The sequence below is a fragment of the uncultured Castellaniella sp. genome, from assembly GCF_937988725.1.
Lineage (GTDB): Bacteria > Pseudomonadota > Gammaproteobacteria > Burkholderiales > Burkholderiaceae_B > Castellaniella.
In genome coordinates, this window is record NZ_CALKHS010000009.1 from 1 (window position 1) to 56,574 (window position 56,574).

At 68.1% G+C, this 56,574-nt stretch carries 50 protein-coding genes (1 of these 50 only partly in view); 23 read left to right on the top strand and 27 right to left on the bottom strand.

Translation table 11 applies throughout. From position 1 onward, the window contains the following. Positions 1 to 145 precede the first annotated feature (145 nt). The 8 genes from rng (at position 146) to Q0263_RS07580 (ending at position 9,467) form a co-directional block, all read left to right on the top strand. Positions 146 to 1,621, top strand: a complete 1,476-nt coding sequence (gene rng, locus Q0263_RS07545; RefSeq protein WP_298014967.1) for a ribonuclease G — start codon at positions 146 to 148, stop codon at positions 1,619 to 1,621. 123 nt (positions 1,622 to 1,744) lie between these two features. After that, on the top strand, positions 1,745 to 2,428 hold the full coding sequence (locus tag Q0263_RS07550; RefSeq protein ID WP_298014969.1) for a GntR family transcriptional regulator: 684 nt from the start codon (positions 1,745 to 1,747) through the stop codon (positions 2,426 to 2,428). Positions 2,429 to 2,734: 306 nt separating this feature from the next. Further along, complete coding sequence (locus Q0263_RS07555; RefSeq protein WP_298014971.1) at positions 2,735 to 3,241, top strand: TRAP transporter small permease; 507 nt, start codon at positions 2,735 to 2,737, stop codon at positions 3,239 to 3,241. A 54-nt stretch (positions 3,242 to 3,295) separates the two neighbouring features. Further along, the gene (locus tag Q0263_RS07560; RefSeq protein ID WP_298014973.1) at positions 3,296 to 4,564 is read left to right on the top strand and encodes a TRAP transporter large permease subunit; all 1,269 of its coding nucleotides are present in this window, start codon (positions 3,296 to 3,298) and stop codon (positions 4,562 to 4,564) included. Positions 4,565 to 4,607: 43 nt separating this feature from the next. Beyond that, entirely contained in the window at positions 4,608 to 5,585 is a 978-nt protein-coding gene (locus Q0263_RS07565) for a TRAP transporter substrate-binding protein (protein WP_298014974.1), read from the top strand. Positions 5,586 to 5,735: 150 nt separating this feature from the next. After that, positions 5,736 to 6,608, top strand: a complete 873-nt coding sequence (locus Q0263_RS07570; RefSeq protein WP_298014976.1) for a dihydrodipicolinate synthase family protein — start codon at positions 5,736 to 5,738, stop codon at positions 6,606 to 6,608. A 28-nt stretch (positions 6,609 to 6,636) separates the two neighbouring features. Further along, positions 6,637 to 8,118, top strand: coding sequence for an aldehyde dehydrogenase (locus Q0263_RS07575; protein WP_298014978.1), 1,482 nt, complete (start codon positions 6,637 to 6,639; stop codon positions 8,116 to 8,118). A 23-nt stretch (positions 8,119 to 8,141) separates the two neighbouring features. Next, positions 8,142 to 9,467, top strand: a complete 1,326-nt coding sequence (locus Q0263_RS07580; protein WP_298014980.1) for a D-serine ammonia-lyase — start codon at positions 8,142 to 8,144, stop codon at positions 9,465 to 9,467. On the opposite strand, the gene Q0263_RS07585 is transcribed toward Q0263_RS07580, so the two are convergent. Both Q0263_RS07585 and msbA read right to left on the bottom strand, forming a co-directional pair. Beyond that, a complete protein-coding gene (locus Q0263_RS07585; protein ID WP_298014982.1) occupies positions 9,464 to 9,901 on the bottom strand; it encodes a hypothetical protein in 438 nt (145 codons plus the stop codon). The genes Q0263_RS07580 and Q0263_RS07585 overlap by 4 nt on opposite strands. A gap of 53 nt (positions 9,902 to 9,954) precedes the next feature. Further along, entirely contained in the window at positions 9,955 to 11,733 is a 1,779-nt protein-coding gene (gene msbA, locus Q0263_RS07590) for a lipid A export permease/ATP-binding protein MsbA (RefSeq protein WP_298014983.1), read from the bottom strand. A gap of 188 nt (positions 11,734 to 11,921) precedes the next feature. Here msbA and Q0263_RS07595 point away from each other — a divergent pair, with 188 nt between their 5' ends. Further along, positions 11,922 to 12,836 carry a glycosyltransferase family 9 protein gene (locus Q0263_RS07595; protein ID WP_298015671.1) on the top strand — a complete coding sequence of 305 codons (915 nt, stop codon included), beginning with the start codon at positions 11,922 to 11,924 and terminating at the stop codon, positions 12,834 to 12,836. Continuing rightward, positions 12,833 to 13,597: a YdcF family protein gene (locus tag Q0263_RS07600; protein WP_298014985.1), complete on the top strand. Its 765-nt coding sequence runs from the start codon at positions 12,833 to 12,835 to the stop codon at positions 13,595 to 13,597. The genes Q0263_RS07595 and Q0263_RS07600 overlap by 4 nt, the downstream gene beginning before the upstream one ends. 25 nt (positions 13,598 to 13,622) lie before the next feature. Here Q0263_RS07600 and Q0263_RS07605 read toward each other — a convergent pair whose 3' ends face one another. The 9 genes from Q0263_RS07605 to hrpA are packed head-to-tail and all read right to left on the bottom strand — an operon-like array spanning position 13,623 to position 27,473. Continuing rightward, the gene (locus Q0263_RS07605; RefSeq protein WP_298014987.1) at positions 13,623 to 14,822 is read right to left on the bottom strand and encodes a glycosyltransferase family 4 protein; all 1,200 of its coding nucleotides are present in this window, start codon (positions 14,820 to 14,822) and stop codon (positions 13,623 to 13,625) included. Then, entirely contained in the window at positions 14,819 to 15,559 is a 741-nt protein-coding gene (locus Q0263_RS07610; protein WP_298014989.1) for a polysaccharide deacetylase family protein, read from the bottom strand. The genes Q0263_RS07605 and Q0263_RS07610 overlap by 4 nt, the downstream gene beginning before the upstream one ends. A 23-nt stretch (positions 15,560 to 15,582) precedes the next feature. Next, positions 15,583 to 16,695, bottom strand: coding sequence for a glycosyltransferase (locus Q0263_RS07615; RefSeq protein ID WP_298014991.1), 1,113 nt, complete (start codon positions 16,693 to 16,695; stop codon positions 15,583 to 15,585). After that, entirely contained in the window at positions 16,692 to 17,462 is a 771-nt protein-coding gene (locus Q0263_RS07620) for a glycosyltransferase family 2 protein (RefSeq protein ID WP_298014993.1), read from the bottom strand. The genes Q0263_RS07615 and Q0263_RS07620 overlap by 4 nt, the downstream gene beginning before the upstream one ends. Before the next feature lie 42 nt (positions 17,463 to 17,504). Further along, positions 17,505 to 18,350 (bottom strand): polysaccharide deacetylase family protein, encoded by an 846-nt coding sequence (locus tag Q0263_RS07625; RefSeq protein WP_298014995.1) that lies wholly within the window; start codon positions 18,348 to 18,350, stop codon positions 17,505 to 17,507. Further along, entirely contained in the window at positions 18,347 to 19,444 is a 1,098-nt protein-coding gene (locus Q0263_RS07630; RefSeq protein WP_298015672.1) for a glycosyltransferase family 4 protein, read from the bottom strand. Before Q0263_RS07630 ends, Q0263_RS07625 begins: the two co-directional genes overlap by 4 nt. Then, entirely contained in the window at positions 19,444 to 20,223 is a 780-nt protein-coding gene (locus tag Q0263_RS07635; protein ID WP_298014997.1) for a glycosyltransferase family 25 protein, read from the bottom strand. The genes Q0263_RS07630 and Q0263_RS07635 overlap by 1 nt, the downstream gene beginning before the upstream one ends. Next, a complete protein-coding gene (gene dnaE, locus Q0263_RS07640) occupies positions 20,220 to 23,693 on the bottom strand; it encodes a DNA polymerase III subunit alpha (RefSeq protein ID WP_298015673.1) in 3,474 nt (1,157 codons plus the stop codon). The genes Q0263_RS07635 and dnaE overlap by 4 nt, the downstream gene beginning before the upstream one ends. Before the next feature lie 30 nt (positions 23,694 to 23,723). Then, complete coding sequence (hrpA, locus tag Q0263_RS07645) at positions 23,724 to 27,473, bottom strand: ATP-dependent RNA helicase HrpA (protein ID WP_298015674.1); 3,750 nt, start codon at positions 27,471 to 27,473, stop codon at positions 23,724 to 23,726. A gap of 213 nt (positions 27,474 to 27,686) precedes the next feature. On the opposite strand from hrpA, the gene argA reads away from it, so the two are divergent. From argA to Q0263_RS07665, 4 genes are read left to right on the top strand one after another with little or no spacing between them, the layout of a single operon-like run. Then, positions 27,687 to 29,042: an amino-acid N-acetyltransferase gene (gene argA, locus Q0263_RS07650; RefSeq protein ID WP_298014999.1), complete on the top strand. Its 1,356-nt coding sequence runs from the start codon at positions 27,687 to 27,689 to the stop codon at positions 29,040 to 29,042. Between the two features lie 31 nt (positions 29,043 to 29,073). Further along, a complete protein-coding gene (rfbB, locus tag Q0263_RS07655; RefSeq protein WP_298015001.1) occupies positions 29,074 to 30,165 on the top strand; it encodes a dTDP-glucose 4,6-dehydratase in 1,092 nt (363 codons plus the stop codon). Further along, positions 30,165 to 31,139 carry a dTDP-4-dehydrorhamnose reductase gene (gene rfbD / locus Q0263_RS07660; protein ID WP_298015003.1) on the top strand — a complete coding sequence of 325 codons (975 nt, stop codon included), beginning with the start codon at positions 30,165 to 30,167 and terminating at the stop codon, positions 31,137 to 31,139. The genes rfbB and rfbD overlap by 1 nt, the downstream gene beginning before the upstream one ends. 34 nt (positions 31,140 to 31,173) lie before the next feature. Beyond that, positions 31,174 to 31,446: an oxidative damage protection protein gene (locus Q0263_RS07665; RefSeq protein WP_298015005.1), complete on the top strand. Its 273-nt coding sequence runs from the start codon at positions 31,174 to 31,176 to the stop codon at positions 31,444 to 31,446. Positions 31,447 to 31,507: 61 nt separating this feature from the next. On the opposite strand, the gene phoU is transcribed toward Q0263_RS07665, so the two are convergent. Both phoU and rpiA read right to left on the bottom strand, forming a co-directional pair. After that, positions 31,508 to 32,227: a phosphate signaling complex protein PhoU gene (gene phoU / locus Q0263_RS07670; protein WP_298015007.1), complete on the bottom strand. Its 720-nt coding sequence runs from the start codon at positions 32,225 to 32,227 to the stop codon at positions 31,508 to 31,510. A 116-nt stretch (positions 32,228 to 32,343) separates the two neighbouring features. Continuing rightward, positions 32,344 to 33,027 carry a ribose-5-phosphate isomerase RpiA gene (rpiA, locus tag Q0263_RS07675; protein ID WP_298015009.1) on the bottom strand — a complete coding sequence of 228 codons (684 nt, stop codon included), beginning with the start codon at positions 33,025 to 33,027 and terminating at the stop codon, positions 32,344 to 32,346. A 165-nt stretch (positions 33,028 to 33,192) separates the two neighbouring features. Between rpiA and Q0263_RS07680 the strand changes: the two genes are divergently transcribed. Beyond that, positions 33,193 to 33,933: a carbonic anhydrase gene (locus Q0263_RS07680; protein ID WP_298015011.1), complete on the top strand. Its 741-nt coding sequence runs from the start codon at positions 33,193 to 33,195 to the stop codon at positions 33,931 to 33,933. A 159-nt stretch (positions 33,934 to 34,092) separates the two neighbouring features. After that, positions 34,093 to 35,568 (top strand): inorganic phosphate transporter, encoded by a 1,476-nt coding sequence (locus Q0263_RS07685; protein WP_298015013.1) that lies wholly within the window; start codon positions 34,093 to 34,095, stop codon positions 35,566 to 35,568. Positions 35,569 to 35,603: 35 nt separating this feature from the next. On the opposite strand, the gene Q0263_RS07690 is transcribed toward Q0263_RS07685, so the two are convergent. From Q0263_RS07690 to alr, 9 genes are all read right to left on the bottom strand, one after another. Next, positions 35,604 to 36,428 carry an ABC transporter permease subunit gene (locus tag Q0263_RS07690; protein WP_298015015.1) on the bottom strand — a complete coding sequence of 275 codons (825 nt, stop codon included), beginning with the start codon at positions 36,426 to 36,428 and terminating at the stop codon, positions 35,604 to 35,606. Then, positions 36,425 to 37,324 carry an ABC transporter permease subunit gene (locus Q0263_RS07695; protein WP_298015017.1) on the bottom strand — a complete coding sequence of 300 codons (900 nt, stop codon included), beginning with the start codon at positions 37,322 to 37,324 and terminating at the stop codon, positions 36,425 to 36,427. Before Q0263_RS07695 ends, Q0263_RS07690 begins: the two co-directional genes overlap by 4 nt. Continuing rightward, positions 37,321 to 38,445, bottom strand: a complete 1,125-nt coding sequence (locus Q0263_RS07700; protein ID WP_298015675.1) for an ABC transporter ATP-binding protein — start codon at positions 38,443 to 38,445, stop codon at positions 37,321 to 37,323. The genes Q0263_RS07695 and Q0263_RS07700 overlap by 4 nt, the downstream gene beginning before the upstream one ends. Positions 38,446 to 38,450: 5 nt before the next feature. Further along, positions 38,451 to 39,548 carry a polyamine ABC transporter substrate-binding protein gene (locus tag Q0263_RS07705; RefSeq protein WP_298015019.1) on the bottom strand — a complete coding sequence of 366 codons (1,098 nt, stop codon included), beginning with the start codon at positions 39,546 to 39,548 and terminating at the stop codon, positions 38,451 to 38,453. 61 nt (positions 39,549 to 39,609) lie between these two features. Continuing rightward, positions 39,610 to 40,308, bottom strand: coding sequence for a 3-deoxy-D-manno-octulosonic acid kinase (locus tag Q0263_RS07710; RefSeq protein ID WP_298015021.1), 699 nt, complete (start codon positions 40,306 to 40,308; stop codon positions 39,610 to 39,612). Beyond that, positions 40,305 to 41,090, bottom strand: a complete 786-nt coding sequence (locus Q0263_RS07715) for a sulfite exporter TauE/SafE family protein (protein WP_298015023.1) — start codon at positions 41,088 to 41,090, stop codon at positions 40,305 to 40,307. The genes Q0263_RS07710 and Q0263_RS07715 overlap by 4 nt, the downstream gene beginning before the upstream one ends. Before the next feature lie 10 nt (positions 41,091 to 41,100). After that, a complete protein-coding gene (gene radA, locus Q0263_RS07720; RefSeq protein ID WP_298015025.1) occupies positions 41,101 to 42,456 on the bottom strand; it encodes a DNA repair protein RadA in 1,356 nt (451 codons plus the stop codon). Beyond that, the gene (locus Q0263_RS07725; RefSeq protein WP_298015027.1) at positions 42,456 to 43,172 is read right to left on the bottom strand and encodes an SDR family oxidoreductase; all 717 of its coding nucleotides are present in this window, start codon (positions 43,170 to 43,172) and stop codon (positions 42,456 to 42,458) included. The genes radA and Q0263_RS07725 overlap by 1 nt, the downstream gene beginning before the upstream one ends. Positions 43,173 to 43,193: 21 nt before the next feature. Next, positions 43,194 to 44,309, bottom strand: a complete 1,116-nt coding sequence (gene alr / locus Q0263_RS07730; RefSeq protein WP_298015029.1) for an alanine racemase — start codon at positions 44,307 to 44,309, stop codon at positions 43,194 to 43,196. 105 nt (positions 44,310 to 44,414) lie between these two features. Between alr and hpnC the strand changes: the two genes are divergently transcribed. The 3 genes from hpnC to hpnE are packed head-to-tail and all read left to right on the top strand — an operon-like array spanning position 44,415 to position 47,435. Then, positions 44,415 to 45,290: a squalene synthase HpnC gene (gene hpnC, locus Q0263_RS07735; protein ID WP_298015032.1), complete on the top strand. Its 876-nt coding sequence runs from the start codon at positions 44,415 to 44,417 to the stop codon at positions 45,288 to 45,290. Next, a complete protein-coding gene (gene hpnD, locus Q0263_RS07740; protein ID WP_298015034.1) occupies positions 45,280 to 46,143 on the top strand; it encodes a presqualene diphosphate synthase HpnD in 864 nt (287 codons plus the stop codon). The genes hpnC and hpnD overlap by 11 nt, the downstream gene beginning before the upstream one ends. Further along, the gene (hpnE, locus tag Q0263_RS07745; RefSeq protein WP_298015036.1) at positions 46,140 to 47,435 is read left to right on the top strand and encodes a hydroxysqualene dehydroxylase HpnE; all 1,296 of its coding nucleotides are present in this window, start codon (positions 46,140 to 46,142) and stop codon (positions 47,433 to 47,435) included. The genes hpnD and hpnE overlap by 4 nt, the downstream gene beginning before the upstream one ends. 1 nt (position 47,436) lies before the next feature. Here the strand turns inward: hpnE and rocF are convergent, their stop codons facing one another. Then, the gene (rocF, locus tag Q0263_RS07750; protein WP_298015039.1) at positions 47,437 to 48,375 is read right to left on the bottom strand and encodes an arginase; all 939 of its coding nucleotides are present in this window, start codon (positions 48,373 to 48,375) and stop codon (positions 47,437 to 47,439) included. Between the two features lie 81 nt (positions 48,376 to 48,456). Beyond that, positions 48,457 to 49,533 (bottom strand): ornithine cyclodeaminase, encoded by a 1,077-nt coding sequence (locus Q0263_RS07755; RefSeq protein WP_298015040.1) that lies wholly within the window; start codon positions 49,531 to 49,533, stop codon positions 48,457 to 48,459. Between the two features lie 140 nt (positions 49,534 to 49,673). Between Q0263_RS07755 and Q0263_RS07760 the strand changes: the two genes are divergently transcribed. Next, entirely contained in the window at positions 49,674 to 50,099 is a 426-nt protein-coding gene (locus Q0263_RS07760; protein WP_298015676.1) for an Lrp/AsnC family transcriptional regulator, read from the top strand. Positions 50,100 to 50,109: 10 nt separating this feature from the next. Here Q0263_RS07760 and thrC read toward each other — a convergent pair whose 3' ends face one another. From thrC to alaC, 3 genes are read right to left on the bottom strand one after another with little or no spacing between them, the layout of a single operon-like run. Continuing rightward, complete coding sequence (gene thrC / locus Q0263_RS07765) at positions 50,110 to 51,510, bottom strand: threonine synthase (protein ID WP_298015041.1); 1,401 nt, start codon at positions 51,508 to 51,510, stop codon at positions 50,110 to 50,112. Beyond that, positions 51,507 to 52,811: a homoserine dehydrogenase gene (locus Q0263_RS07770; RefSeq protein ID WP_298015043.1), complete on the bottom strand. Its 1,305-nt coding sequence runs from the start codon at positions 52,809 to 52,811 to the stop codon at positions 51,507 to 51,509. The genes thrC and Q0263_RS07770 overlap by 4 nt, the downstream gene beginning before the upstream one ends. Further along, positions 52,808 to 53,995, bottom strand: coding sequence for an alanine transaminase (gene alaC, locus Q0263_RS07775; protein ID WP_298015044.1), 1,188 nt, complete (start codon positions 53,993 to 53,995; stop codon positions 52,808 to 52,810). Before alaC ends, Q0263_RS07770 begins: the two co-directional genes overlap by 4 nt. 175 nt (positions 53,996 to 54,170) lie before the next feature. On the opposite strand from alaC, the gene Q0263_RS07780 reads away from it, so the two are divergent. The 3 genes in view from Q0263_RS07780 to Q0263_RS07790 are tightly spaced (at most 19 nt apart) and all read left to right on the top strand, a layout consistent with a single transcriptional unit that may run on beyond the window. Then, positions 54,171 to 54,617 (top strand): MTH938/NDUFAF3 family protein, encoded by a 447-nt coding sequence (locus Q0263_RS07780; protein ID WP_298015045.1) that lies wholly within the window; start codon positions 54,171 to 54,173, stop codon positions 54,615 to 54,617. Further along, positions 54,614 to 55,084, top strand: coding sequence for a peroxiredoxin (locus Q0263_RS07785; RefSeq protein WP_298015047.1), 471 nt, complete (start codon positions 54,614 to 54,616; stop codon positions 55,082 to 55,084). The genes Q0263_RS07780 and Q0263_RS07785 overlap by 4 nt, the downstream gene beginning before the upstream one ends. Before the next feature lie 19 nt (positions 55,085 to 55,103). Continuing rightward, on the top strand, positions 55,104 to 56,574 hold the 5' portion of the coding sequence (locus Q0263_RS07790; RefSeq protein WP_298015049.1) for a PhoH family protein. It continues 341 nt past the right edge of the window; the window shows 1,471 of its 1,812 coding nt (coding positions 1-1,471); it begins with the start codon at positions 55,104 to 55,106; its stop codon lies beyond the right edge, outside the window.

Sequence of the window (56,574 nt, forward strand, 5' to 3'; positions counted from 1 at the left end):
TGCCCTGCGGCGAAGAGACCGAACTATAGCACAGCTTTTTTACGCCATGCAAGTCGCCCCGGCATTTATCGAAAATATCGCGCCGGCATCGATGGTGATACAGTCCCAGGCAGGACATCTCTCATACAAGAACGATTATTCCATCATGCCTGCCAGCGAAGACATTCTGATCAACGTCACCCCTTTTGAAACCCGCGTGGCCGTGACGGCGCAAGGGGTCGTGCAGGAACTCCATATGGAGCGCGCCATACAGCGCGGGCATGTCGGCAATCTCTACCTGGGCCGCGTGGCGCGGGTGCTGCCCGGCATGCAGAGCGCCTTCGTGGACATCGGCCAGGAACGCGCGGCCTTCATCCACGTGGCCGACCTGCGGCAGAACCGCCACGCCCGCAGCGCCGGCGACCATGCGCCCCAGACTCCCATCGAAAAGCTGCTGTTCGAAGGCCAGCCGCTGCTGGTGCAGGTCATCAAGGATCCGATGGGCACCAAGGGCGCGCGCCTGTCCACGCACATCAGCATCGCGGGACGCATGCTGGTCTATCTGCCGCACGAGCCGCACATCGGCGTGTCGCAGCGCATCGACGGCGAAGCCGAGCGCGAAGCCCTGCGCCAGCGCATCATCGCCTTGCGGCCCGCCGACGAGCCGGGCGGCTTCATCGTGCGCACCCAGGCCGAGGACGCCGGCGACGAGGAACTGGCGGACGACATCAGCTACCTGCGCATGCTGTGGGCCAGCATCCAGGAAAGGATCCGCCAGGTGCCCGCCCCTTCGCCCGTCTACGTGGAACTGACGCTGGCCCAGCGCGTGCTGCGCGACATGGCGACTCCGGAAACAGGCAGCATCACCGTGGATTCCCGCACCGTCACTCAGGACCTGATCGCCTGGGCGCAGCGCTACACGCCCTCGGTCGCCGAACGCATCCATCATTACAGCGGGAACCGGCCGCTGTTCGACACCGCCAACGTGGACGAGGAAATCGCCCGGGCGCTGTCCCGCCGCGTGGACCTGAAATCCGGCGGCTACCTGATCATCGACCAGACCGAGGCCCTGACGACGGTGGACGTGAACACCGGCGGCTACGTGGGCGGACGCAATTTCGACGATACGATCTTCAGGACCAATCTGGAGGCGGCCGTGGCCATCGCCCGGCAGCTGCGCCTGCGCAATCTGGGCGGCATCATCGTGCTGGATTTCATCGACATGGACGACGCCGGACACCAGGCCTCGGTCCTGGCGGAACTGCACAAGGCCCTGTCGTCCGACCGCACCCGCGTCACCGTCAGCGGCTTCAGCCAACTGGGCCTGGTGGAGATGACGCGCAAGCGCACCCGGGATTCCCTGGCGCACCAATTGTGCGAGCCCTGCCCCACCTGCCAGTCCCGGGGATCGGTGCGCACCGCCCGCACGCTGTGCTATGAAATCCTGCGGGAGATCCTGCGCGAGGCCCGCCAGTTCGACCCCAGGGAGTTCCGCATCGTCGCGTCCCAGGCGGTGATCGATCTGTTCCTGGAGGAAGAAAGCCAGCACCTGGCGATGCTGGGCGATTTCGTCGGCAAGCCGATCTCGCTGGCGGTGGAAGCCGGCTACGGGCAGGAACAGTACGATCTGGTGCTGCTGTAGGCTCCGAGGCGCCATGCCCCGATTCAAAGACCGACCGGACTGCTGATTCAGTTTCTGGTTTTTGTATCCAGTTGACTGGTTTACAATATCTTTTTCTCGATCGCATCAGAAAGGATTCCTGGCGTGGAACAGGCACTCAGTCAACGCAAACCCCTTAAGCGCCAGAATCTGGCTTCCATGCTGGTCGACGACCTGCGCAAGCGCCTGCTCTGCGGCGAATTCAGCGGTGGCACCCTGCTGCGCCAGGAACAGCTCGCCCAGGAATACGGGGTGTCGCGGATGCCGGTGCGCGAAGCCTTGCGGCAGCTGGATTCGGAAGGCCTGGTCATCATGCAGACCAACCGCGGCGCCACGGTATCGGAACTCTCGCTGGCCGAGATCGACGAAATCTTCGACCTGCGGGAGGTCCTGGAACTGGATCTGCTTGAACGCGCCATCCCGAACATGACCCCGGAGTCGCTCGACAAGTCCCGACGGATACTCGACGAACTGGACGAGGCCTACACCACCCACGACATCGCCCGATGGGGCGCGCTCAACGGCAAGTTCCACATGAGCATGTACGAGCCCGCCGGGCGGTCGATCTCGCTGTCGTTGGTCAACCGCATCAGCCTGCAGGTCGACCGCTACCTGCGCCTGCAGATCTCGATGACCGAAGCCATGACCGACGGCGCCGTCGAGCACAAGGCCATGCTGGATCTGTGCGCCCAGGGCAAGACCGCCGAAGCGCTGGAATTGCTCGCCACCCATATCCGGCGCACCAAGGCCCAGCTGATCGGCATTCTCTCCGCCCGCCACGGCGGCTGATCCCTCCCCTCGACCACCGCGCGTCCGGGGCGAAACCGCCCCGCGCGCACGTCTTCCCCGCTGCACGCTTTGTTCGCGGATCCCGGCGTCGGAACCGGCCCCGCCCGCATGTCTCCCCCCCCTCTTCTCCCAGGGGAGCCGCGCCTCCGGCCGTCCTCTCGCCGTTCCCGCCAGCGGGCGCGGATCCCGTCAAATCTCCATCTCGGAACCAGGGTTTCTCCTGATCGAAATCGCGTTGACACCCCCGACGCGAGGCCTTTATCATGGCCTTTCATTTTGGATACAGGATACTTTCGGCAGGATCCTATGAGCAAATTTCTGGTGTCGCTGATCGACCGACTCAACTTCATCGTCCGCATCCTGATCGGCCTGGGGCTGCTGTGCATGGTCGTGCTGATCTCGCTGCAGGTGGCGGTGCGGTTCATCCTGCCCAAGCTGGGCATGCCCGCGGGCCTGCCCTGGACGGAAGAGGCCGCGCGCTACCTGATGGTCTGGGTGATCTTCCTGGGCGGCGCCATCGCCGCGCGCCACGGGCTGCTGATCGCGGTCACCGCGCTCATCGAAGCCCTGCCGTCGGCGCCCTCGCGCCTGCTGCGGCGCGCGGCCCTGGCCCTGCTGGCCGGGATCTTCGTCGCCATGGCCTGGTACGGCTGGCAATGGACGCAGTTCGGAGCCGACGAAATCTCTCCCGCCCTGACGCTGTCCAAATTCTGGCTCTATCTGGCCATGCCCGTCGGCTGCACGCTGGCCGCGGTGAACACCCTGGTCCTGATGCTCCGGAACGGCGAAGCGCACGAAGCGCTGGCCGCCTGAGGCGCGCCCCCGCCCCTGACTCCCGAAAACATAACAAAACAGAGACAAACCACCATGCTCCTCATGTTCGGCACCCTGCTGTTTTGCCTCGCGATCGGCGTCCCCGTGTTCGCCTGCCTGGGCATCGCCGCCGGCCTGGCCATGCTGCAGTTCGGCCTGGACCTGCTCAGCGCTCCCCAGACCATCTTCGAGTCGCTCGACTCCTTCACCCTGATGGCCATCCCGTTCTACATCCTGGCTGGCAACCTGATGCAGACGGGCGGCATCTCGCGGCGCCTGATCCACCTGGCCAATTCGATCGTGGGCTGGCTGCGCGGCGGCCTGGGCGCCTCCTCGATCCTGACCTGCATGTTCTTCGCCACCATGTCGGGCTCGTCCTCGGCCACCACGGCCGCGATCGGATCGAGCATGATCCCCGCCATGGAAAAGAAGGGCTACCCCAAGAACTTCGCCGCGGCCTGCGTCGCCGTGGGCGGCGAACTGGGCGCCATCATCCCGCCCTCGCTGACCATGATCGTCTACGGCCTGGTGGCCAACGTGTCGATCGGCAGCATGTTCATCGCCGGAATCCTGCCCGGCCTGCTGGTGGGCTTCTCGCTGATGCTGACGATCGTGCTGGTGGCGACGGCGCGCGGCTTCGACAACGTCACCCGGGTCAGCCCCCGCGCCTGGCTGTGCAATATCTATATCGCGCTCAAGGAATCGATCCTCGCGCTGATGATGCCGGTCATCATCCTGGGCGGCATCTATTCGGGCATCTTCACCGCCACCGAGGCCTCGGTCGTCGCCGTCCTCTACGGCCTGCTGGTGGGCGGCCTGATCTACCGCGAACTGACCCTGCGCGACCTGATCCGGACCTTCATCGATTCCGCCGTCATGACGGGCGTGATCATGCTGATCGTGGGCTGCGCCGCCCTGTTCGCCTACATGCTGACCATGAACCAGGTGCCGCAGACCTTCGGGCGCTTCATCGTCGAGATCGCGGGCGGCCCCATCGGCTTCCTGCTGCTGGCCAACCTGCTGCTGTTCGTGGCCGGCATGTTCATGGAAGCCTTCGCCCTCATCATCATCCTGGTGCCCATCCTGGCGCCGATCGCCGTCCAGTTCGGCATCGACCCGATCCACTTCGGCATGATCATGATCGTCAACATCTGCATCGGGATGGTGACCCCGCCCGTCGGCGTGAATCTATTCATCGCCTGCCAGATCGCCGACCTGCCGATCGAGAAACTGCTTCGTCCCCTGGGCATCTTCCTGGCCGTGCTGATCCTCGACGTGCTGCTGATCAGCTACATCCCCTGGCTGTCCATGGCCTTCCTCTAGCCGCCCCACCCCCACCCCCACCCCACCATCACGGAGACACACCATGAAAAAAATCCTTCTTTCGACATGCCTTGCCGCCGTCCTGCCCCTGGGCGCCGCCCAGGCCGCCGACGTCGTGGAGCTGAACCTGGGCCACGTGCTGGCGACCGACAGCCACTATCACGTCGTGGCCGAGAAGCTCGCGGAGGTCGCCGCGGCGAAATCCAAGGGCACGCTGAAGATCAACGTCTTTCCCAGCGGCCAACTGGGCGGCGAAGTCAAGCTGATCCAGTCGGCGCGCACCGGCGCGGTGCCCCTGGTCGTGACCGGCGAGCCGCCCGTCGAGAACACCGTCAAGGAATTCGGAGTCTTCTCGCTGCCGTACCTGTTCCCCGACCTGCAGAAGGCCAACCACGCCATGCAGAGCCCCTTCGGCAAGCGCATGCTGGGCTACCTCGACAAGCACGGCCTGGTCGGCCTGGGCTGGATCTCGTCGCTGGAGCGCAATATCTACGGCGTGCGCAAAGTCGAGCACCCCGACGACATGAAGGCCATGAAGATCCGGGTGATCCAGTCGCCGGGCTACGTGAAGGCCTATGAGGCGCTGGGCGCGCAACCCACGCCCATGGCCTATTCCGAGGTCTACCTGGCCTTGCAGACCGGCGTGATCGACGCCGGGGAAGCCTCGCCGGACACCATGATCCAGGACAAGTTCGCCGAAGTCAGCAAGTACTACAACATGGTCAAGATCCACTACATGCCCGCCATCCTGCTGATGAGCAAGGCGCGCATGGACAAGCTCTCGCCGGAACACCAGAAGATCCTGCGCGAAGCCGCCGACGAAGCGGTCAAGTACGGCATCCAGTACTACACCGACGGCTACGCCAAGAGCCTGGAGCAGATCAAGGCCATGGGCGTCAAGATCGTTACGCCGGACATCGCCGAATTCCGCGAGAAGACCGCCACCCTGTATCCGTCCCTGCTGGCCGACATTCCCGACGGCGAAGCCAACGTGAAGGCAGCCCGCGCCGCCATCGAATAACCCTTTTTCGCCACCGGGCCGCCCCAAGGCGAAAACGCCCCCCTCGGGGGGCAGCAAGCGGCCGCAGGCCGCGCCGCGTGGGGGCCCTTTTCCAACCTCTTTCACAACCCCAACTGACGGCCCGGGCGCTCCCCGGGCCAGGAGATCGTCATGTCCCAAGAATTGAAAGGCATCTGCGCCGCCGCCTGCACCCCCATGAGCGATGATGGCTCGTCGGTGGATTACGACCGCCTCAAGACCCATCTGGACACTCTGGTCGAGGCCGGCGTCCACATCATCGCCGTGTGCGGCGGCACGGGTGAATTTCCGTTCCTGTCCACCGAGGAAAAGCGCAAGATCGCCGAAGTCGCCGCGCGCCATATCGGCGGGCGCGCAAAGCTCATCGTCCAGTCCTCGGCCATCCGCACCGAGGACGCCATCGAGGCCTCGCGCCATGCCGAGGATCTGGGCGCCGACGCCCTGCTGGTGCTGCCGCCCTACTTCGAGGGCCCCACCCCCGACGGCGTCTACAGCCACTACGAGAAAATCGCCCGGGCGGTCAAGACGCCGATCATGGCCTACAACATCCCCGTGCATTCGGGCTTCGACATCACGCCGGACTTCTTCAAGCGGCTGCAGCAGATCGACAACGTCCAGTACATCAAGGACACCAGCGGCAATTTCGTGCGCCTGCAGGAACTGATCGCCGCCGGCCTGCCCGTCTTCAACGGCGCCGACCCCTTCGCCTTTCATGCGCTGGTGGCCGGCGCCCGGGGCTGCTTCTGGGGCGCCGTCAACGCCATGCCGCGCCAGGCCGTCGAGCTGTACGACCTGGTCCAGGCCGGCCAGGCCAGCAAGGCCGCCGAACTCTGGAAGCGCATGCTGCCCGCCAACCTGTTCTTCTGGAACCACCCGTACAACCCGGCGGTGAAGGCGGCCACGAACATCCTGGTGAACAAGGTGGGCGCCTGCCGGCAACCCGTCCAGCCTCTGTCCGACGCGGATCTGAGCGAACTGGACGCCGCCCTGCAACCCCTGCGCTGACCCGGCGCGCATCGAATCAGGAGACCTCATGTCCGCCATTGAACGAGTCTACGACCAGGCCCGGGCCGGCGCGCTGTACGCCGGCCCGGTGATCCCGGGATTCCAGGCCTCGACCGCCCGCATGCCCGTCGTCAGTCCCATCGACAACACCACGATCGGCGCCCTCGTCGCGGGCACCTCGGCCGACGTGGACGCGGCCGTCGCCGCCGCCCGCGCCAGCTTCGAATCGGGCGAATGGTCGGGCATGGCACCCGCCGAACGCAAGCGGGTGCTGCTCGACTGGGTGGCGCTGATCCGCGAGCATTCGGAGGAAATCGCCGCGCTGGACTGCGTGGACGCGGGCAAGCCCATCACGGAATGCCTGCACACCGACATGCCGGCGACGCTGGACACCTTCGCCTGGTACGCGGAGGCCGTCGACAAATGCTTCGGCCGCATCTCGCCCACCGGCGGCGACGCCCTGGGCCTGATCGTCAAGGAGCCCATCGGCGTGGTCGGCGCGGTGCTGCCCTGGAACTTCCCGGCCCTGATGTTCGCCTGGAAGGTCGCGCCCGCGCTGGCGGCCGGCAACTCGGTGATCGTCAAGCCAGCCGAGCTGACCTCGCTCAGCGCCTATCGCCTGACCCAGCTCGCCCACCAGGCCGGCGTGCCCGCCGGCGCCCTGACCCTGGTCACCGGCACGGGCGAGGACACCGGCGAGCCCCTGGGCCGCCATCCCGACGTGGACATGGTGTCCTTCACCGGATCCACCGAAGTCGGCCGCCTGTTCCTGAAGTACTCCGCCGAAAGCAACCTCAAGGAGATCGTGCTGGAATGCGGCGGCAAGAGTCCGCAAGTCGTGTTCGAGGACGCCGACCTGGATGCGGCGGTCGGCCAGATGCTCTCGGCCGCCTACTGGAACATGAGCGAGAACTGCAGCTGCGGCTCGCGCCTGATCGTGCAGGCGAGCATCAAGGACGCCGTCATCGAACGCCTGAAGCACGGCCTGGCCGACTGGAAGGTCGGCCTGCCCACCGACCCGGCCACGCGCATCGGCCCCATGGTCGAGGAGCCCCACTTCCACAAAGTGCGGGCCTTCCTCGAAGAAGCGCCGGCCGCGGGCGCGCGCCTCGCGCACGGCGGACGCATCCACGCCGAGCTGGGCAGCGGCTGGTACGTCGAGCCGACGATCTTCGACGGCGTGACGCCGGCGATGCGCCTGTTCCAGGAGGAAGTCTTCGGCCCGGTTCTCGCGGTCACGTCCTTCGAGACCGAGGACGAGGCCGTGGCGCTGGCCAACGATACCCAGTACGGCCTCGCCGCCTCGCTCTACACCCGGGACGTCGGCCGGGCGCAGCGCGTGTCGCGGCGCATCAAGGCCGGCACGGTATCGATCAACGGCTTCTCCGAAGGCGACATCACGGCGCCCTTCGGCGGCTACAAGCTCTCGGGCTTCGGCGGCCGCGACAAGGGCATGGAGGCGTTCGACCAGTACACCCAGACCAAGGTCATCTGGTACATGAACGCCTGAGCGCGCAACGGAACGAGGGAACGATGATGGATCCGCAAGAGGCCCTGGACCCCGAAACGCTGAGGGACCTGCGCGAAAAACGGCCCCTGCTCTGGCTGTCCCCGTCGCACGATCCGGCGGACGAGGGCCGGGACCTGCTTCTCGATCCCTCGGCGGCGCACGCCCGCTTCGAGCGTTGCGCCGGCCTGCTGGCCCGCCTGTTCCCTGAGCTGGAGGCGTCCGGCGGGCGGCTGTCCTCGCCGCTGTCGCCCATTCCGGGCCTGCAGCGCAAGCTCTCGCCCGCGGGCGGGCCGGGCGCCGGTTCCGAAGGCGTCTGGTTCCTCAAGCGGGACGACATCCTGCCCGTGGCCGGATCGGTCAAGGCGCGCGGGGGCTTCCACGAGGCCCTGGCCTTGGCCGAGCGCCTTGCGCTGGAGGCCGGGCTGCTGGATGCGCGCGGCGACCGCGCGCGGCTGGCCGAACCGCCGATCCGCGAACATCTGGGCCGGCATACCCTGTCGGTCGGCAGCACCGGCAACCTGGGCCTTGCCATCGGCCTGATCGGCGCCGGCCTGGGATTCCACGCGGCCGTCCACATGTCCTCGGACGCCAAGGCCTGGAAGAAAGACCGCTTGCGCGGCCGCGGCATCACCGTCGTCGAACACGCGGGCGACTACGCGGCCGCCGTCGCCTCGGGCCGCGCGGCGGCCCTGGACGACCCCCTGATCCATTTCGTCGACGACGAGCGCTCGGAGGCGCTGTTCCTGGGCTACGCCGCGGCGGCGCGGGAACTGCTGGATCAGCTGCGGGCCGCCCGTCGCCCGGTGGACGCCGCCCATCCTCTGTTCGTCCACCTGCCTTGCGGCGTGGGCGGAGCCCCCGGCGGCATCACCTACGGTCTAAAGCGCCTGCTTGGTCCGCACGTGCATTGCTTCTTCGCCGAGCCGACCGCCTCGCCCTGCATGCTGGTGCAGGTGGCGGCGGGCTTGCAGGCCCCGGTGTCGGTGCACGACATAGGCCTGGACAACCGGACCGAGGCCGATGGCCTGGCCGTCGGCCTGGCGTCGCCCCTGGCGGCCCCCATCATGTCGCGACTGATGGCCGGCGTCTTCACCGTGGACGACGACACCCTGTACCGCGATGCGCTGGCCCTGGAGCGGGCCGAAGGCATCTCCATCGAACCTTCGGCGGCCGCCGGCCTGCGAGGCCCCCTTTGGCTGCTCGGGTCGCCGCACGGGCGCCGCTACCTGCAGCGCCACGGCCTGGTCCCGGCGATCGCCGACGCCACCCATGTGATCTGGAGCACCGGCGGCGCGCTGGTGCCCGAAGACATCCGCGCCTTGTTCCGGGCGCGCGGCGCGGGCGGCTAGCCCCCGTCGTCCAGCTTGTTTTCCCAGCTGCTGTCGGCGTGGCAGAGCTCGGGCTTCATCATGGCGGTCAGCATCTCGTGCACGCGATCCATCTGGCCCGCATAGTAGCTGTAGGCCGTGACGTTGATGGTGCGGTTGTGCAGCAGGGTCAGGCTGAGCACGACGCTGCGGTCCCAGCCGGCATCCGGCGCGGGCCGGTAGACGACGCGGCCGTAGGAAGATGCGTCGGGCGCCATTTCGAAGGTATAGGTCTGCCCGCAGGCCGCCGCGTGGCGGAACAGGTTCTGCTGCACGCCCGGAAAATCGATGGGCAGGCGGCGGCGTTCGGTGACCTGGTAGCGCGAAGTCTCCAGTTCGTTCAGGGTCAGGCCCTGCGGCTGGCTGGCGCAGGCGGACAGCACGGCCAGACAGCTCAAAGCGTAAATCGTCTTCATCGGATGCTCCAACACACGAACCCGGGATGATAGTCCAGCGCGCCACGCGGGCATCATGGCGCGTCCACGTCCGGCAAGGCCTGATCCGCCGGGCCGGGGTCATGGTCCTGGAACTGCAGCTTATACAGGGACGCATACAGGCCCTCCTGGGCCAGCAGGTCGGTGTGCGTGCCGGATTCGGCGATGCGCCCCTGATCCAGCACGATGATGCGGTCGGCCTTCTGCACCGTGCTGAGCCGGTGGGCGATCACCAGGGTCGTGCGGCCGGCCATCAGGCGCTCCAGCGAGGCCTGGACCTGGCGCTCGGCCTCGTTGTCCAGCGCGGAGGTGGCCTCGTCCAGGATCAGGATGGGCGCATCCTTGATCAGAGCCCGGGCGATGGCCAGGCGCTGGCGCTGCCCGCCCGAGAGCGTGTTGGCGTTGTTGCCCACCTGAGTATGCATGCCCTCGGGCAGGCCGGCCACGAAATCCCACAGGCTGGCGGCTTCCAGAGCCGCGCGCACGCGGGCTTCGGGGATGTCCCCCGACACCCCGTAGGCCACGTTTTCGGCGATGGTGCCCTCGAACAGCACCACGTCCTGGCTGACCAGGGACAATTGCGAGCGCAGGGCCCGCAGGCGGAACTCCCGCACGTCCACGCCGTCGATCAGAATCCGGCCGCTGCCGGGCTCGATGAAGCGGGGCAGCATGTTGACCAGCGTGGTCTTGCCGCTGCCCGAACGCCCCACCAGCGCGACGGTCTGCCCCGCCTGCACGGAAAAGGACACGGCATCCAGGGTATTGCGCGACACGTCCGGAAAGCGGTGCGTGACGTCTTCGAACGTCACCTGGCCCGACAGGCGTTCTTTCAGGTCGCGCGTGCCGCCATCGGATTCGACGGGCTCGTCGATCAGGGCAAAGACGGATTCGGCGGACACCAGCATGCGCTGGGCCGCGCCGGCGATGTTGGTGAGGCGCTTGAGGGGATCGAAGATCTGGCCCAGGGCGGCCATGAAGGCCGCGAAGCTGCCCACCGTCAGCCCCTGGTGGTTGGCCTGGTACAGCGCGACCGCCACCACGATGGCCACCGACAGCGCCACGAAGAACTGGGAAATCGGCGACATGGCCGAGTCGGCGCTGGCCGCCCGCATCGCAAAGCGCCGCAGGCGGGCGTTGACGTAGTCGAAGCGCTGGCGTTCCCGGGCGTAGCCGTCGAACAGCTTGACGACGCGCTGGCCGGCGATGCCCTCGGACACGACCCGGGTCAGTTCCGCGTTCATGTTGATGGTGTCGCGGTTGATGCGGCGCAGCCGGCGCACGAAATAGCGCCCCGTCAGCACGGACAGCGGCAGCATGACGAGCACGATCAGCGTCAGCTGCCAGGACATGTACAGCAGCACCGCCAGCAGGGCGACCACCGTCAGGGACTCGCGCACGATGACGCGGATGACCTCGGTGGACAGGCCGCTGACATTGCCCGCGTCGATGGTGAAGCGGTTCAGCAGGCGCCCCCGGTCGCGCGACCGGAACGTTTCGTCCGACAGGCCCAGCAGGCGCTCGAACATGTCGCGGCGCAGGCCCAGGAGCATGTTGTTGGCCACCCAGGACATCAGGTAGGTGCCCAGGAAGGTCGTCACGCCGCGCAGCAGCATCAGTCCGACCACGGCCAGCGGGATGGACCAGATGTACGAAGGCCGGGAGCCCGTGAAGCCTTCGTCCAGCAAGGGTTTCATGATGACGGCCAGCAAGGGCTGCGTGGCCGAGGCCACGCTGAGCAGCAGCAGCGCCAGCAGGCCGACTTTCCAGTCCTTGCCCAGGCGGAGATAAATCTGGCGCCACAGCTCCAGCCGCACGGGACGGCTGTCAGTAGCCTGATTCGGATCGGGTTTCAACCGGCACACTCTCTTATATACTGTCGTGAATCACGCATTTTAGCCCGCCAGCCGTCAGTTTCCGCAGCGGGCCTGGAGCACCCGCGTTGACACCCGCCACCCGACCTACCTTGTACGTGCGCCTGCCCAACTGGGTGGGTGACGTCTGCATGAGCCTTCCCAGCCTGGACACTCTGCTGGGCACGGGCCTGCCCGTCGTCGCCTGCGCCCGGCCCTGGGCTCAGGATCTGCTGGCGGCCTACCCCCTGGCGGGCTTCGTGCCGATGCGCGGCTCCTGGCGGGCGGACCGGGCCGCCGTGCGCCAGCACCTGAAACAATCCACCCCGGGCCGGGCGCTGGGCCTGCTGCTGCCGGACTCCCTGTCCAGCGCGCTGGTCTTCCGCTTCGCCGGCATTCCCTGCGCCGGCTACCGGGACGACGGCCGCAGCCTGATCCTGCGCTGGCCCTGCCGCAAGCCCGCCGGGCCGATGCACGCCGTGCAATCCTGGCACTACCTGACCCGCCACGCCCTGACGCGCTGGCAACTGCCGGTCGTCGACGCGGAACCCGCCGAAGAACTGCACTGGCAGGCCGCCGCCGCGCATGAACTGCAGGCCGGACAGGCCCTGGCGCAGGCGGGATTGAAGCAGGACGGTTTCGTGCTGATCGCGCCGACGGCCACCGGCCTGCACAAAGGCCGGGTCAAGGCCTGGGCGGGATTCGACAGCCTGACGCAGTCGCTGCAGGCGCGCGGCATCGCCGTCGCCATGGCGCCGCCGGCCGCGGAACAGCAGGCGGCGCAGGCGGCCGCTCCGACCGCGCAGCAATTGCCGCCCCTGGGCCTGGGGGCCTTCGCCGCCCTCACCCGGCTGGCCCGGCTGGTCATCTGCAACGACTCGGGCGTCTCGCACCTGGCGGCGGCCGCCCACGCCCGTCAGATCACCCTGTTCGGCGTCACCGACCCCAGCCGCACCGGCCCCTGGTCCAACCAGGCCCTGCGCCTGGGGCGCCTGCACGCCTGGCCCAGCGCCCCCGAAGTGCTGGCTCAGGCACTGGAATACATGAACATCCCTCCTGCCGCATGAGCGCGTCCGAATTTCTGGCCAATCTGGTCATTCCCCTGAACCTGTCCGTCACCCTGCTGGTCCTGGCCGCCATCCTGTTCATCGTGCGCTGGCGCAAGACCGCCGCCGTCATCACGGCGGGCGCCCTGGCCTGGGCCGTGTTCTGGTCCCTGCCGACGACGTCCCTGTGGGCCGGCGGCCTGCTGGAACAGCGCTACCCCCACCAGCCCGCGGCCATGCTGCCCGCCGCCCAGGCCATCGTGGTGCTGGGCGGCAGCACCGCCAACGGCAGGCCCAACTGGTTCGAGTCCTACGACCCCAAGACGACGGTGCCGCGCACCGACACGGCGATCCTGCTGTACGCCGCCGGCAAGGCGCCGCTGATCGTCGTGTCCGGCGCCGCCCTGGACGGCGGCGTCAGCGAGGCGCGCATGATGGCCACGGCGCTGGAACGCGACGGGGTGCCGCCATCCGCCATCATTCAGGAAAATCACAGCCTGACGACGCACCAGAATGCGCTCTATACGGCCAAAGTGCTGCGCCAGCACGGCATCCAGCGCTTCCTGCTGGTGACGTCGGCCCTGCACATGCCGCGCGCCATGGCCAGCTTCCAGAAGCAGGGGCTGAACCCGATCGCCGCGCCGTCTCCCCCCCAGATCGTCGTGCCCGACGAGCCGGACTTCTCGTTCTGGCTGCCGGACCTGCGCACCCTGAACGCCAGCCGATCGATCGTCAAGGAATATCTGGGCCTGCTGGTGTACTGGGTGCGCGGCTGGGTGTAGGCGGCGCCCGCCGGCCGGCGCCCGATCAGCGCCCGTCCGAAGGCCGGCGTTCCCGCAGGACGTCCGCGTACAAGGCCAGATACTGCCGGGCGACTTCCGGCCAGGCATGCCGCGCCAGAACCCCCCGCATGCCCGCCCGCAGCCGGTCTCGCAGGACGGGATCGGAAATCAGCCGCCGGACCGCCTGCGCCAACTCGTCGGCCTGTTCCGGGTGGCTGAGCACCAGGGCTTCTTCTTCGGCCTTCACGTACTGGGCGAAGCCGCACCAGGGAGCCGGACTGAGGATCACCGGCAGACCGAAGGACATGGCTTCCAGAGGCGCCATGCCGAAACTGTCGTTCAGCGTGGGATGCACATAAAGGTCGGCCGCCTGGTAATACGGCGCCACCTGCGAGGTTTCCGGCACCAGATGAACCCGCCGGCGCACGGCTTCCGGCGCCTGGGCCACGCAATCCCGGGATGCCGCGTTCGCGCCCACCACCAGCAGCAGGACGTCGTCGGGCAATTGCCGCAAGGCCCGCAGCACCGTGGGCAGGCCCTTGCGCAAGGGGTTGCGGGCCACCAGCAGGCACAGGACGCCCTCATCGGGCAGGCCCAGCGCCTGACGGCCCTGGCGCCGCTGTTCCGCCGTGACGGGCGGCTCGGCCGCGACCCCCGGGGGAATGACCGGAATCCGCGTTTCCGCGAATCCATAGGCCTGTCCCAGCTGATGGGCGATCAACTGGGACACGGCGACCGTCCGATGGGCGGGGCGCGGCGCGACGCGGCGGGCCTCCAGCCCCAGGTAGGTCAGCACCCGGAGGCTGACGTGCGACAGCGCGCGCCGCATGAAGGACATGGGCTGCACCCGCCAGCGATAGCGGACCGGCGTGACGTGGATGACTTCCACGTCGCCGCACCAGCCGTTCATGTGGGAATGAACGACGTCGAATCCCCGGCGGGTCCGCCGCGCCGCCCGCCGGGCGAACAGCCAGACCCGGATCCAGCTGGGCCAGCGGCGGCCGACGCGGATCGGATGAAACGGCAGCTGCAGGTCGCAGGCGGGATCGTATTCCCGCGCGAACACCGTGATGCGATGGCCGGCTGCGGCCAGTTCCCGCATCAGCGCCACGCCGTAGGCTTCCGCGCCGCCGAAGCGGCTGCCGAAGCGGTCGACGACGAAAGCGATGGAAAGCCCCGCCGGGGGCTGCGCCCCGTCGGCCGGCCGGGGTTCGTCGGCGCTCATGCCGTCCTCCGTTCCCGCCGCTGGCGCTTGCGGTCTTCCAGCGGGGTCAGGCACTTCTGCAGGAAGCGCAGCAGCAAGGTGGAGCGCATGACCGCCACGCGCGGCAAGGCGAAGAGATCGTCGGTCCGGCGCGCGAGGCCGCCCGAGGTCGTGGTGGCGCTGTCGTAGCCCGCGTTTCGCACGCTGTCCGCCAGGGCGGGCGTGAACTTGCCGTAGGGATAGCAGAAGGCCCGGACCGGCGTCCCCGCGATCTGTTCGAGCGCGTCGCGCGAGTCGCGGATCTCGTTCAGCGCCAGTTCGGGGGACAGGCGCGGCAGCACGGGATGATTCAGGGTATGGGATCCGACCTCGTGCCCCGCCGCCGCCCAGTCTCGAAGCCCCCGAGCGTCCATCAGGGCGGATTCGGGCACGCCCTCGGCCCGGTCCCAGACGTTGGAACCGCCCAATTGCCGGGCGACGAAATAATTGGTGGCCTGGAAGCCGCAGTCCTCCAGGATCGGCACGGCATGGTCCAGGACGTTCTGGTAGCCGTCGTCGAACGTCAGTCCGAAGACCCGCCCCTGCTTGTCGCCGCGCAGATAGGGCATCAATTGCGCCATGGACAGGCCCCGGTAGCCCAGCCGGCGCAGCCAGATCATCTGCCGCCGGAAATCCCGGGGATGCACGGTGAGCCCCCGGTAGGGGGTACCCCGGGGATTGGGCTCGCCAATCTGGTGGTACATGAGAATGGGAATCATGGGCCGATTATATCGAGGCTCGATCAGGCCCGCGCACAGACGCGCTGGTAGAAATCCATCGTCTGCCGGGCCAGCACCGGCAGGGAAAACAGGGCCAGGGCGCGGTCCCTGGCTGCATCGGCCATCGCCACGTCGACCGGCGCCGCCAGCCGCGCCAGCAGCCAGCGATGCAGGAGGTCGACATCGCCCGCCGGAACGATCCAGCCGTCCACGCTGTCACGCACCAGTTCGGGCAGGCCGCCCGCGTTCGACACCAGGGTGGGCAGGCCCATGGACAACGATTCGCAGGCGGCATAAGAGCCGGCTTCCCGGAAGGACAGCACGAAACCGACGTCGCTGGCGGCCAGGACCCGGCGCGGATCGTCCACCAGGCCCGGGAACACGACGTAGGCGCTCATTCCCAGGGCTTCCACTTCCTGCCGCAAGGTGCCGCGCGGCGGGTCCCCCGCCACCAGCACGCGAAAACGCCTGCGCTGGGCGAGGGGCACGCGCGCCAGCGCCTGGACCAGCGTCAGCCAGCCCTTGGCGCGATCCGTCCCGCCCACGCTGCCCAGGACGCACACATCGTCGGGCAGCTCGCCCAGCAATTCGCGCCGCGCCTGGGCGCGAGCGCCGGCGGACTGGGGCCGAAACCAATCCGTGTCGACGCCCAGGCGGACCGTCTGGACCAGGCGCGCGCCATAGCCGGAATCCATCAGCAGCCGGCTGACATAGTCGCAGACGCCGATGGCGCCGTCCGTGCCGGCCCATGCCCGCACCCGGTTGCCCACGCTGCCCACCGGCATGGTGTTGTGCTTGGTCCAGACGATGCGGGGCCGATCGCGCAGGCCCAGGCGGGCCAGCATCAACTGGCGGTGATCGGCGGAACCATTGACGTGCACGAGGTCGAAGCGCTCTTCACGCAGCAGGGCGTGAAGCGCCAGCACTTCGATCAGCATGGGCTTGATGCGCGTGCTGAAAGACGCATTCCAGACCCGCACGCCCGGGATCCGCTGAGCCTGCGCATACAGGCGGCTGGTGGCGGGCGTCGCCACCGTGATCTGATGTTCCCCCTGGAAGGAGCGCGCCAGATTGGAGATATAGGTCGCGTGTCCGCCCCCGTTGTTGGGATGGAAGTTGGTATACAGGATCTTCATGCCTCATCCGCGCTCGCCGCCGGGGGTCGCTTCCCCAGCCAGTACAGTTTGACGTAACGATAAAAGCTGCCCGTCGCCGCCATGCCCGCCAGCACCAGGCCCTGCCAGCCGTCCAGGACGCCGCGCCGCAGCACGTAATGCCGGATGAAGGTCCAGGCGGCATGGCCGAACGGCCCCAGCACTCCGGTCCTGCGGCCCTTCCGATGAGCGGCGAGCGCGGCCTCGGTCGAATAGCGGTTGATCTTGTCGATGAAGATTTCCAGGCTGGCGTAGGGATAATGCAGGAAATGGCCGGACAGGGTCGCCGTCCTTCCGGACACCACGACATGCTCATGGACGGGCGCGTCGGAAAACCGGCCGGCGTCGCGGCGGAACAGGCGCACGACGTAATCGGGCCACCAGCCGCTGTGGCGTATCCAGCGGCCGCAGAAATTGGACAGCCGGGCCACGCGATATGCCTGGGCCTGCGGCGCGGCCAGGGCCCGCGTGATCGACTCGGCCAGCTCGGGCGTGACGCGTTCGTCGGCATCGATGGACAGGACCCAGTCGCCCGTCGCCAGATCCAGGGCGCGGTTCTTCTGCGGCCCGAAGCCGGGCCAGTCGGCGGTGGTCTCCACCCGGGCGCCCCGCTGGCGCGCGATGGCGCAGGTCGCGTCGGCGCTTCCGGAATCCAGGACGATGATCTCGTCCGCGAAGGCGACCGAGTCCAGGCATGCGCCGATGTGCGCCGCCTCGTTTTTCGTGATGACGATGACGGACAGTTTCATGAGCGGGTCCGCGCGACATGCGGGCCAGCCGGCCCCTGCGCCCTAATCGGCATAATGCTGCCCCCGCTTCCAGCGCTTCCAGGCATTGAACGCAGGCCCGATCCAGGGACTGGCGGCCACGCGGATCCTGCGGCCGGTGGACGCGCCCGACGTATTGCGGACCGCGAAACGGAAGATCGAGGCCGGATCCGCGCCCGGCCGGTTGCGGCCGAAGGCCCGTGTCGTGTACAGGTGGCGGAACCCGGCTTCCTGGGCGATGGCGACATAGTCGGCGTCGAAATAGCCCTGGGGCCAGCACAAATGATCGGACGCCGCCCCCAGGTGTTCGGCCAGGCAGGCGCGGGACTGCCGCAGTTCCTGGCGCATCCGTTCGTTCTTGCCGGCCGGATCCTGCTTGTCCCAGCGGGTATGCGTGTGGGTATGGCTGTGGAACTCGCAGACCCCGTCGGCCCGCATGCGTTCGATTTCCGACCAGCGCAAGGCGATGTCGGGGGCCTGGCCCGCCGCCGCCAGCCGCATGCAGCCCGTATGATCGGGCGTGGGCGGCAAAGCCTGCCCGCCCTGCCCCGCGTGGGGCCGGGCCGGCCCCGCGCCGATCCAGCTCGTGACCAGGAAGATGACGGCATGAAAGCCGAATTCCCGCAGCACCGGCCAGGCATGGACATAATTGTCCAGATAGCCGTCGTCGAACGTGATGAGAACGGACCGCGCGGGAGCCGGCGCGCCCGCCAGGTGCGCGGCGAATTCTTCGCAGGTGAGCGTCCGGTAGCCATGGCGCTTGAGCCAGGCCATCTGGTCGCGGAAGTGTTCCGGCGTGACGTTGATGTCGCCGCCCGCGGGCGTGACGTGGTGGTACATCAGGACGGGAACCGTGCAGGCGCGCTTCATCGGACCCGCTCCTGGAGCCAGCCCCGGTAGCAGCGTTCCGTCCGCCGGACCAGGCCTTCCAGGGTGAAGCGGTCCGACTCGCGCACGGCCTTCATCCCCGCCCGGCCCATGGCGCGGCGCCGCTCGGGATCGTCGACCAGCATCCGGATCGCGTCCGCCAGCGCCGTCTGGTCATGCAAGGGCACCAGCACGCCCGTCACCCCGTCCTGAAGCATTTCGGAAACCCCTCCAACGTCCGTGCCGACCACGGGCAGGCCCGCGGCGGCGGCTTCGACGAATACCGTGCCGGAGGCTTCCTGTTCCGTGGCCAGGGCGAACAGATCGAAACCGGCCAGCACGTTCGGGATATCCGTCCGGCGTCCGGCAAAGAGCACTTTATCCTGCAAACCGCGCATTTGCACCATGGTCCGCAATTCTTCCAGGGTCGGCGATCCGTCCCCCACCAGCACCAGGTAGACGTCCGGCCGCCGCAGCAGATCCGCCATGGCGTCGATCAGGGCCCGGTGGCCTTTCTTGGCCCGCATCACGGCCACGCATCCCACCACGACCGCGGAGTCGGGGATGCCAAGTTCCGCTCGCAGGCTGGAATGTTCCACCGGAGGCGGCAGGGGGATGGGCGAGTAGACGGTGGCGACCCGGTCCGGCGCCGCGCCGCATTCCAGCAGCAGGTTTCGCACGTGATCGCTGACCGTCGTGACGCAATGCGGCACCCGGGTGTACGACAGCAGGGAGCCCGGCTTCACCGCCAGATGGCGGGTGCGGACGATCAGGGGCGTGCCGGCCAGGCGCGCGGCCACCCCCGCCAGCAGGGTATCCCGCCGGCTATGGGTGTTCAGGACGTCGAAGCGGCCGTTCTTCAGGATGCGCCGGACCTGGAAGACCCCGCGCGCGTAATTGCGCGGACCGTCCATCATCAGGGTGTGGACCTGGAAGCCCTCGTCGCGCAGGCGCTGCGTCAGGCGGGCATGCGGCTGGCACAGGGCTTCCATGTGATGCCCCGCCGCCCGCATCGCGCGCATTTCCTTGAAGATGCGGTTCTCCTGGCCTCCGAACCCGGTGGCCGCCTCGGAATGCAGGATGCGCAACGGTTCCATCATGCGGACAGCCCATGATGATGGTGATGGATGCGGAAGCGGATGTTGTGCAGCAGCCGCCACACCGTATCGCGCGCCTTGTAGGCCTCGCGCCGCACCTTGTCCGTCAGCGGCAGCGGGGATTCCGCGTCCGCGCCCGTGATGTCCGAGGGCGATTCATGGTCCTGGGCCACGCACGCGGGCCGGATCGCGATGTTCTCCACGCCATGCTCATAGAAGCGGAACATCATGTCGTCCACGGGGTAGATCCAGGTCCGGCCGCCGTCCAGCAGCGCGCGCGCGCCTTCGGGCGCCAGCAGATAGGCCACGGAGCAGGAGTGCCGCTTGAGCTTGCGCGTCAAGGCGAAGGGCCCCACCCGCCCGACCAGCGTGAAGGCGTCCCGGCCCGGCCGGTCGTATTCATGCAGCCAGATGAAGGGCCAGGCCCCGAGCAGCGCCTGCGCATGCTCGAGCATGTCCGGGAAATTGCCCTTCAGGATCGCGTCGTCCTCGACCACGATCAGGGGCCGGCCGGAATCGGCGCATTCCTGCCAGAGCAGGTAATGGCTGGCGAAACAGCCCAGCTGGGACGGCATCAGGTCGCGGCCGCGCCCTCTCACCCGGGCGCGCGCGACGGGGTCGTAATGGGCGAACAGCGGATGGTCGGGCCGCTGCCTGCCGTTGACGGCGTCCAGGAAGCTGTAGCCGGAGATCCCCAGCCGATCGAACTGGCCGGCGATCCGCTGCCGCCGGTCGGGCCGGGACGCCAGGCTGATGATGCGAATGGGGATCGTGTTCATCCGTAGTAGACCTCGACCTGATCGTAGGACAGCCACTGCCGCGCGCCGGCGATCAGGGCATCGTCCATGCGCACGCGCCAGTCGTCGCCCAGGCGCAGCAGGCAGGAGAAGCCCGGGCGGCGCAGCCGCAGCTCGACCGGCACGCCGGCGTCCTCCGAGCGCCACGGGTTCAGCAGTTCCTGCAGCTGCGCGGGTTCCAGGGCGTCGGGCACCGACAGGCGCAGGCTGCGGGCGCGGGTTTCCCGGATGCGCTGCAGGTCGTACAGGTCGTCCGCCGACACGCGCAGGCCGCCGGAATAATCGTCGTGGCTGACCCGGCCCTGGATGACCAGGGGACGGTCTTCTTTCAGGCTGTCGCGGTACTGCTCGTACATCTCGTTGAAGATGGCGATCTCGATCTGCGCGGTGCCGTCGTCCAGCAGGGCGTACAGCATCTTGCCGCGCCGCGTCATGCGGGGCCGCACGGCCGCCAGCACCCCCGCCAGCCACTGCGGGCCGCGCGAAGGCGCCAGGCGGGCCAGCGGCGTGGGCGCCACCCGGCGGATCTCGTCGCGCCAGGCATCGAACAGGTGGCCGCTGAAATAGAAGCCCAGGGCGGTCTTTTCTTCGGTCAGGTGGGTCTGCAGATCCCAGGGCGCGACCCGCGCCAGTTCGCCCGCCACCAACTGGTCGGACTCATCGGCGAAGAGCGAGCACTGATTGGCATTGCGTTCCGCCTGTTCGGCGGCTTCGATGGCGCTGCCCAGGGTTTCCAGCAAGGCGGCCCGGTTTTCCTCCAGCGTATCGAAGGCGCCGGCGCGGATCAGGGCCTCGATGGTGCGGCGATTCACCGTATGGCGATCCACCCGGGCGCAGAAATCGAACAGGCTGGCGAACGGCCCGCCGGCTTCCCGCGCCGCCAGGATGGCCTCGACCGCGGACTGCCCGGTGCCCTTGACCCCGCCCAGGCCGTAGCGGATGGTGCGCGGCGGCTTGCCCTGGGCCGTGTGATCGTCGGCCACGGGCGCGAAACGATAGCCCGAGGCATTGACGTCGGGCGGCAGGACGGCCACGCCATTGGCCACGGCATCGCGCCAGAACACCTGGATCTTGTCGGTGTCGTCCATGTCCGAGAGCATGGTGGCCGCCAGGAATTCCGCCGGATGGTAGCGCTTGAGCCAGGCCGTCTGGTAGGAAATCAGCGCGTAGGCGGCCGAGTGGCTCTTGTTGAAGCCATAGCCTGCGAACTTTTCCATCAGGTCGAACAGGTGGGCCGCCAGGTCGGCGTCGTAGCCTTTCTTGACGGCGCCCTCCTGGAAGATGACCCGGTGCTTGGCCATTTCCTCGGGCTTCTTCTTCCCCATGGCGCGGCGCAGCAGGTCGGCGCCCCCCAGGGAATAGCCGCCGATGATCTGGGAAATCAGCATCACCTGTTCCTGGTAGACGATGACGCCATAGGTGCTCTTCAGCACCGGTTCCAGATCGGGGTGGAAGTAATCGACGTCCGCGCGGCCGTGCTTGCGGTTGACGAAGTCGACCACCATGCCCGATTCCAGGGGGCCGGGCCGAAACAGCGCCAGCAAGGCGATCACGTCTTCGAAGGTATTGGGCTGCATGCTTTTCAGCAGCTCTTTCATGCCCCGCGATTCCAGCTGGAAGACCGCCGTGGTGTTGGCCGACGACAGCAGGGCATAGGTTTCGGGATCGTCGAGCGGCAGGCTCATGATGTCGAAATCGCGCATGCCCGGATTGAATTCCCGCACGTAGCGCACGGCCCAGTCCAGGATGGTCAGGTTGCGCAGGCCCAGAAAGTCGAATTTGACCAGGCCGACGTCTTCCACGTCGCCCTTGTCGTATTGCGACACGACGCTGGATTCGCTGCCCGGCTGGCAGTACAGCGGCGTGTAATCGGTCAGCTTGCCCCGGGCGATGATCACGCCGCCGGCGTGCATCCCGATGTTGCGCGTCAGGCCTTCCAGGGGCCGGGCCAGGTCGATCAGGGCGTGGATCTCCTCGTCCGTGTCGTAGCGTTCCTTGAATGCCGGCTCGTTTTCCAGGGTGCGGTCCAGCGTCCAGGGGTCGGCCGGATTGAAGGGGATCATCTTCGACAGGTTGTCGCAGACGCTGTAGGGCATTTCCAGCACCCGGCCGACGTCGCGCACCACGGCCTTGGCGCCCAGGGTGCCGAAGGTCGCGATCTGGCTGACGGCGTCGCGCCCGTACTTTTCCTTGACGTATTCAATGACGCGTTCGCGGTTGTCCTGGCAGAAGTCCACGTCGAAGTCGGGCATGGAGACGCGTTCGGGATTCAGGAAGCGTTCGAACAGCAGGTCGTAGCGCAGGGGATCGAGATCGGTGATGCCCAGGCTGTAGGCGACCAGGGAGCCGGCCCCCGACCCCCGGCCGGGACCGACCGGAACCCCGTGGCTCTTGCCCCAGTTGATGAAGTCCTGCACGATCAGGAAGTAGCCCGGGAACCCCATGCCGACGATCGTCTTGCATTCCAGGTCCAGGCGTTCCTGGTAGGCGGGCATCTGGCGGGCGCGCTCGTCGGCGTCCGGATACAGCTGCAGCATGCGGCGCTGCAGGCCTTCATTGGCCAGATGCACCATGTAGTCGTCCAGCGACACGCCGTCGGGCGTCGGGAACAGCGGCAGTTCCGGGTGGCCCAGCGTCAGGGTCAGGTTGCAGCGCCGCGCGATCTGAGCGGTATTGGCCAGCGCCGAGGGCACGTCGGCGAAACGCCGGGCCATCTCGTCGCTGCCGGGCATGTACTGCTCGGGCGTGAAGCGCTTGACCCGGCGCGGATTGCCCAGCAGTTCGCCTTCGGCGATGCAGACGCGGGCCTCGTGGGCGCGGAAGTCTTCCGGCTCGACGAACTGGATGGGATGGGTCGCCACCACCGGCAGGCCGCAATCGGCCGCCACCCGCAGGGCCGCCTGGACGTAGGCCTCGTCGCCCTCGAATCCGGCGCGCTGCAGTTCGATGAAATAACCGCCCGGAAAATCCGCCGCCCACTGGCGAGCCAGGCGGCGGGCTTCGTCGAGCCGGCCGGCCTCCAGCGCATGGCCGACGTCGCCCGCCCGAGCCCCGGACAGCGCGATCAGGCCGCTTTTCCCGGACAGCCATTCGCGGCGCAGCTCGGCGCGTCCGCTCTGGCTGTTTTCCGTCCAGGCGCGGCTGAGCAGTTCGCACAGGTCCAGATAAGCGGTGTGATCCGTGGCCAGCAGCAGCAGGCGAAACGGCTTGTCCGCGTCATCCGGGTTGCCCAGCCAGACGTCGCAGCCCGCGATCGGCTTGATCCCGGCCTTGCGGGCCGCCTTGTAGAACTTGATCCAGGCGAACAGGTTGGCCAGGTCCGTCAGGGCCATGGCCGGCTGGCCGAAGGCCTTGGCGCGCTTGACCAGGTCGGGGATGCGGGCAATGCCGTCCACCACGGAAAATTCGGAGTGGCTGCGCAGGTGAACGAACGGAGAGGATACGGTGGACATCGTCATGCGGGGATTGTACTGAAGGGACGCCTATCGGGGCATGGCCGACCAGGCCTTTTGCAGGCGCTTGACCGAAACCGGGAAAGGCGTGCGCAAGGTCTGGGCGAACAGGGCGACGCGCAATTCTTCGAGCTGCCAGCGAAAGGCGTCGAGCTGCGCGTCCGGAGCGCCCTTCAGGGCCGCGCGCGCCCGCTGCCAGGGGGCGATCAGGGGAGCCATCTCGGCCATCAGGCGGGCGTCCCGGGCGGGGTCCTCCCGCAGCTTGTCGATCCGCATCTGCGCCGCCTTCAGGTAACGAGGCAAATGTTTCAATTGGTCCGCGGGCGTCCTGCGGATGAAGTCCCGCCCGACCAGGGCGTCGAGCTGCAGGCGGATGTCCTGCTGCGCGGACGGCCAGGGCTTGGCCTGCGGCAGTTTCTTCTGCAGGGCGGCCCGTTCCTGCAGGATGGCGGCGGCCAGCCGGGACAGTTCCTGCGCCAGCAGGCTCAGCCGCGCGCGCCCTTCTTCGCAGCGGCGGGCGAAGGACTCGGCATCCTCGGGCCAGGGATCCATCAGGCAGGCCTGCCCGATGGCGGCATCGATCAGCTGGTCGCGCAATTCCTGCTGCGTGCCCAGGTCCATGTACCACATGGCCATGCGGGTCAGCTCCGGCAGGTTCTTTTCCAGGTAGCGGACCTGTTCGCGCAAGGCCAGGCGAAACAGGCGGCGCAGGCCGTCGGCATGCACCCGGCGGGCTTCCTGCGGGTCGTCGAACACGTCCAGATCGCAGGACTCCCCCCGGTCCCGCAGGGCGGGATAGCCGATCAGCGACTGCCCGCCCCGCTGGATCTCCAGCAGTTCGGGCAAGGCGCCGAAAGTCCAGGCCGTCAGGCCCTCGTGGTCCAGGACCTGGGCGGCGGCGCGATCGCGCGCGGCCACCTGCTGGAACGAGGCCTGGGCCTGGCGGCCGTGCTCGGCCCGCAGCTGATCCAGGCTGCGCCCCCCCGACAGCATGCGGCCGTGTTCGTCGACGACCTTGAAATTCATGAACAGGTGCGGCGGCAGGGTTTCCAGCTTGAAGTCGGTGGCCTGGATGCGCACCTGGCGCTGCTCCCAGACGTCCTGGATGATGGCCTCCAGCAGCCCCATGCCCGGATCGGCGGCGCGTTCGAACCAGCGGTCGTGGAAGCCCGCCGCGTAGTCCGGCAAAGGCACGCAATGGCGGCGCAGCTTCTGCGGCAGGGACTTCAGCAGCAGATGGACTTTTTCCTTCAGCATGCCTGGCGCCAGCCATTCGCAGCGCGCGGCGTCGATCTGGTTCAGGGCGAACAGCGGCACGGTCAGGGTCATGCCGTCGCGCGGCGAGCCGGGCTCGAAGTGATAATCCACCGCCAGCTCGACGCCCGCCCACTGCAGGCGGCGGGGGAAGACGTCGGTCGTGACGCCCGCGGCGTCGTGCTGCATCAGGTCGTCGCGATTCAGGTTCAGGCGCCTGGCCGCCTGGGCGTCCAGCGTGCCGACCCAGGCTTCCAGCGTCGCCGTCTGGCTGACGTCGGCGGGAATCTGCTGGTCATAGAAGGCGTAGATCAAGGCATCGTCGACCAGGATGTCCGGGCGGCGGCTTTGGTGTTCCAGCCGCTCGATGGAGGCGATCAGCTTCCGGTTGTGGGCGATGAAAGGCAGCTTGCTGTCGATGTCCCCGGGGACCAGGGCGTCGCGGATGAAGATCTCCCGGGCCGCCTTCGGATCGACGCGGCCGTAATGAACGCGGCGTCCCGTATAGACCGGCAGGCCATAGACCGTGCCGCGCTCGTTGGCCACGACCTGGCCGGCCTTTTTTTCCCAGCGCGGATCGGACCAGGCCTTTTTCAGCAGATGCGCCCCCGCCCGCTCGACCCAGACGGGCTCGATCTGCGCCACGCAGCGCGCGTACAGGCGGGTGGTCTCGACCAGTTCGGCGGCCAGCACCCAGCGGCCCGCCTTCTTCTGCAGGGACGAGCCCGGATGGATGGCGAAACGGATGTCCCGCGCGCCCTGGTACAGATTGGCGTCGTCGGCTTTCATGCCGATATTGCCCAGCAGGCCCGCCAGCAGGGCCATGTGGATCTGCTCCCGGGTGGCCGGCGTCTGGTTCAGCCGCCAGCCCTGCTCCCGCGCCAGGGTCAGCAGTTGCACATGGGTGTCGTGCCATTCGCGCAGGCGCACGGGAGACAGGAACTTCGCGCGGATCTGGTCCACCAGCTTGCGCTGCGAGGCCTTGTGCGCGACCTGTTCCCCGTACCACTCCCACAACTTCAGCCAGGCGAGGAATTCGGACTGCTTGTCGCGGAACTGCGCATGAGCGTTGTCGGCGGCCTCGCGGGCCTGCATGGGCCGGTCGCGCGGATCCTGGATGGACAGGGCGGACGCGATGACCAGGACTTCCGTCAGGCACTGCTGTTCGTGGGCCGCGAAGATCATGCGGGCCACGCGCGGGTCCACCGGCAGCTTGGCCAGGGACCGCCCCACGGCGGTCAGGCGGTTCTGCTCGTCCAGCGCCCCCAGTTCCTGCAGCAGCTGGTAGCCGTCGGCGATGGCCCGGCCCGTGGGCGGTTCCACGAAAGGAAAGGCTTCCACGTCGTCCAGGCGCAGCGCCTTCATGCGCAGAATGACCGCCGCCAGCGAGGAGCGCAGGATTTCCGGATCGGTGAACGCGGGCCGCTGCTTGAAGTCCTGTTCGGCGTACAAGCGGATGCAGACGCCGGGGCCCAGGCGGCCGCAGCGCCCCGCCCGCTGATTGGCCGAGGCCTGGCTGATGGGTTCGATGCGCAGCTGTTCGACCTTGCTGCGCCAGGAATAGCGCTTGATGCGGGCCAGGCCGCTGTCCACGACGTAGCGGATGCCGGGCACCGTCAAAGAAGTTTCCGCCACGTTGGTGGCCAGCACGATGCGCCGGACATTGCCGCGCGGGTGGAAGATCTGTTCCTGCTCGGCGCGCGACAGGCGGGCGTACAGGGGCAGCACCAGGGCGCCGGCCGGATGGCGCTTGCGCAGGGCCTCGGCGCACTCGCGGATTTCCCGCTCGCCGGGCAGGAACACCAGCACGTCGCCCGGCCCGTGGCGGGCGCATTCATCCACCCCGTCGGCCACGGCGTCGACCAGGTCGCGTTCTTCATCGCCCCGGCCGGCGGCCGGCGGCTCGCCGTCGGGATCGTCGGGGCGCACCGGCCGGTAGCGCAGCTCGACCGGATACAGGCGTCCGGACACCTGGAGAACGGGCGCCGGCCGGTCGGCCTCGCCGAAGTGCCGGGCGAAGCGGTCCGCGTCGATGGTGGCCGACGTGATGATCAGTTTCAGATCCCGGCGGCGGGTCAGCAGGCGCTTCAGGAAGCCCAGCAGGAAATCGATGTTCAGGCTGCGTTCGTGGGCCTCGTCGATGATCAGGGTGTCGTAGCGGCGCAGCAGGGGGTCGCGCTGGGTTTCCGCCAGCAGGATGCCGTCGGTCATCAGCTTGATGGCGGTGGCCGGGCCGGTGCGTTCGCCAAAGCGGATCTGGTAGCCGACCCAGTCGCCCAGCTCGGTGCGCAGTTCCTCGGCCACGCGCTGCGCCACCGACGTCGCCGCCAGCCGGCGCGGCTGCGTATGGCCGATCATGCCCCGCCGGCCCCGCCCCAGTTCCAGACAGATCTTGGGCAGCTGCGTGGTCTTGCCCGAGCCGGTTTCGCCGCAGACGATGACGACCTGATGCTCGCGGATCGCCTGGGCGATGTCCTGGCGGCGGGCGCTGACGGGCAGGTCCTCCGGATAGGCGATGGCGGGCAGGGGGCGGTCCCCCGCCCCGGAAGAAGGCGCGGACCGGACGGAACCGGAGGGCTGTGACGATTTTTCTGGCAAGACGATCATTTCCGCAAATGGGGCCCCGGACACGGCCAGAGAGAACGCGGCGGGAGCGACCCGCCGCCTCATCCCCCAGCCGAGGACAATCCCTCATTATAATTTCGGGGTTCAGCCCAACCGTTGTCTGCGACATTTGCCATGAATGCACCCGAGATCGACACCTATTCCGCTCAGGACGCCCCCGAATTCGCCCCCGCGCAATTCGTGCGATGGTTTCGCGAAGTCGCTCCCTACGTGCACGACTTCCGGGGCAAGACCTTCGTGGTGGCGCTGGGCGGCGAACTGATCGAGGACGGCGGCCTAGAGGCCCTGGTGGCCGACCTGTCGCTGCTGTCCGCCCTGGGCATCAAGCTGGTGCTGGTCCACGGATCCCGCCCGCAGGTCAACGAACAGCTGCGGCTGAAGGGCTATTCCATGCAATTCGGCCGGGGCACGGAGCCCACCAGCCCCGAAGCCCTGGAATGCGCCAAGGAAGCCGCCGGCGAAATCCGCCTGGACATCGAGGCGGCCTTCAGCCAAGGGCTGCCCAACACGCCGATGTCGCATGCCAAGATCCGCGTGATCTCGGGCAATTTCGTGACCGCCCGGCCGGTGGGCGTGATCGACGGCGTGGATTACAAGCGGACCGGCACCGTGCGCAAGCTGGACATCGACGCGATGCACAGCGTCATCAGCCAGGGCGCCATCGTGCTGCTGTCCCCGCTGGGCTTTTCACCCACGGGCGAGGCCTTCAACCTGGCCATGGAAGACCTGGCCACCAACGCAGCCGTGGCCCTGCGGGCGGAAAAACTGATCTTCCTGACGCAGAACCGCACCGTGACCGAAACCGACGGCTCGGTCGACACCGAGCTGGCCCGCAAGGACGCCGACGACCTGCTGGCGCAGGACGTGCTGGACGAAGACACCAGCGCCTTCCTGCGCCACGCCTCGCTGGCGGTCAAGCGCGGGGTGGCCCGGGCGCACCTGGTGCCCTACACGCTGGACGGCAGCATCCTGCTGGAAATCTTCACCCACGACGGGGTCGGCACCATGGTGGTGGAAGACACGCTGGAAGACCTGCGCCCGGCGCTGGCCGACGACGTGGGCGCCATCGTGCAGCTGATCGAACCGCTGGAAGCCGACGGCACGCTGGTGCCGCGCGGCCGCGCCGTGATTGAGCGCGACGTGGAGAAATTCACCGTGCTGGAACACGACGGCGTCATCTACGGCTGCGTTTCCGTCATTCCCTACGTGGACGAAGGCATGGCCGAAATGGCCTGCCTGATCGTGCATCCCGAATGGCAGGGCACCGGAGACGGCGAAAAGCTGCTGCGCCACGCCGAAGCCTCCGCCCGCACGCTGGGCGCGCGGCGCCTGTTCGTCCTGACCACCCGAACCTCGCACTGGTTTCTGAAGCGCGGCTTCGTGCAGGGCGGCGTGTCCGACCTGCCCCACGAAAAGCGGGCGCACTACAACCACTCGCGCAACAGCCTGGTGTTCATCAAGCGGCTCTGACGCGCCGGCCAGGGCCACACAGGAACCCGGAATGAAGATTCTCGTCACCGGCGGCGCCGGATTCATCGGCTCGGCCCTGATCCGCCACCTGATCTTGGCCACCTCCCACGCGGTCGTCAACGTCGACAAGCTGACCTACGCCGGCAACCTAGAATCGCTGGCCCCCGTCGCCGACGACCCCCGCTACGCTTTCGAGCATCTGGACATCTGCGACGCGGCCGGGCTGGACCGCGCGTTCGCCCGGCACCGGCCGGACGCCGTCATGCACCTGGCGGCCGAATCCCACGTGGACCGCTCCATCGACGGCCCGGCGGCCTTCGTGCAGACCAATGTCGTGGGCACCTACACGCTGCTGGAAGCCGCCCGCCGCCACTGGAACACCCTGGACGAACAGGGGCGCGGCAGGTTCCGCTTCCATCACATTTCCACGGACGAGGTCTACGGCGATCTGGCGGGCACGGACGATCTGTTCACCGAAGCCACGGCCTACGCCCCCAGCTCCCCCTATTCCGCCAGCAAGGCGGGTTCGGACCACCTGGTGCGCGCCTGGCATCGCACCTACGGCCTGCCGGCGCTGGTGACGAACTGCTCAAACAATTACGGCCCCTGCCACTTCCCCGAGAAACTGATTCCGCTGGTGATCCTCAACGCCCTGGAAGGCAAGCCCCTGCCCGTCTACGGCCAGGGCCTGCAGATCCGCGACTGGCTGTACGTCGAAGACCACGCTCGCGCCCTGCTGCGCGTGGTCGAGGCCGGCGCGCCGGGCGACACCTACAACATCGGCGGCCACAACGAACAGCGTAACATCGACGTGGTCCGGGCGATCTGCGAACTGCTGGAGGAACTGGCGCCGGACCATCCCGCGGGCGTGGCGCGCTATCGCGACCTGATCGTCCACGTGGCGGACCGGCCCGGCCACGATCTGCGCTACGCCATCGACGCCGGGAAGATCGAGCGCGAACTGGGCTGGACGCCGCGGGAAACCTTTGCCAGCGGACTGCGCAAGACCGTCCAGTGGTACCTGGGCCACCGCGACTGGTGCCGCCGTGTGCAGGACGGCAGCTACCAGCGGCAGCGCCTGGGCCTGGGCGCCGCAGCGGCCGACCGGACCGCGTCCGCCTGATGTCCGACGCCACGCCCCGAAGCGGCCCGCGCATCCTGGTGACGGGCGCGGACGGCCAACTGGGCCGGTCCCTGCAGGCCCTGGCCGCGCACGATTCCGGCCCGGCCGTCTATGCCTTCGTCAATCGCGCCCAACTGGACATCACCGATCCATCCGCCCCGGACCGCTGGCTGGACGCGCACCCCGCCGACCTGCTGATCAACGCCGCCGCCTACACGGCGGTGGACCGCGCCGCCGTCGAGAAGGACGCGGCCCTGGCCGTCAATGCCAGGGCGCCCGGCCTGCTGGCCCGTTGCTGCGCCGCGCGCGGCATCCGCCTGCTGCACGTCTCCACCGACTACGTCTTCGACGGCGCGCTGGACCGCGCCTACCGCGAAACCGACGAGCCGCGCCCGCTGAACGCCTATGGGCGCAGCAAGTGGCTGGGCGAACAGGCCATTCTGGACGCAGCCGCCGATGCGGTGATCCTTCGCACCAGCTGGGTCTTCAGCGCCTGGGGCGGCAATTTCGCGCGCACCATGCTGCGCCTGGGCGCGCGGCATGAACACCTGCGGGTGATCGACGACCAGATCGGCGGACCGACCTGGGCGGGACACCTGGCCACGGCCCTGCACCGGCTGGCGCTGCGATCCCAGGGCGGCGGGGCAACGGCGCATCAGCCCCATAGCGACGAGACGATCACGCCTTCGCCCATTCCGGGCGGCGTCTACCATTTCGCGGGCGCCCCTTGGGTCAGCTGGCATGGCTTCGCGCAGGAGATCTTCATCCGGGCCCTGGCGCTCGGGCTGATCCCGCGCCTGCCCGCGGTCGAGGCCATCCCGGCGCGGGACTGGCCCGCCCCCGAGCCCCGGCCCGCGAATAGCCGCCTGGACTGCGGGCGGCTGGAAGCGCTGCTCGGACCGCTGGACCGCGATTGGCGCATCGGCCTGGACGAGGCGCTGCGGACTTGGAAAGCCGCGCAACCGCTACAATGAACGATTGTCCATCCGAACAGCGAGATTCCCGACCATGGCCCGCATGATCCACTGCCACAAACTGAACCGCGAAGCCCCCGGCCTGGACTATCCGCCCTACCCCGGCGACCTGGGGGTGCGCATCTGGCGCGAGATCTCCAAGGACGCCTGGGCCAAATGGCTGGACATCCAGACCCGCCTGGTCAACGAGAACCACCTGAGCCTGGCCGATCCCGAGGCGCGCAAATTCCTGGCCGAACGCATGAAGGCTTTCCTGTTTGAAGATCAGGATGTCGAGGCGCAGGGGTACACGCCGCCCTCGGCTTGAACCGGCAGGTCCGGATACAAAGAAACCCCGCCATGGCGGGGTTTTTTGCGCATGCCGGCCGTCATTCCCGGGGTTCGGGCGGCTCGCCGCGCGCCAGGCGTTCGGTGTTGGTCACGCCGGTGTGGCGCACGTCGTCGCCGCGCACCATGTAGATGACGCGCTCGGCCATGTTTTTCGCGTGGTCGCCGATGCGCTCCAGCGCGCGGGCGATGAAGATCAGGTCGATGGACCGGGAAATGGTGCGCGGGTCTTCGATCATATAGGTGATGATGTGGCGCAGGGAGGCCTTCCATTCCTTGTCCACGTCCTTGTCGTTGCGCACCACTTGCGCGGCCGCGACCGGATCCTCGCGGGCGAAGGCGTCGAGCGCGGCCCGGATCATGGCCGCCACGGCGTCGGCCATGTGGCGCAGTTCGATCACGGGCTCGTAGGACGAATCGCTCTCGTGCAGGCGGCGGGCGACCTTGGCGATCTTTTCGGCTTCGTCGCCGCAGCGTTCCATGTCGGTCAGCATTTTCGACACCGACAGCAGCAGCCGCAGGTCGACGGCCGTGGGCTGGTTGCGGGCGATCAGCAGGCTGATGCGCTCGTCGATGTCGATCTCGAACTGATTGACCTGGCGCTCGTGTTCCCGCACGCGGTCCACCAGCTGCAATTCGCCTTCGGCCAGCGCCTGGATGCCGTCGAGCACCATGGATTCGACCAGGCCGCCCATCTGCAGGAACATGGAGCGCGTGGCTTCGAGTTCGCCGTGAAATTGTTTGTTGGTATGTTCCAGCATCGGGGGACCTCTTTGCCTGCCGTCCAGGCGATTTCAACGAGGGCACAGCGTACCATCACGCCTGCCGCTTGGAAAGAAACCCAGCATAGCAGGCGGATATGACAGACGTGTGACGGTCAGTCGTCCTGCAGTTCCAGCCGGGACACCCCATCCTGACCCGCCACCAGGGCCACCTGCGCCCCCGAAATGGCGAACAGGCCGCAGCAGACGACGCCGGGGATGTTGTTCAGCATGGCCTCGAAGGCGGCGGGATCGCCATAGCGCAGGCCCGACACGTCCAGGATCTGGTTGCCGTTGTCGGTCGTGAAGCCTTCCCGCAGGACCGGCTGGCCGCCCAGTTGGCGGACTTCGCGGGCGACGGCCTCGCGGGCCAGGGGGATGACCTCGATGGGCAGCGGGAAGGCGCCCAATCGATCCACCAGCTTGGATTGATCGACGATGCAGACGAAGCGGTCGGCCACCGACGAGACGATCTTTTCCCGCGTCAGCGCCCCGCCTCCGCCCTTGATCATGTTCAGTTGCCCGTCGATCTCGTCGGCGCCGTCCACGTACAGCGCGGTGGAGACGACCTCGTTCAGGTCCAGCACCTGGATGCCGGCCGCCTGCAGACGGCGGCTGCTGCGCTCGGAACTGGACACGGCCGCCCGGAACGCCCCGCGGTGGCCTGCCAGCAGATCGATGAAACGGTCCACCGTGGACCCGGTCCCCACCCCCAGAATGCTGTCGGGCTGCAATTGCGGCAGCACGTAATCGAGCGCGGCCTGGGCGACCTGTTGCTTGAGTTCATCCTGGGAAAACATGGAGAGGCATCCGTTCAGTGTCAGAAAGACCTGTATTTTACGAGCTGATGCGAAAAGACCGGTGGATCCAGGTAAGATTGACCGGCTTCAGCCACGCGCGTCGAGGCATCCCGAAGCCGGCATCAGAAAGCAGTCTTCCATCCAACCCAACCAGGGGTAGATTCCATGTGCGATTCACCTGACTGTCACCATGCCCAGATGGCATCCCGCCGCCTCTTCCTGCGTGCATCCGCCGGATTGGCCCTGACGGCATCGGCGGGGCTGAGCGGGATATTCAGCTCCGCCGCGCGCGCGGCGGGCCAACCCAAGCCCGAAAACATTCTATTTCCAGACGCGGCCATCCAGCGCCTGATCGACGGCAATCAACGCTATGTGTCCGGCGTCGCCCGGCGCCACGATTTCACCCAGGAACGCCAGGCCCTGGCGGGCGGCCAGAATCCGTACGCGGCCATCCTGGGCTGCGCCGACTCGCGCGTCATCCCCGAATACGCCTTCGACAGCGCCCGGGGCGACCTGTTCGTCAATCGGGTTGCGGGTAACGTCGTCGATGACGATATGCTGGGCAGCCTGGAATACGCGGTGGCCGTGCTGCGGGTGCCGGTCATCCTGGTCCTAGGACACGAAAAATGCGGCGCCGTGAGCGCCGCGCTCAAAGCGGTGAATGACCACGAGCAATTTCCAGGCCATATTCAAACCCTGGTGAATGCGCTGACTCCGGCGATCCAGCGGCTTGACCCGCACGACCCGGACCTGCTGAACGCCGCCATCGAACAGAACGTGCGCCAAGGCATGGCGGATCTGACCGCACAATCCGACATCATTGCAAAAGCCCAACAACAAGGAAAACTGAAGATCGCAGGCGGGGTGTATCGCCTGGAGACAGGCAAGGTGGATTTTCTAAGCTGAAGGGCGCGGTCCCTGGCGCGCCTGCCTGCGATCGACCATCCGCCGCTTCGATCAGCGGATCCGATCCGCATTCAGGCGACGCGCCACCGAAGCGGGTGCTTTCACACCTGCCTTCGATAAATTTGCAATAATGCCGCGTCTCCCGAACGCTCCCCCATCATGTTCGACCTATTCTCCGGCCTGTCCCTCGCCGTCGGATCCGGCCTGGTACTGGCGCTGGCCCTCGTCCTGGTCTTCGAATTCATCAACGGCTTCCACGACACAGCCAACGCCGTCGCCACGGTCATCTACACCAAGGCCATGCCGCCGCACCTGGCGGTGTTCTTCGCGGGCCTGTGCAACTTCCTGGGCGTGCTGCTGGGCGGGGTCGGAGTGGCCTACGCCATCGTCCATCTGCTGCCCGTGGATCTGCTGCTCAACCTGGGCAGCGGCCGCAGCCTGGTCATGGTGTTCTCGATGCTGATCACCGCCATCGCCTGGAACCTCGGCACCTGGTATTTCGGCATCCCCGCATCCAGTTCGCACACGTTGATCGGCGCGATCCTGGGCGTGGGCCTGGCCAACGCCCTGATGACCGGCCTGCCCGTGGGCGTCGGCGTCAACTGGAGCAAGGCCCTTGACATCGCCCTGTCGCTGATCATCTCGCCGCTGGCCGGCTTCATCATCGCGGCCCTGCTGCTGCTGGCCCTCAAGAAGATGTTCGTCGATTCGAAGATGCACAAGACGCCCGAGCAGCGCCGCGCCATCGACAACAAGAAACACCCGCCCTTCTGGAACCGGCTGGTGCTGGTGCTGTCGGCCATGTGCGTCAGCTTCGTGCACGGCTCCAACGACGGACAGAAGGGCATCGGCCTGGTCATGCTGGTGCTCATCGGCATCGTCCCGGCCAAATTCGTGCTGGACCCGGCCAGCACGCCCTACCAGATCCAGCGCACCTACGACGCGGTCGCCCACCTGAACGACCTCTACCTGCGCAATGAAGCCGCCCTGAGCGGCCACCTGACGCTCAAGCGCCCGAACAACGCCGACCTGCCCCCCGCTCCCCGCTGCGAGCCGCAGGACACCCTGTCCAACATCCAGGTGGTGCGCCGCAACCTGGACGGCCTGCGCGCCTACGAGGACCTGCCGCCGGACGTGCGCGGACGCGTGCGCCGCTCCCTGCTCTGCCTGGACGACACCGCCCGCAAGGTGGCCGGCCTGAACGTGCTGCCCGCCGGCGAGGCCGCCGACCTGCGGCGCCTGCGCGCCGACCTGAGCGCGACGACGGAATACGCGCCGCTGTGGGTGATCGCGGCCGTCGCGTTGGCGCTGGGCCTGGGCACCATGGTGGGCTGGCGCCGCGTGGTGCTGACCGTGGGCGAAAAGATCGGCAAGCAGGGCATGACCTATGCCCAGGGCACGGCCGCCCAGATCACCGCCGTCGCCACCATCGGCGTGGCCAATGTGTTCAGCCTGCCGGTCTCGACCACGCAGGTGCTGTCCTCGGGCGTGGCCGGAGCCATGGTGGCCAATCGCAGCGGTCTGCACAACGGAACCGTGCGCGTCATCCTGCTGGCCTGGCTGCTGACGTTCCCGGCCAGCATGCTGCTGTCGGCGGGCTTGTTCTCCCTGGCGGTGCTGACGCTGGGCGTATAGGCGGCGCCTCGGGGCGCCCGCCGCGGGGCGGGCCGCTAGGCGGCGCCCTGCCCCGCCTGCCGCTTCGACGCCTGGATCTGCATGCGGTTGATGGCGACCACGATGATGCCCACGGCCACCATGAACAGGGTCGCCAGGGCGTTGATCTCCGGCTTCAGGCCCAGGCGCACGCGGGAAAAGACTTCCAGCGGCAACGTGGTGTAGCCCGGCCCGGACAGAAAGGCGGCGATGACCACATCGTCCAGCGACAGGGTGAAGGCCAGCAGCCAGGCCGCCGCCAGGGCCGGCGCGATCAGCGGCAGGGTGATGAGGAAAAACACCTTCAGCGGCGAGGCGCCCAGGTCCAGGGCGGCTTCCTCCAGGGAACGGTCCAGGTCGCGCACGCGCGACTGGATGATGACCGCCACATAGGCCGTGCACAGGATCACGTGCCCCACCCAGATGGTGAACAGGCCGTTGCCGTCGGGCCAGCCGGTGAACTTGGAGATTTCCACGAACATCAGCAGCAGGGAGATCCCCAGCACCACTTCCGGCATGACCAGCGGGGCGCTGAGCATGCCGACATACAGGCCGAAGCCCCGGAAACGCCCCATGCGGGCCAGCACGTATCCCGCCCAGGTGCCGACGACCACCGAGGCCGTCGCCGTCAGGAGCGCGATCAGCAGGGACAGGCGGGCGGCCGACAGCAGGGCCTGGTCCTGGAACAGGGACCGGTACCAGCGCAGGGAAAAGCCCGACCAGGAATTCATCAGGGTCGAGTCGTTGAAGGAAAACACCATCAGGCAGGCGATGGGCACGTACAGGAAGCTGTAGCCGACAACCAGCGACAGGAAACGGAACCAGGAAGAACGCCGCATCATCGATCCCGCCCGGCCAGCTGACGGGCCTGGTTGTACTGGAAGATCGACAGGGGCACGAGCAGGAGCAGCACCATGACGCAGGTCACGGCCGCCGCCATCGGCCAGTCGGCGTTGTTGAAGAATTCGTTCCACATGACGCGTCCCATCATCAGGGTGTTGGCCCCGCCCAGCATTTCCGGAATCACGTATTCGCCGACCGAGGGGATGAACACCAGCATGGCCCCGGCGATCACCCCCGGCATGGACAGGGGCAGCGTGACCTGGACGAAGGCCTGCCAGGGCCTGGCCCCCAGGTCATAGGCGGCTTCCAGCAGGCGGTCGTCGAGCTTCACCAGATTGGCGTACAGCGGCAGGATGAAAAACGGCAGGTAGGCATAGATCAGGCCGATGTAGACCGCCAGGTCCGTGCGGTAGATCTCCAGCGGCGCGTCGATCAGCCCCAGGCCCAGCAGCAGGTGGTTCAGGAGCCCGTCGTTGCGCAGGATGCCCACCCAGGCATAGACCCGCAGCAGCAGCGAGGTCCAGAACGGCAGGATCACCCCCAAAAGCAGCAGGTTGCGGACTTCCGGGCGCGAGCGGGCGATGTGGTAGGCCATGGGATAGCCGATCAGCGCGCAGCACGCGGTCGTCACCAGCGCCATCTTGACCGAGCTCAGATAGACCGCCGCATACAGGCTGTCCGTGAACAGCAGCACGTACCCGCGCAGGTGCAGCGCCAGCGACAGGGTCTGGTCCTGCAGGGTGGCGATCGGCAGATATGGCGGAATGCCGAACTGCAGGTCCGAAAAGCTGATCTTCAGGACCAGCAGGAACGGCGCCAGCAGAAACAGCGCCAGCCAGGCGAAGGGCACGGCGATGGCCCACTGGCGGGCGCTGGGGCGGCGGCCGAGATTCATGAGGCCAGCACCGTGCCGGCGTCATGGGACCAGGAAACGTAGACTTCCTCGTCCACCCCGGGCGCGTCGGACTGGCTCCAGCCCAGGCTGGGCACGCTGGCCTCGATGACCTGGCCGGCGTCCAGGCGGATCTGGTAGCGGGTGGTGCTGCCCATCCAGGCCACGTGCGACACCATGCCGTGCCCCCAGTTGGCGTCCGCGTCCGGCGCCTGGCGGCCGACGCGGATCTGTTCCGGGCGGATGGAGACGTGGACTTCCATGCCCAGGGGTTCGCTGACGCCATGGCTGACGTACAGCGGACGCGTCAGGGCGTCGCTTTCGATCAGCACGTGGTCGGGCTCGTCGACCACGATGGCGCCGGTGAACAGGTTGGTCGAGCCGATGAAGCCCGCCACGAAGCGGGTGCTGGGGAAGGTGTAGACGTCGTGCGGCGTGCCGCACTGCACGATCTGGCCCTCGGTCATGACTGCCAGGCGGCTGGCCATGGTCATGGCCTCTTCCTGGTCGTGCGTCACCATGATGCAGGTGACGCCCACCTGATCCAGGATCTTCACCAGTTCGATCTGCGTGGCCTGGCGGATCTGCTTGTCCAGGGCGGACATGGGCTCGTCCAGCAACAGCAGCTTGGGGCGCTTCACCAGGCTGCGGGCCAGGGCGACGCGCTGCTGCTGGCCGCCGGACAGCTGCTGGGGCTTGCGCCGCGCGTAGCCGGCCATCTGCACCAGATCCAGGGCCTCGAAGACCCGCTCATGGATCTCCTGGCGCGGCACGCCTTCCTGTTTCAGGCCGAAGGCGACGTTGGCCTCGACCGTCATGTGCGGGAACAGGGCGTAGGACTGGAACATCATGTTCACCGGCCGCCGGTGCGGCGGCAGGCCGGTGATGTCCTCGTCGTCCAGGATGATGCGCCCCGATGTCGGTTCCTCGAAGCCCGCCAGCATGCGCAGCAGCGTGGATTTGCCGCAGCCCGAACTGCCCAGCAGCGCAAAGATCTCGTGCCGGCGCACGGACAGGCTGACGGACTGCACCGCCACCGTGTCGCCGAAGATCTTGACGACCTCCTCCATGCGCACGAAGTCGTCGGCCTCGCCCTGGCGAGGCATGCCGCGCGGGTCCTGCATGGCCATCAGCGCCCGGTCTTCAGCTGCGCCCACATCTGCGTCTGCAGGCGCAGGATGTTCATGGGCTGGGGCTTGATGACGAACAGATTGCGGGTGACTTCCGCCGGCGGGTAGATCATGGGGTTGTCGGCGACTTCCTTCACCACGTATTTCCGCGCCTCTTTGTTGGCGTTCGGATAGAACATGGTGTTGGTGATGGCCGCGTGCACCTGCGGAGTCTCGATGTAGTTGATGAAGGCGTGCGCCTCGTCGACGTGCTCGGCGCTCTTCGGAATGGCCATGGTGTCGAACCAGGCCGGCGCGCCGCCGTCGGGAATGTAATAGTCGATGGCATAGGACTTCTTCGCCTCGCGGGCGCGCGACGATGCGATCATCACGTCGCCGGAGAAGCCGTAGACCATGCACAGGCCGCCCGAGGCCAACTCGTCGATGTAGCCCGAGGAACTGAACTGGCGGATGTAGGGGCGGATGGTCTTCAGCAGGGCCAGCGCGGCCTCGTAGTCCTTGGGATCGCTGCTGTTGGGATCCTTGCCCAGATAATGCAGCACGGCCGGGAAGACCTGGGCGGCCTCGTCCAGCACGGAAATGCCGCAGGACTGCAGCTTGGCCGCATTTTCGGGCTTGAAGAGCATGTCCCAGGAATTCAGGGGCGCGTCGGCGCCCATGATCTCGCGCACCTGGGTCACGTTGTAGCCTAGGCCGTTGGTGCCGTATCCCCAGGGAACCAGATACTGGTTGCCCGGATCGACGGTGGCGACCAGCGCCATCAGATCGGGATCCAGGTACTGCCAGTTGGGAATCTTCGAGCGGTCCAGCTTCTGGAACAGGCCGCCCTGAACCTGGCGGGCTGCATAGTGCGTGGACGGCACGACCACGTCGTAACCGGACTTGCCGGTCAGCAGCTTGGCCTGCAGGGTGTCGTTGGTGTCGTAGACGTCGTAACGGATCTTGATGCCGGTGGCCTTTTCAAAGCCGGACAAGGTATCGGGCGCCGTGTATTCGGCCCAGTTGTAGACGTTGACGACGCGATCCTGGGCATGCGCCGACCCGGCTGCGATCAGCGCGGCGGCGGCCAACAGGGTATGAACGGTGCCGATTTTCATGGCAAGGTCCCCATAGAAAGGTCAACAAGGGGATCACCGGAACCGGGCCGCGCCGCCGCTTTCAGGCGGACGATCGCCGATATGCCCCGTTCAGTGCATCCCACCACTGCGCTCCGCGCGCGCCGGCTACCTTAACCAAAGACCGGCGCAGACGCAACAGATTTTTACGCCGCTGTCCCGGACTGACCACACCCAGGCGGGCGCGGTCGAAATCGATCAGCCAGACGCGGTCCCGATCGTCGAACAGGATGTTGTAGGCGTTCAGGTCGGCATGCCGCACGCCGGCCTCATGCATGGCACGGATCGCCCGGGCGACGGCCTCGGGATCGGCGCGGTCCAGTTGCCCGGCCAGGGACCGCGCCCCGGGGATGCGGGCCACCAGGATGGCATTGCGATAGCTCAGGCCGTCGCGCCAATAGGCGGCGGCCAGGGGTTCGGGCACCCGCAGGCCGGCCGAGCGCAGATGCGCCAGCGCCCGCACTTCGGCCCAGGCGCGCACCCGGCTTTCCCCCAGCCAGCAGTACGCGTGGCGGCCCAGGCGCGCCCGCAGGCCGCCGCGGCGATAGTGCCGCAGGACGGCGGCGCCATGGTCGCCGTCGACGAACCAGGCCGCCTGCCGGCCGCCCTCGCCCACGGCGACGGCCCCCGGGCGCCGGGGGTCGAACCATGCGTCCGAGGCCACGGCGGCCAGGCGCTCCGGCGCGCACACGGCGCCCCCGGGCGCCGGGAGGCGCACCCAGCCGGACGGCAGCGCCCTCATGCCGGCCCCCGCGCCAGCAGCAGCGCCATGATGAGCAGCAGCATGCAGGCGAAGATGAGCTTGAGCCGCGCCTCGGGCAAGGCGTAGGCCAGGCGCACGCCGTACGGCACGCACAGCAGGCTGCCCAGGGCCAGCGGAATCCCCACCAGGCCGTGCGCCTGGCCGTGCCAGGCGTAGGTCGCCAGGGCCACCATCGTGCCCGGCACGATCATGGTCAGCGCCAGGGCCTGCGCGGAGGTCTGGCGCAGGTGGAAGAGCGTCGTCATCAGGGGCACGGCCAGCACCGACCCGCCCACGCCGAAAATACCTCCCGTCAGGCCGGCGAAGATCCCCACGCCGAAATACCACCGGCGGCGCACCTGCCCGACCTCGCGGAAATGGCTGGCGGGCCGCGTCAGCGCCTTGCGGCCCAGGCTTTCCCGGAAATAGAACAGGGCGATCAGGAAGACGAAGCCGGCATAGATGCGGCGCAGCAGCCAGGGATCGATGCCTAGGGCGATCTGGGCGCCGATCCAGGTGAAGACGATGGAGCCGCCCGCCCCCGCCGCCGCCGAGCGCAGGTCGATGGGCGAGCGCTGGTGATATTTGCGCACCGTCAGCAGCACGGCGGGCAGCACCATGATCAGGGCCGTGCCCTGGGCGGCCTGCTGTTCGTAGCCCAGGATCAGGCCCAGCAGGGGAATGGCGAACAGGCCGCCGCCGATTCCCAGGACTCCGCCGGAGAATCCGATCACGCCGCCAACGGCCAGGCAGGCCGGAATCAACCACAGACTTTCAGACATCCAAAACCCTTTAACGCAATACGCCGAGCACGTCCTCGACGCGGTCCACCGCCTGGATCTCCAGCCCCTCGATGGGCTGGCGCGGCAGATTGGCCCGGGGGACGATGGCGCGGCCGAAGCCCAGCTTGGCCGCCTCGCGCAGGCGCTCCTGCCCCCGGGGCGCCGGGCGGATTTCACCGGCCAGGCCGACTTCGCCGAAAGCCAGCAGGCCTTCGGGCAGGGGCTGGTCCCGCATGGACGACAGGATCGCCAGGGCCACGGCCAGGTCGGCGGCGGGCTCCATGATGCGCACCCCGCCCACGGCGTTGACGAACACGTCCTGGTCGAAGGTCGCCACGCCCGCGTGGCGGTGCAGCACCGCCAGCAGCATGGCCAGACGGCTGCTTTCCAGGCCGACGGACAGGCGCCGGGGATTGGGCACGTGCGCCGTGTCCACCAGTGCCTGGACTTCGACCAGCAGCGGGCGGGTGCCTTCCTGGGTGGCCATGACGCAGGACCCGGCCACCTGGCGGGCGTGTCCGGCCAGGAACAGCGCCGACGGGTTGCTGACGCCGCGCAGGCCGCGGTCCGTCATGGCGAAGACGCCCAGCTCGTTGACCGCGCCGAAGCGGTTCTTGATGGCGCGCACCAGCCGGAACGAGGAATGTGTGTCGCCTTCGAAATACAGCACGGTGTCGACGATGTGCTCCAGCACACGGGGGCCCGCCAGGGCGCCGTCTTTCGTCACGTGGCCGATCAGGATCAGCGTCACGCCGGTCTGCTTGGCCACGCGCGTGAGCTGGGCGGCGCATTCGCGCACCTGCGACACCGAACCGGGCGCCGCCGTCAGGTCGCCGGAATACAGGGTCTGGATCGAATCGATCACGGCGACTTCGGGGCGGCGCTCGACCAGCGCCCCGGTGATCTGTTCCAGGCGAATTTCCGCCAGCAGGTCCACGGCGTCGCCCGACACCCCCAGGCGCTGGGCCCGCAGGGCCACCTGTTCGGCGGATTCCTCGCCCGTGACGTACAGGACCGGCCCGCGTTCCGACAGGCTGGCCAGGGCCTGCAGCAGCAAGGTCGATTTGCCGATCCCCGGATCGCCGCCGATCAGCACGACGGCGCCGGCTACCAGTCCGCCGCCCAGCACGCGATCGAATTCCTCGATGCCGGTGGGATTGCGGGCCTGTTCGCGGGCCTCGATGTCGGCCAGGCGCCGCACTGGCGCGGATCCGGCCAGCGGCGCGAAGCGATGCGTGGCGGACGCCGCCGATTCGCGGGATTCCTGCAGGGTGTTCCAGGCGCCGCAGTGGGGACAGCGGCCTTCCCATTTGGCCGTCGCGCCGCCGCAATCCGCGCAGAGGAACAGGGTGCGGGCCTTGGCCATCAGCGGCCCGCCAGGCTGCCGCCCCCGTCCACGCCCAGTTCCTGGCCGGTGATGAAGGCGGCCTCGTCGCTCAGCAGAAAGACCACGGCGGCGGCGACCTCGTCGGCCTGGGCCAGGCGGCCCAGGGGGATGGTCGCCAGCACGGCGCGCTCGGCCTCGCTGCCCACGGGGCATTCCGTACGGAACGAGCCGGTTTCCACCGGCCCCGGCGATACCGCATTGACCGTGACGCCGTAGGGGGCCAGTTCCAGGGCCCAGGTGCGGGTGCAGCCCAGCAGCGCGCTTTTCGCGGCCGAATAGCTGGTGTGGCCCACGGAGCCATGCACGGCCCGGCTGCAGAGATTGACGATGCGGCCGGCCTTGCGGGCCTTCATGCCCGGCACGAAGGCCTGCACGGCCTGGACCGCGACGCGCACGTTCAGGTCGAAGGACTGATACAGCGACGCCAGATCGACTTCGCCCAGTGGTTCCGGCATGACCGGCCCCACGCAGTTGACCACCGCATCGACGGGGTATTTTTCGCGGATCACGCGCAGCAGTTCCTCGGTCTCGCCCGCGCTGGCCAGATCGCAGGCATAGAGATAGCCCGGAAAGTCGATGTCCGCCGTATGGCGGGCCAGGCCGACCACGTGGCAGCCCTGATCGGCCAGCCGCTGGCTGACGGCCCAGCCGATGCCCTTGGTCGCGCCCGTGACGAGCACACAGCTATTTTTCATGAAAGGTCCTTGAAAGGGACATCACAGTTCGCGGCGCGGCACCCGGGGCGCCACCGCACACAGGAGTTCGTAGCCGATGGTACCGCAGGACAGCGCCACCTCGTCCACCGAGGGTCCGTCCTGTCCCCAGAGCACGACGGGCGCGCCGACGCCGGCCGCCGGAACGGGGTCCAGATCCACCGCCAGCATGTCCATGGACACCCGCCCCACCAGCCGGGTGCGCACCCCGGCGACGGTGATCGGCGTGCCGGTGGGCGCATGGCGGGGATAGCCGTCGGCGTATCCGCAGGCCACGATGCCGACCCGCATGGGATGAGGCGCGCGGAAGGTCTGTCCGTAGCCGACGCATTCGCCCGCCGGCACGACGTGCACGCCGATCAGCCGGGCGCTGAGCGTCATGGCCGGCCGCAGGCCGAAGGTTTCAGCGGGCTGGTCGGCGAAGGGGGACGCGCCATACAGGCAGATGCCCGGCCGCACCCATTGTTCGCCATCCGCCGCGCCGGCCGCGAAGCCGGGCGTCAGGGTCGCGGCCGAATTGCAGACGCTGACGGCGCCCGGCAGCCCCCGGGTCGCGGCGCGGAAGCAATCGAGCTGCGCCCGCGTGACGGTCTCGTCGTCGTCGGCCCTGGCGAAGTGGGTCATTTTCCCCACCGCCCCCAGCACGCCCAGCGCCTGCAGCGCCCGGGCGCGGGCGTACGCATCCGCATATTCGCCCGGCTGGAAGCCCAGGCGATGCATGCCGGTATTCAACTTCACGAAGGCATCGATCGGCGCGCGGACCCGATCGGATTCCAGCATGTCGAGCTGTTCGGCGCAATGGATGGCGGTGTTCAGGCGGTAGCGGGACAGCACGTCCAGATCGGCGGGCTCGAAAAAGCCTTCGAGCAGCAGGATCGGCCCGGTCCAGCCCAGTTCGCGGCACTGCACGGCTTCGTCCAGATCCAGCATGGCCAGGCCGTCGGCCTGGGAAAACCCGCGCATCGCCGCCGCCACCCCGTGGCCATAGCCGCGCGATTTCATGACGGCCCAGATCGAAGGCGCCGCGCCGCCCGCATCCCGCGCCAGACGCCGCGCCACCACCTGCAGATTGTGCGCGAGGGCGTTCGTATCGATGGTCGCCAGGATTGGACGCGGCATGGGTTCCCCAAAAAACAGAAAAAGCGGGGCGCGCGGGCCTCGCTGACCAGGGCCGATCGCCCGTTCGGGCCGGTTCCCGGCCGAGGCTCAGTATACTGCCGGATCATGGCCGTCGATCATTACGAAAACTTCCCTGTCGCCTCGATCCTGCTGCCCGCGAGGCTGCGTCCGGCGGTGCGCGATCTGTACGCCTTCGCGCGCGGCGCCGACGATCTGGCCGACGAAGGCGAGGCCGAACCCGCCGTCCGGCGGGCGGCCCTGGAAGCCTGGCGATCCGCCATCCAGGACCTGGGCGCCCACCGCGCCATCCGCACCCCGCTGTCCGCGCCGGACCGGATCCTGTTCGAACGGCTGGGGCGGACCATCGCCGAGCACCGACTGCCGATCCAGCCGTTCCTGGACCTGCTGTCCGCCTTCCTGCAGGATCTGACCGTCGCCAGCTACGCGGACGAGCGGGCGCTGCTGGACTACTGCCGCCGCTCGGCCAACCCGGTGGGGCGGCTGATGCTGCATCTGTTCGGCGCCACCGCGGCGCGGGACCTGGAGGAATCCGACGCCATCTGCACCGGCCTGCAGCGCGTGAATTTCTGCCAGGACGTGGCCCTGGACCAGGCCAAGGGCCGCTGCTATATTCCTTTGGATTGCCTGGCCCGCCACGAAGTCACGCTGCCCGCCCTGGCCGATCTGTGCCGATCGCGCCCGCGCCAGGCGCCGGCCGCCTGGCGGGCCGTGGCCCGCGAACAGATCGACCAGGCGCGCCGCTTGCTGCTGGCCGGCAGCCCCCTGGCCTGGCGCCTGCCGGGGCGCTTCGGCTGGGAACTGCGCCTGGTGGTCCACGGCGGCCTGCGCATCCTGGAAAAGCTGGAAAACGGCGGCGACAACCCTTATGCCGACCGGCCCATCCTGGGCCGGCGCGACGGCTTCCTGCTATGCTGGCGCGCATTCTGCCGGCCCCGCCCTGCCCCCCATCATGAGCCCTGACGAATATTGCCAGCACAAGGCCGCCCAAAGCGGGTCGAGCTTTTATTATTCCTTCCTGTTCCTGCCCCCCGACCGGCGGCGGGCCATCACGGCGCTGTACGCCTTCTGCCGCGAAGTCGACGACATCGTGGACGAAGTCAGCGAGGCTTCCGTCGCCCGCATGAAGCTGGCCTGGTGGCGCGGCCAGGTGGAACAGATGTTCAATGGCGCGCCGGACCACCCGGTGGCCATCGCCCTGCAGCCCCACCTGGAACCCTGCCGCCTGCGCCCGGACCCGTTCTACGCCATCATCGAAGGCATGGAAATGGATCTGGATCAGTTCCGCTATGCCTCCTGGGACGCCTTGCGCCAATACTGCTGGCGGGCGGCGGGCGTGGTGGGCGATCTGTCGGCCAGCATCTTCGGCTACACCGACCCGCGCACCCTGGAATACGCCGAGACCCTGGGCCTGGCCTTCCAGATGACGAACATCATCCGCGACGTGGGCGACGACGCCCGGCGCGGCCGCATCTACCTGCCGGCCGACGACATGGAACGGCACGGCGTCACCGTCGACGACGTGCTGGACGGCCGCTACACGGACGGCTTCACCGCGCTGATGCGACAGCAGACGCAGCGCGCCCGCGAACTGTACCGGGACGCCATGCGCCTGCTGCCCGACGCCGACCGCCGCGCGCAGCGCCCTGGCCTGATGATGGCCGCCATCTACCACACGCTGCTGGACGAGATCGAGCGCGACGGCTGGCATGTGCTCAACCAGCGCATCGCCCTGACGCCCATCCGCAAGTTCTGGCTGGCCTGGAAGGTCTGGGTCAGCGGCGGCCAGGGGCTGGTGCGCCGCCTGGCGGCATGAACGTCGCCGTCATCGGAGCGGGCTGGGCAGGCCTGGCGGCCGCCGTGCGCCTGCACCGCGCCGGATGCCGGGTCCGGGTCTTCGAAGCCGCCGCGCAACCGGGCGGCCGGGCCCGCCCCGTGGCGCACCCAGGCCTGGGCCAGGCGACGGACAACGGCCAGCACATCCTGCTGGGCGCCTACCGCGACACCCTGGAACTGATGCGATCCCTGGATGTGGATCCGGCCCGCGCCTGCCACGTCGAAGCCCTGCGCCTGGAGTCGGCCGACGGACGGCTGAGCCTGCGATTCTGGCCCCTGCCCGCGCCGGCCAATCGCCTGGGCGCCCTGCTCGGCAGCCGCGGGCTGGCGGGCTGGCGCGGCCGCCGCCACCTGTGGCGCGTGCTGCGCGCGCTGGACCCCGGGCGGATCGGCGCCGAACAGACAGCCGCGGACTGGCTGCGGCGGCTGGACTGCCCGCCCCTCCTGCTGGACCGCCTCTGGGCGCCGTTGTGCCTGGCGGCGACCAACACCCCGCTGGAGCGGACGGACGCCCGCCTGCTGGCCCGCGTCCTGCGCGACAGCCTGGGCGCCGACACCGATGCCAGCCGGATCTACATCCCCCGCGGCCACCTGCACGATCTATGGCCGCGGCAAGCCTGCCAGCTGCTGGGCGAAGGCCTGCGGCGGCAGCGGGTGCGAGCGATCAGCCCTGTCGCGGCGGGCGGCTGGCGGGTGGACGGCGAAGCCTATGACCGCGTGATCCTGGCGACCCCGCAGCCCGAGGCCCTGCGCCTGCTGGCGCCCCTGCCGGACGCCGCCTCCTACCTGGACGGCTGGTCCGAACTGCGCCACGCCGCCATCGGCACGGTCAGCCTGCGGCTGAGCCGGCCCTGGGAATCGGGGCGAGCCATGACGCTGCTGTGGGACGAACCCGGGCGCCATGCCTGGGGGCAATGGCTGTTCGACCGCAGCGCCAGCGGCGCGGACCCGCAAGACCGCCGCCTGGTCCACGTCGTCATCGGAGCGGCCGACCGCTATGCCGGCCAGGATGCGGAACGGATCGTCGCCGGCACGGTGGCGCAGATCCGCGCCCAGGCGCCGCGCCCCCTGCCCGACATCGAAGCGCAGGCGCTGATCACGGAAAAGCGGGCGACCTTCGACGCCACCCCCGGCCTGCGGCGGCCCGATCCCGTCACACCCTGGCCTGGCCTGCTGCTGGCGGGCGACTGGACCGACACCGGCTATCCGGCGGTGCTGGAAGGCGCCGTGCGCAGCGGCCTGAAGGCGGCGGCGCTGGCGGAAAGCCGTTGATTCACCGCGCGGGCCGCTCGTCGCGGCTGCGACGGATCAGGGTGGATTTGCCGAACAGGCTTTCGATCAGCTCCACGGCGACCTTGGCCGTGCCGTTGCGCACGTCCAGGGCGGGATTGAGTTCCACGATATCCACCGAGCCCACCTGCCCCGTGTCCGCCAGCATCTCCATGCACAACTGGGCTTCGCGCCAGGTCGGCCCGCCGCGCACCGTGGTGCCCACCCCGGGCGCATAGTCCGGATCCAGGAAATCCACGTCGAAGCTGACGTGGACGTGGGCCTGCGGGGGCAGGCCGTCCAGGGCCGCCTCCATCACCGCCCGCATGCCCCGTTCGTCGATGGTGCGCATGTCGTAGACGTCCAGGCCCTGCTCATGGACGAACTGGCGCTCTCCGGCATCCACGCTGCGGATGCCGATCATGCGCAGCTCGTCCGCACGCAGGGCGGGAGACGGCCCGCCCAGGTCCGTCAGTTCGCGCGGCCCGAAGCCGCACAGGCAGGCCACCGGCATGCCATGCACATTGCCGCTGGGCGTGAGCTGCGCCGTATTGAAATCGGTATGCGCGTCCAGCCAGAACACGCGCAGCGGCCGTCCCCGCTGGCGGCAGTGCCGCGCCACGGCGCCCACCGACCCCATGCCCAGGCAATGGTCCCCGCCCAGCAGCATCGGCACGCGGCCCGCCTGCAACTGATCGGTGACCGCCTCGAACACCCGAGTGTTCCACTGCACGACCTGCGGCAAATGCCGATACCCCTGCACGGCGGGCTGCCAGGGGTTGGGCGGGCCGATCAGATCGCCCGTGTCGATGACCTCGCAACCCTGGCGCCGCAGGGCGCGATCCAGACCCGCGACACGCAGGGCCTGGGGCCCCATGGACGCGCCCAGGGCTCCCGCTCCGATGTCGGTCGGCGCGCCGATCAAGGCGACGGACGTATTCAAGATATGCTTCCCCTTTTCGAATCCCGGCAGCCCGGCGGGCCGCGCCATGCCCTTCCCGGGCCGCAGCGCCCGGACCGGGCCTTAAGCCGGCACGGCGGGCGCCTGCTCGTGCGCCAGCATCCAGCCGTACAGATCGCGCGGGTCTTCCTGGCCGGGCATGATGTCCACCCAGCGCCCCACGCCGTGCCGCATCGCGGCGGCCTGCAGGAACGATAGAGCGCAATAGTCCTCCAGCGCAAATCCGACCGAATCGAACAGGGTCACCTGCCGCGCGTCCCGCCGGCCCTGCGCCTGGCCCGCCAGCACCCGCCACAGTTCCGTCACGGGAAAATCCGCCGGCATCTGCTGGATCTCGCCTTCCTTGCGCGTCTGCGGCGGGAACTCCACGAACACGGACGCGCGCGGCAGGATGGCCGGATCCAGTTCGGTCTTGCCCGGCGAATCGCCGCCCACGGCATTCAGATGCATGCCCGGTTCCAGCAGATCCGCCGTCAGCACCCGGGCGGCCCCCTGCAAGGCCGTGACCGTCGTGACCACGTCGGCCCCCCGGACGGCCTGCGCCAGCGAATCGCAGATCCGGACCTGCAGCCCGTCCAGATGGCTGGCCGCGAGATTGCGCTGCAGGCGCAGCGACGCCGTCCGATCCACGTCGTACAGGCGCAGGTCACGGATGCCCAGCAGGGCGTGGAAGGCGATCGCCTGGAAATCGCTCTGCGCCCCGTTGCCGATCAGGGCCATGGACCGGCTGTCCGGGCGCGCCAGCGCCAGCGCCGCCAGCGCCGAGGTCGCCGCCGTGCGCAGCGCCGTCGTCAGCGTCAGTTCGCTGAGGAGGCGAACCATGCCGGTATCGCAATCCAGCAGGGCGCCCATGGCCATCACGGTGGGCAGGCCCGCCGCGCCATTGCCCGGGTGGCCGTTGACGCACTTGAAACTGTAGACGCGGCCGTCGGTGATGGGCATCAGCTCGATGACGCCCTGCGGCGAATAGGCGGCGATCCGGGCAGTCTTGTCGAATTCGGGCCAGCGCAGATATTCCATCCGCAGGCGCTCGGTCAGCATCCGCAGGGCGACCGGCGCGCCCAGCAGCCCCACCAGGCGGGCGACGTCAGGGGTATCCAGAAACAGGGTCCTGGCTTGTGCGGTTCGGGTCGTGCGCATGATCGTCTCCTGGAAGATATCGGTCTGCTTCCAGTGTGTCCGAAGTCGCCGCCAATGACTATCGTCAGAAATGCATCACTTTCGACATAAAATCATCAAAATGACATGACGAGTAAAGCAAAATGCCCAAAGACATCGCCATCGACTCCACCGACCAGCAGTTGATCCGCCTGCTGCGGGCCAATGCCCGCGCCAGCGTCGCCACCCTGGCGCGTCGCCTGGGGGTGGCGCGGGGCACGGTCACGCAGCGCATGCGCCGGCTGGAAGACGCCGGCCTGATCGTGGGGTATACGGTGCGGCTGCGCCCGGACGTGCAGCCGCAGGCCATCCACGCCTGGATGAGCATCGCGGTGGATGGAAACGAGGCGCGCACCGTGATCGCCAGCTTGCTGGGGGAACCGGGGGTGGCCGCCCTGCACGACACCAACGGCCGCTGGGACCTGCTGGCCGAACTGCGCGTCGCCGACCTGCAGGAACTATCGCAGGTGCTGGAACGCATCCGCCTGATCCGGGGCATCGGCCAGTCGGAGACCAGCCTGCACCTGCAGACTTACCGGGCAGCCTGACGGCCGGGGCTCACAATGCATGCCGGCCGACGTAGTCCGCCACCAGCCGCGCGTCGCAATCCATGATCTCGACCCGCTGGGGGCGCTGCTGCAGATCCCGCAGATCTTCCGGCACGGCCGGCGCCTGGCCGATGGCCTCGACCAGGGTCTCGGAAAACTTCGCCGGCAAGGCGGTTTCCAGCACCAGCATGGGAATGCCGGGCTCCAGATGCGCCTGGGCGACGTGCACGCCGTCGGCCGTATGCGGGTCGATCAGCACGCCGCTTTCGGCATGGACGGCCCGGATCGTCGCCAGGCGGTCGGCATGCGAACTGGCGCCGGCCACGAAACCGTAGGTCTGCGTGAACTGAGGTTTCAGATCCGACAGGTCGAATTCCCCGGTCCGGCGCAATTCATCCATCAGCGCCCTCACCCGCCCGGCATCCTGCCCCACCAGATCGAAGACGAAGCGTTCGAAATTGGAAGCCCGCGAAATGTCCATCGAGGGGCTGGACGTGGCGTAGGTCCGGCTGGCGGGGCGCGGCCGATAGACGCCGGTGCGGAAGAATTCCTCCAGCACGTTGTTTTCATTGGTGGCCAGCACCAGCCGGTGGATCGGCAGCCCCATCCGCCGCGCCAGGTGGCCGGCCAGGATGTTGCCGAAATTGCCCGAGGGCACGGCGAAGGACACGAGCTCCCCGGGCTTGCCGGTTGCCCGCAGCCAGCCCCAGACGTAATACACGATCTGGGCGGCGATCCGCGCCCAATTGATGGAGTTCACCGCCCCCAGGCGGTGGGCGCTCTTGAAGTCCAGGTCGCCCGCCAGAGCCTTGACGATGTCCTGGCATTCGTCGAAGACCCCGCGCAGGGCGATGTTGTGGATGTTGGCGTCCTGCAGGGAATACATCTGCGCCCGCTGGAAGGCGCTCATGCGTCCGTGCGGCGACAGCATGAACACCGCCACGCCGCGCTTGCCGCGCAGCGCGTATTCGGCCGCCGAGCCCGTGTCGCCCGACGTCGCCCCCAGGATGTTGAGGGTCTGGCCGCGCCGCGCCAGCACGTATTCGAAGATCTGGCCCAGGAACTGCATGGCCATGTCCTTGAACGCCAGGGTCGGTCCTTCGGACAGGCCCAGCAGGGACAGGCCGGGACGCAGGGGCTTCAACGGCGCGATCCGCGGGAAGACGTCCGACGCATAGGCCGCCTGCGTCATGCGCAGCAGATCGGGCGCCGGGACGTCGTCGATGAACAGGCCCAGCACCCGGGCCGCCAGTTCGGCATAGGACAGGCCGCGCCAGGATTCCAGCGTGTCGGCGTCCAGCGCGGGCAGGGTTTCGGGCAGAGTCAGGCCGCCGTCGGGCGCCAGGCCTTCGAGCAGGATGTCGCAAAAGGGCAAGGGGGCCATGCCGCCCCGGGTGGACCGGTATTTCAAGTCAGGTTCTCCACGCGCAGACGCGTGACGTCTGAGCGGACAAAGGGCTGAGCCTGCATGGCGCGCAGGGCGTCGTCCACGTCGCCCTCGCGGGCCTCGTGGGTCAGGAAGATGATGTCGGCCTGATGTTCGCCATGCGGCTGCTGGAACATGGAACCCACCGAAATACCCGCGCCCGACAGGATGCGGGCCAGATCGGCCAGCACGCCGGGCCGGTCGTCGACCCGCAGGCGCAGGTAGAAGCTGGACCGGACCTCGGCCATGGGCAGCACGGGAATATCGACGACGGATTCCGGCTGGAAGGCCAGATGGGGCACGCGGTGTTCCGGATCGGCCATCTGCAGGCGGGCCACGTCCACCAGGTCGGCCACGACGGCCGAGGCCGTGGGCAGGGATCCGGCGCCCTGGCCGTAGTACATCGACAGACCCACGGCGTCGCCGCGCACCAGCACGGCGTTCATGGCGCCTTCGACGTTGGCCAACAGGCAGTCGGCCGGCACCAGCGTAGGATGCACGCGCAGTTCGATGCCGTCGGGGCGGCGCCGGGTGATGCCCAGCAGCTTGATGCGATAGCCCAGGCGGTCGGCATGCACGATGTCCTCGGACGCCAGGCCCGAGATGCCTTCCGTCGTGGCCTTGTCGAACTGGACCGGGATCCCGAAGGCCAGCGAGGCCAGCAGGGTCAGCTTGTGCGCGGCGTCCACGCCTTCGATATCGAAGGTCGGATCGGCTTCGGCATAGCCCAGGCGCTGGGCTTCGGCCAGGACGGCGTCGAAGGGCAGGCCGCGCTGGCGCATTTCCGACAGGATGAAATTGGTCGTGCCGTTGATGATGCCCGCCACCCACTGGATGCGGTTGGCGGTCAGGCCTTCGCGAATGGCCTTGATGATGGGGATGCCCCCGGCGACGGCGGCTTCGAAGGCCACCATCACGCCCTTCGCCTGGGCCGCCGCGAAGATTTCGTTGCCGTGCACCGCCAGCAGGGCCTTGTTGGCCGTGACGACGTGCTTGCCGCTGGCGATGGCCGCCAGCATGCATTCGCGGGCCACCGTGTCGCCGCCCATCAGTTCGACGATGATGTCGATGTCCGGGTCCCGCACCAGGGCCATGCCGTCGTTGACGACGCGCACGTCCGGCCCCACCAGGGCGCGGGCCTTGGCGACGTCGCGCACGGCCACCGCGGCGACTTCGATGCGCCGCCCCGCGCGGCGCGCGATCTCGCCGCCGTTCTGGGTCAGAACGTTCCAGACGCCGCCGCCGACGACGCCCAGCCCCAGCAAACCGATCCGGATGGGTTTCATTTCAGCAGCCCGTCCTTGCGAAACATGTCCTTGATGCCGCGCACGGCCTGCCGGGTGCGCTGCTCGTTCTCGATCAGCGCGAAGCGCACGTATTCATCGCCATATTCGCCAAAGCCGATGCCGGGCGACACCGCGACCTTCGCATCCGCCAGCAGGCGCTTGGAGAATTCCAGCGAGCCCTGCGCCCGGTAGGGTTCGGGAATGCGCGCCCAGATGTACATGGACGCCTTGGGCACGTCCACCAGCCAGCCGGCTTCGTGCAGGCCCTTGGCCAGCACGTCGCGGCGGCGGCGGTATTGTTCGACGACTTCCGCCACGCAATCCTGCGGACCTTCCAGGGCGGCGATGGCCGCCACCTGGATGGGAGTGAAGGTGCCGTAGTCGTGGTAGCTCTTGATGCGGGCCAGGGCATTGACCAGCTCGCGGTTGCCTACCATGAAGCCGATGCGCCACCCCGCCATGTTGTAGCTCTTGCTCATGGTGAAGAATTCCACCGCCACGTCGCGTGCGCCTTCCACCTGCATGATGGACGGCGCCACGTAGCCGTCGAAGGTGATGTCGGCATAGGCCAGGTCGTGCACGACCAGGATGTTGTGTTCCTTGGCCAGCGCCACGATGCGCTCGAAGAACGACAGATCGACGCACTGCGCCGTCGGATTGCTGGGAAAGCCCAGGATCATCATCTTGGGCTTGGGGATGGCCTCGCGCACCGCGCGTTCGATTTCCTCGAAGAAATCCAGGCCGGGCGTCATGGGCACCGAACGGATGTTGGCGCCGGCGATCACCGCCCCGTAGATGTGGATGGGATAGCTGGGATTGGGCACCAGCACGGTGTCGCCGCGATCCAGGGTCGCCAGCATCAGGTGCGCCAGGCCTTCCTTCGAGCCGATGGTGACGATGGCCTCGCTGTCCGGATCGAATTCCACCCCGTAGCGGCGCTGGTACCAGGCGGTGATCGCCCGGCGCAGTCGGGGAATGCCCTTGGATACCGAATAGCCGTGGGTGTTCTCGCGTTCGGCGACCTCGACCAGCTTGTCGACGATATGCTTGGGCGTGGGCCCGTCGGGATTGCCCATGGACATGTCGATGATGTCCTCGCCGCGCCGCCGGGCAGCCATCTTCAGTTCCCCGGTGATGTTGAACACATAGGGGGGCAGGCGCTCGATGCGCGGGAAGGTCGTCATGATGGTCCTCGGACTGGGCAGGGAAGAAATCGGCAGCGGATGATTGCAGCGCAGCAAATCCGATAATCTAGCGCATGCTTCTGTGACTCGCAAATCCGGCCCCGCGAAGGACGGAAAGCGCGACACGGCCCGTTCATGCGATTGCGCTATCATCACAGGAACTCTGGAGCGTTCCGTGTTATTGCAAAAAGACTTCAATCCCGCTCTCAATACCGTCACGGCCTACGGGGAACACCACCTGGAAATCAACCGGGTCCGGTTCGAGACCGCCGTCTGCTTCGGGCCCGAGGGCCCTGTGCGCAACGTCGAACTGCAGACGGCGGCGGACATCGACGCGACTTTCCTGAAGTCCCTGGTCGGCCTGGACGCCGCCCCCCGGGACCCGCTGGCTTTCCTGGACGACGCGCCCGCCGCGCTGCCCGAAGGCGCCCCCGAAGTGCTGCTGATCGGCACGGGGACGCGACAGATATTCCTTTCCCCTGAAGTCACGCGCCCCCTGCTGCAGCTGGGCATCGGCGTCGAGACCATGACCACCCAGGCCGCCGCCCGCACCTACAACATCCTCATGTCCGAGGAACGGCGCGTCCTGGCCCTGCTACTACCCGGAGATCCCCGCGCATGACATCCGTTGCCACCGGCCAGGCCCTGCCCGCCTTCCAGGCCAGTTCCACCCACGGCCCCGTCGATTCCGCCGCCTTGCAGGGCACGCCCTTCGTCCTCTATTTCTATCCCAAGGACAACACCCCGGGCTGCACCACGGAATCCCAGGATTTCCGCGACCTGCACGAACAGTTCCTGGCCATCGGCTGCCGGGTCTACGGCATTTCCCGCGATTCGCTGAAATCCCACGAAAACTTCACGGACAAGCAAAGCCTGCCCTTCCCGCTCATCTCCGACCCGGACGAGACCCTGTGCGGCCTGTTCGACGTCATGAAGCAGAAGAACATGTACGGCAAGCAGGTGCGCGGCATCGACCGCAGCACGTTCCTGATCGACCGGCGCGGCGTGCTGGTCCAGGAATGGCGCGGCGTGCGTGTCCCCGGCCATGCCGAGGAAGTCCTGCAAGCCGCCCGGAACCTGGCCGTCTAAGTCCACCACAGGAGCCTTCATGCCCCTTCCCAAACCGCCGGCTCGCCTCGGCGACATCGTGGAACCCGGCCTTGCCGCCAGTCGGCAGGCCATCTCCGACGCTCCTCCCGCGGCGCACGCCGCCGCAACGCCCGCCGCCGCGCCGTCCCGATCCAAGCGGCCGCTGGCGGCCATCCTGACGAAATCCGCCGCGCACGCGCCTGCGCCCGCCGCGCCCGCCGCCAAGGCGGCTCCGGTCAAGGCGAGCCCGGCCAAGGCGGCCCCCGCGCCGGCCCCGGCCGTCGTCGAGGCGCCCGCGGCGGCGGCCGAACCGGCCCCCCGTGCGCGCGACGCCGCCCGCGCGGACGCCGGCCGGCCGGCCGCGCCGCTCGAAGCGGCCAAGGCCGCCAGGCCCGCGGCGCCCGCCAGGACGAAGTCCAAGCGCCTGCCCGCCGCTCAGCGCAAGCTGTTCGTGCTGGACACCAACGTGCTGCTGCACGACCCCAGTTCGCTGTTCCGTTTCGCCGAGCACGACGTGTTCCTGCCCATGATCGTGCTCGAAGAGCTGGATCACCAGAAAAAGGGCATGTCCGAAGTCGCCCGCAACGCCCGGCAGGTCAGCCGCGCGCTGGACGAACTGATCGCCACGGGCGATCTCAACAAGGGCATCCCCCTGGACGCGTCCGGCAACAAGGACGCCCTGGGCTTGCTGTACTTCCAGACCCGTCCCACGGAAACCCGCCTGCCGATCGAACTGCCCATGGGCAAGGCGGACAACGTCATCCTCAGCATCGTCCACGGCCTGCGCCAGGAATCGCCCAAGCGCGAAATCGTGCTGGTGTCCAAGGACATCAACATGCGCCTGAAGGCGCGCGCCCTGAACCTGCCGGCGGAAGACTACCTGAACGACCACGTGCTGGACGATTCGGACCTACTGTACGACGGCATCATGCCGCTGCCGGAAAACTTCTGGATCAAGCACGGCAAGGACATCGAATCCTGGCAGCAGAACGGCCTGACCTGGTATCGCGTGCGCGGCCCCCTATGCAGCCAGTTCAGCGTCAATGAGTTCGTCTACTACGACGGGGACATGCCCCTGTCGGCCCAGGTGCGCGAAGTCACCGGCAAGAGCGCCGTGCTGGCCACCCTGCGCGACTTCAGCCATGCCAAGAACAGCGTCTGGGGCATCACGGCGCGCAACCGGGAACAGAATTTCGCCCTGAACCTGCTGATGAATCCGGACATCGACTTCGTCTCGCTGCTGGGGCAGGCCGGCACGGGCAAGACCCTGCTGACGCTGGCCAGCGCCCTGGCGCAGACCTTCGAGACCAAGCGCTACACGGAAATCATCATCACCCGCGCCACGGTGCCGGTGGGCGACGACATCGGCTTCCTGCCCGGGACCGAGGAAGAAAAGATGCTGCCCTGGATGGGCGCCCTGGAAGACAATCTGGAAGTCCTGCACCAGGGGGCCGGTGGCGCGATCAGCACCAACGGCAACGGCCAGGACT

What these genes read in the sequence shown, in the direction of transcription:
- rng (WP_298014967.1), top strand. Translation starts at nt 146, where the DNA reads ATGCCTGCCAGCGAAGACATTCTGATCAACGTCACCCCTTTTGAAACC.
- Q0263_RS07555 (WP_298014971.1), top strand. Translation starts at nt 2,735, where the DNA reads ATGAGCAAATTTCTGGTGTCGCTGATCGACCGACTCAACTTCATCGTC.
- Q0263_RS07560 (WP_298014973.1), top strand. Translation starts at nt 3,296, where the DNA reads ATGCTCCTCATGTTCGGCACCCTGCTGTTTTGCCTCGCGATCGGCGTC.
- Q0263_RS07565 (WP_298014974.1), top strand. Translation starts at nt 4,608, where the DNA reads ATGAAAAAAATCCTTCTTTCGACATGCCTTGCCGCCGTCCTGCCCCTG.
- Q0263_RS07570 (WP_298014976.1), top strand. Translation starts at nt 5,736, where the DNA reads ATGTCCCAAGAATTGAAAGGCATCTGCGCCGCCGCCTGCACCCCCATG.
- Q0263_RS07575 (WP_298014978.1), top strand. Translation starts at nt 6,637, where the DNA reads ATGTCCGCCATTGAACGAGTCTACGACCAGGCCCGGGCCGGCGCGCTG.
- Q0263_RS07580 (WP_298014980.1), top strand. Translation starts at nt 8,142, where the DNA reads ATGATGGATCCGCAAGAGGCCCTGGACCCCGAAACGCTGAGGGACCTG.
- Q0263_RS07585 (WP_298014982.1), bottom strand. Translation starts at nt 9,901, where the DNA reads ATGAAGACGATTTACGCTTTGAGCTGTCTGGCCGTGCTGTCCGCCTGC.
- Q0263_RS07595 (WP_298015671.1), top strand. Translation starts at nt 11,922, where the DNA reads ATGAGCCTTCCCAGCCTGGACACTCTGCTGGGCACGGGCCTGCCCGTC.
- Q0263_RS07600 (WP_298014985.1), top strand. Translation starts at nt 12,833, where the DNA reads ATGAGCGCGTCCGAATTTCTGGCCAATCTGGTCATTCCCCTGAACCTG.
- Q0263_RS07605 (WP_298014987.1), bottom strand. Translation starts at nt 14,822, where the DNA reads ATGAGCGCCGACGAACCCCGGCCGGCCGACGGGGCGCAGCCCCCGGCG.
- Q0263_RS07610 (WP_298014989.1), bottom strand. Translation starts at nt 15,559, where the DNA reads ATGATTCCCATTCTCATGTACCACCAGATTGGCGAGCCCAATCCCCGG.
- Q0263_RS07615 (WP_298014991.1), bottom strand. Translation starts at nt 16,695, where the DNA reads ATGAAGATCCTGTATACCAACTTCCATCCCAACAACGGGGGCGGACAC.
- Q0263_RS07620 (WP_298014993.1), bottom strand. Translation starts at nt 17,462, where the DNA reads ATGAAACTGTCCGTCATCGTCATCACGAAAAACGAGGCGGCGCACATC.
- Q0263_RS07625 (WP_298014995.1), bottom strand. Translation starts at nt 18,350, where the DNA reads ATGAAGCGCGCCTGCACGGTTCCCGTCCTGATGTACCACCACGTCACG.
- Q0263_RS07630 (WP_298015672.1), bottom strand. Translation starts at nt 19,444, where the DNA reads ATGGAACCGTTGCGCATCCTGCATTCCGAGGCGGCCACCGGGTTCGGA.
- Q0263_RS07635 (WP_298014997.1), bottom strand. Translation starts at nt 20,223, where the DNA reads ATGAACACGATCCCCATTCGCATCATCAGCCTGGCGTCCCGGCCCGAC.
- dnaE (WP_298015673.1), bottom strand. Translation starts at nt 23,693, where the DNA reads ATGTCCACCGTATCCTCTCCGTTCGTTCACCTGCGCAGCCACTCCGAA.
- argA (WP_298014999.1), top strand. Translation starts at nt 27,687, where the DNA reads ATGAATGCACCCGAGATCGACACCTATTCCGCTCAGGACGCCCCCGAA.
- rfbB (WP_298015001.1), top strand. Translation starts at nt 29,074, where the DNA reads ATGAAGATTCTCGTCACCGGCGGCGCCGGATTCATCGGCTCGGCCCTG.
- rfbD (WP_298015003.1), top strand. Translation starts at nt 30,165, where the DNA reads ATGTCCGACGCCACGCCCCGAAGCGGCCCGCGCATCCTGGTGACGGGC.
- Q0263_RS07665 (WP_298015005.1), top strand. Translation starts at nt 31,174, where the DNA reads ATGGCCCGCATGATCCACTGCCACAAACTGAACCGCGAAGCCCCCGGC.
- phoU (WP_298015007.1), bottom strand. Translation starts at nt 32,227, where the DNA reads ATGCTGGAACATACCAACAAACAATTTCACGGCGAACTCGAAGCCACG.
- rpiA (WP_298015009.1), bottom strand. Translation starts at nt 33,027, where the DNA reads ATGTTTTCCCAGGATGAACTCAAGCAACAGGTCGCCCAGGCCGCGCTC.
- Q0263_RS07680 (WP_298015011.1), top strand. Translation starts at nt 33,193, where the DNA reads ATGTGCGATTCACCTGACTGTCACCATGCCCAGATGGCATCCCGCCGC.
- Q0263_RS07685 (WP_298015013.1), top strand. Translation starts at nt 34,093, where the DNA reads ATGTTCGACCTATTCTCCGGCCTGTCCCTCGCCGTCGGATCCGGCCTG.
- Q0263_RS07690 (WP_298015015.1), bottom strand. Translation starts at nt 36,428, where the DNA reads ATGATGCGGCGTTCTTCCTGGTTCCGTTTCCTGTCGCTGGTTGTCGGC.
- Q0263_RS07695 (WP_298015017.1), bottom strand. Translation starts at nt 37,324, where the DNA reads ATGAATCTCGGCCGCCGCCCCAGCGCCCGCCAGTGGGCCATCGCCGTG.
- Q0263_RS07700 (WP_298015675.1), bottom strand. Translation starts at nt 38,445, where the DNA reads ATGCAGGACCCGCGCGGCATGCCTCGCCAGGGCGAGGCCGACGACTTC.
- Q0263_RS07705 (WP_298015019.1), bottom strand. Translation starts at nt 39,548, where the DNA reads ATGAAAATCGGCACCGTTCATACCCTGTTGGCCGCCGCCGCGCTGATC.
- Q0263_RS07710 (WP_298015021.1), bottom strand. Translation starts at nt 40,308, where the DNA reads ATGAGGGCGCTGCCGTCCGGCTGGGTGCGCCTCCCGGCGCCCGGGGGC.
- Q0263_RS07715 (WP_298015023.1), bottom strand. Translation starts at nt 41,090, where the DNA reads ATGTCTGAAAGTCTGTGGTTGATTCCGGCCTGCCTGGCCGTTGGCGGC.
- radA (WP_298015025.1), bottom strand. Translation starts at nt 42,456, where the DNA reads ATGGCCAAGGCCCGCACCCTGTTCCTCTGCGCGGATTGCGGCGGCGCG.
- Q0263_RS07725 (WP_298015027.1), bottom strand. Translation starts at nt 43,172, where the DNA reads ATGAAAAATAGCTGTGTGCTCGTCACGGGCGCGACCAAGGGCATCGGC.
- alr (WP_298015029.1), bottom strand. Translation starts at nt 44,309, where the DNA reads ATGCCGCGTCCAATCCTGGCGACCATCGATACGAACGCCCTCGCGCAC.
- hpnC (WP_298015032.1), top strand. Translation starts at nt 44,415, where the DNA reads ATGGCCGTCGATCATTACGAAAACTTCCCTGTCGCCTCGATCCTGCTG.
- hpnD (WP_298015034.1), top strand. Translation starts at nt 45,280, where the DNA reads ATGAGCCCTGACGAATATTGCCAGCACAAGGCCGCCCAAAGCGGGTCG.
- hpnE (WP_298015036.1), top strand. Translation starts at nt 46,140, where the DNA reads ATGAACGTCGCCGTCATCGGAGCGGGCTGGGCAGGCCTGGCGGCCGCC.
- Q0263_RS07755 (WP_298015040.1), bottom strand. Translation starts at nt 49,533, where the DNA reads ATGCGCACGACCCGAACCGCACAAGCCAGGACCCTGTTTCTGGATACC.
- Q0263_RS07770 (WP_298015043.1), bottom strand. Translation starts at nt 52,811, where the DNA reads ATGAAACCCATCCGGATCGGTTTGCTGGGGCTGGGCGTCGTCGGCGGC.
- alaC (WP_298015044.1), bottom strand. Translation starts at nt 53,995, where the DNA reads ATGACGACCTTCCCGCGCATCGAGCGCCTGCCCCCCTATGTGTTCAAC.
- Q0263_RS07785 (WP_298015047.1), top strand. Translation starts at nt 54,614, where the DNA reads ATGACATCCGTTGCCACCGGCCAGGCCCTGCCCGCCTTCCAGGCCAGT.